Source organism: Rhodococcus sp. MurmanLake-1 (genome assembly GCF_056945715.1).
This window is the reverse complement of record NZ_JBWZNF010000002.1, coordinates 1-57671: the sequence shown is the minus strand read 5'-3', so window position 1 is coordinate 57671 and position 57671 is coordinate 1. Positions and strand designations below refer to the sequence as shown.

The following is a 57671-nucleotide window of genomic DNA, read 5'->3' as shown; positions in this document are numbered from 1 at the left end:
CGATGGATCGATGATCTTGACTTCGGCGTTGGCGCCGTGTGGATTCGACAGTGACTCCGTGCAGAACCTCAGTGCCGCTTCCCGGTTCTCGAGCCCCCAACAGACGTAGGCCCCCGACCAATTGTCCGGACGCAGCCTGAGGCCGGAGAGCGGCGAGGAAGCAAAGACGGCCGTGAATTCCGTGAGGTGAGAAAGGATTCCACCCAAAGCTGATGATCCTTCGTCGGTCATCCCGTAGTCCTGACCACCACCGGAGAAGACGGGCCGCCCACCTGAGATCAACGAAAAGTGCTGGTGTGCACCGTTCCCGGCACCTCCGATCGTAGGTATCGGTGAAAACGATGCCGCCAATCCATGGGCTCTGGCAGTGCGGCTGATCAAGATCCGGGCAAGCACCACAAGATCGGCCGCTTGAACAGGAGCGCTCGGAGCGATGGAGATCTCGAATTGATCCGGTCCGTACTCCGCATGAACTTGCTCGATATGAAGTTGTGCGCGTACGGCATTGCGCAGAAGGTCCTTGAGGAAGTCCTCGCGGCGAAGGACTGCACCTAACCCGTACGCCGACCACGCTCCGTCGCACGCATCACCGAAAAGAGTGAATTCGATCTCGTGACCCACGCGAGCTTCCAGTCCGTAGGCAGCAAGCCGCGCCACGACGGCAGTGAGTGCGGACCGAGTGCACACGGCAGCCGTCGAACCGTCTTGCTCGTACAAAGTGGCCGGCGCCCACGACACGCCCCCGCCGAGATCGCGGAGGTCGGAGCGGTCGATACGCAACCGGAGATCACCCACGACGGAAAAGGAATCGGTGAAGGCAATCCGATCGTCGCTGCAGAAAACATTCCAACTCGGCGAGACCCCCGCACCGACTTCCTCGAAGACACCGCTTCGGCCTGCCGGCATCACTTTCGCCCGCGCGACACCCGCCATGTCCACGATCGAGCCGATAGTCAGCGCCGGAACTTCCCTCATCCAGAGGCAAATACCCCACTCGGCGGCGCGCCAACCGGTCAGATCAGGTTGTCCTCCACCGGCAGTCCGAACGCCGCCCGGCCGTACAGCGCCAACGCGCGCTCGGGTTCGTTGGCAACGTGAACGCTGCCCGCATGAACGTCTCGCCACGCACGCTCGATCGGGTTTCCGCGAGAGAGGGAGTTCCCGCCTGCTGTCTTGAACAGCATGTCGATCGCCTCCACCGAACGTTCCGTCGCGCGAACCTGATCACGACGCGCGCGCAGCCTCATCGAGAGCGGAAGCTCCTTGCCGGCGACAGCAAGTTCGTACATCTCCCGGATATTGCGATCCATCTGCAGAATCGCGGCATCGATCTCCGACGACGCACGCGCGACGGCAACCTGAGCGAACTGGTCCTCACTGAACCGTCCACCACCCAAGCTCAGACGGACCCGCTCACGCATCACGTCCAGGTATCCCTCGTAACAACCTGCGACGATGCCCACACACGGAGCCGCGACCGTCGAGGTGAAGATACTCCCGAACGGAAGCTTGTACAGCGGACCAGGATTGACTGCTTGGCCTGGGCCGCGAAGTTGTGCGGTCTCGTAGTTGCGCTTCAATCGGTGCTCGGGCACAAAGGCCTTGTCGACCACGATCTCGTTGCTCGCGGTGCCGCGCATCCCCACGACATCCCAGACATCTCGGATCTCGTAATCCGTACGCGGCACCAACACCGTCATGAAATCGACCGGCCGGCCGTCCATCCCGACCACCATCGCGCCCAGCAATGCCCAACTCGCGTGATCACAGCCGGAAGAGAAGCCCCACTGGCCCGACAGTTCGTAACCACCGTCCACCGCCGTCAGTCGACCGACCGGCGCGTACGCGGACGAGATGAGCGTCGTCTGATCCTCTCCCCACACGTCGGCCTGTGCCTGGTCGTCGAAAAGCGCCAGATGCCACGGGTGCACTCCCACCACCGACGCGACCCAACCGGTCGAACCACAGGCAGCGGAGATTGCCCTGACCACTTCGTAGAAGTGGACCGGGTCGCTCTCGGCGCCCCCATATCTCTTGGGCGCCAGCATGGAGAAGACGCCGGCTTCGGAAAGCTCCCGGATGGTCCGTTCGGAGATCTTGCGCGAATCGTCGACCTTCTGAGCGCGGGCCGCGATCTTCGGAAGCAGATCACGGACTGAGCTCAGAACCTTGTTGACCATGGAAGACACTCCTCGCACCGAACCGTGAGGGAGCGGATCGGCAGATAGACATAACGGCTGCCCCGTCACGATATGTCGGTCACGCGTTCCGATGATCGGAAGTCCCGGAGGCCGGGATCAGCCGCCGGATCCTCTCGCTCGCCGCTGGTCCCGGCCAGTGAGACGAGGCCCCAGCGGTAATTCACGCTCCCCTAGCGTCGGGCGTCGACACTGACCCTGGAAAGGACGGGACTCATCGTGACGATCAATCAGTCCGACAACGACGAAGTTCGCGAGATCCAAGCTGGAACCGCGCCTACTCGCTTTGCACGTGGATGGCACTGCATTGGGCTCACGGAGTCCTTCAAGGACGGCCAGCCGCACTCCATCGAGGCGTTCGGTACCAAGCTCGTCGTCTTCGCCGACAGTGAAGGCAACGTCAAGATCCTCGACGCGTACTGCCGTCACATGGGTGGCGACCTGAGCCAGGGCACCATCAAGGGCGACGCCATTGCCTGTCCGTTCCACGATTGGCGCTGGGGCGGCAACGGCAAGTGCCAGAAGATTCCGTACGCACGCCGCGTTCCCCCGCTGGCCAAGACGCGCGCATGGCAGACGCTCGACCAGGACGGCATGCTCTTTGTCTGGCACGACCCCGAGGGCAACCCGCCGACCGACGACGTAGCCATCCCCCGCATCGAAGGCGCGCTCAGCGACGAGTGGAGCGACTGGGTCTGGTACACCACGACCGTCGACACCAACTGTCGTGAAATCGTCGACAACATCGTCGACATGGCGCACTTCTTCTACGTGCACTACTCCTTCCCGACGTACTTCAAGAACGTCTTCGAAGGCCACGCCGCAACGCAGTACATGCGCGGCGTCGCTCGCTCCGATATGCGTCCCCACGCAGCAGGCACCCCGAAGATGGTCGGCAGCAACTCGGTTGCGACATACTTCGGCCCCTCCTTCATGGTCGACGACCTGACCTACGAGTACGAGGACTACAACGTCGACTCTGTGCTCATCAACTGCCACTACCCGGTCAGCGCTGACAAGTTCGTGCTCCAGTACGGCATCATCGTCAAGAAGTCGGATCGCTTCCAGGGTGAAGCCGCCGATGCGATGGCCGCGAACTTCGGCACGTTCATCGCCAAGGGCTTCGAGCAGGACGTCGAGATCTGGAAGAACAAGACTCGCATCGAGAACCCGCTCCTGTGCGAAGAGGATGGCCCGGTCTACCAGCTCCGCCGCTGGTACGAGCAGTTCTACGTCGACGTCGCGGACATCGCTCCCGAGATGACCGAACGCTTCGAATTCGAACTCGACACCGCGCGACCCGTCGCCGCCTGGCAGAAGGAAGTCGAAGACAACCTCGCTGCGAAGAAGGCAGACGAAGATGCAGCCTCTTCAGTGCGCTGAGTGCAAGGCGCAGGTCCTGGTCCAGAAGAACAGTTGGGAACACACCACCGTTCAGTGGAGTGACCAGGCCCGCGCCCAGTGCCTCGAAATCGCCGACGACCGTGAATTCGGGCAACGTGAGGGACGACCCGGTGCTCCCCGCAAGGAGTGCGGCGCCTTGATCGCGTCCATCGTGAACGCTGCAACAGCGGGCGAGCTCGAGATTCTCAACGACGAGCCGGTGCCTCAGCCGATCGTCGACGACAGCGAACCAGTACCCGCTCCGTTTCACTAGCCGAGCCAACATCTTTCGAAGAAGGTAGTAATGATCGATCCCCAGTACTACGGCCCGTGGGCAGTCATCGCCGGCGGTTCCGAAGGTGTCGGCGCAGGGTTCGCCGACGAGCTCAGCAAGATCGGCATCAACCTCGTTCTCATCGCCCGCAAGCCGGGGCCGCTCGAGGAGACTGCGGCCAAGGCACGCGCCAACGGCGTCGAAGTACGCACTCTCGCACTGGATCTATTGGTTCCCGACGCGCTCGACCAGATCAAGGCTGTCACCGACGACGTCGAGGTCGGCCTGCTCATCTTCAACGCCGGCGCCAACAGCTACGGCCACGAGTTCGTCACCGGTGATCTGAAGGGATTCGCCGGAGTCATCGAGCTGAACATCAACAAGCAACTCGAACTCTCGCACCACTTCGGCGGTTTGATGAAGGACCGCGGACGAGGCGGCATCATGCTGCTCGGTTCGCTGGCCGGATTCATGGGCTCCGAGCACCAGAGCATCTACGCGGCCTCGAAAGCTTTCGGTCGCATCTTCGCCGAAAGCCTGTGGCTCGAACTTCAGCCGTACGGCGTTCACGTCGTCGAGTTCATTCTCGGTGTCACTCGCACGCCGGCCATGATTCGCGCGGGATTGAACTTCGACATCCCGGGCATGAACGTCGCAGAGCCCGAGGACGTTGCACGCGAAGGCCTCGAACACCTTGCCGACGGCCCGATCTGGGTTGCTGCAGGAAACTACGAAGGCGCCAAGAAGCGCAGCGGCTTCCCCCGAGACAAGATGGTCAAGGGCGCTGCCGAAGCGATGCGCAAGCTGCTGAACCGCTGACTTCTGCTGTGCGCCTTTATTAACCCCCCGACGTTAAGAAAGGCGCACAGCATGGGCGTCGACATCACCACTCTTCTCGACGAACGCGAGATCACCCGCTCCATTTTCGAGTTCGCCCGAGCCATGGACGCGCGGGACTGGGATGAACTCCACCGGATCATGACTCCGGACGCTACGGCAGAACTGGGAACCGGAACTCTTCGTGGACCTGCCGAGGTAGTGGCTTCCATCCGCTCGTTCCTCGACGAGTGCGGTCCCACCCAACATCTGATCGGCAACGTGCTGGTCGAGGTGGTCGGTGATATTGCCACCAGCCGCTCCTATGTCAGCGACATGCATGTGGGCACCGGGAGCAAAGCTCACCTGAACTTCTTCACCCTCGGCGACTACCACGATTCTTGGACCCGAATCGACGGAAGGTGGCGAATGACGCACCGCACCAAGCATTCACACGCCAGTCAGGGATCCATCGAGGTTCTGGGCGCCGGCCCCAGCGGTTGGCGGAGCTGACTCAGCTCAACATCGACGAACGGCCGGTCGCGAGTGGACTCTTGCTGGTGAGTCCACCGTCGACCACCAAGGTCTGCCCCGTCATGTAGCGAGATTCGTCCGAGGCCAGGTAGAGCATGGCGTGTGCGATGTCTTCGGGCTCACCGAGGTAGGGCAGCGCGTTTGCCTGCTTCATGCCGTCGATGACATCAGCAGGGATGTTGTCCACGAGTGCGGGTGTCATGATCGCGCCCGGCGCTACGGCGTTGCACCGAACACCGTTTGCTCCGTACTGGACTGCGATGTACTGCGTCAGACGAATGACTGCCGCTTTGGCGGATCCGTAGGCAGACTGCAGGGAATCCCCGATCAATCCACCTACCGAGGCCGTGTTGACGATCGATCCTCCACCGGCACTGTTCATGTGCGGAATGGCAAGTCGTGAAGCGACGACAGTGCTGCGGACGTTGAGCGACATCACGCGATCCCACTCGTCCATGTCCATCCGGAGCAGGTCGAGATCCTTGCGCGGATTACTACCGCCCACGTGATTGCACAAGACGTTGATGCCACCGAATTCGGCGACCGCCCTTTCGATCATCGCTGCCAGAGACTCCTCGTTCATGACATCGACGCCGAAACCCAGCGCAGTGCCGCCGGTCTCGCGTATCGCCGCCGCTGCTTCCTCCGCTCGAGCTGGATCGAGGTCGGCGACCAGCACCTTGGCGCCTTCTGCCGCCATGAGTTGTGCTGCTGCACGCCCGATTCCGCTGGCGGCGCCGGTGATCACTACATTTTTGCCTTCGAGCCTGTTCATATTCATTCCCTTCGCGGGGAATCGCCGTACCCGGATCTCATGTGCCCGAAATTGACAGCTCGGCGATTACCCGATCACTACCAGTGAACGCAGGATCGACAGCCGCGTCCAACTTTCTTGAATGAACTCACAAGTACGTGACCACGGCCCGCGCACCTGCTACACCGCCGAAATCGAGTGGCGACGGAAGACTCCATTGTGCTGAAGTGGCACTATGCAGAATTCTGTTCGACCGCTGTCCATCGACGACCTCGACCGTGCCGCCGAGGTTCTCGGCGAGGCTTTTGCCGACTATCCCTGGACGAACTGGTGCGTCGCCGAAGACTCTCACATGGAACGGGTCGCCGCTCTACAACGGATCTACCTCGAACACCTGGCACTACCGTTCGGACGTTCATACATCGATGATTCAGGCAACGGCGTCATCGCAGTCCTGCCGCCCGACACCCCGGAGCCTGATGAAGCGACTGTCGAGAAGATCGTGGAACTGCACGGAGATCGGTTCGAGCGCGTTCTCCAGGCTGACGAACAACTGTCTGCGCTTCCCGCCCTCGAGCACGCGTGGTCGTTGGCAACGATCGGTACGACACCGCATTCGCAGGGCAGTGGATTGGGCTCTGCACTACTGAAACATGCTTTGGCGGAACTGGATCGAACCGAACAGGCTTGCTGGCTCGACACGTCGACCGAACGAAATCTACCGCTGTACCAACGGTTCGGTTTCACGATCGTCGGCCAGACCTCGCTCCCCGACGGACCGGACGTATGGCGGATGCATCGACTTCAGGGCTGATTGTTCGACTTCAGCACTCGCCGAATCATTTTCGACAACGACGCGTATTGGGTGATCGTGTTGACGGCGATCCACCTCGAGACCGGCCACGTCCGGGTCCACGAGAAAACCCCGACCGACAGCAGTTGATCGTCTTCGAGAGTTCCCACGTATCGACGCAGCGCTGCGACAGCCGCGCGCAAACGATCCCGAAGCTCTCGAACCGACGTTCCTGCACTCGCCTCGACCACCGACTGGTTCAGCGCGGGTGTTTGCGTCCACTTGTAACCCGCAGCCGGCGTCTGCGGTGTCTCGTCTCGCAGTCCGGCACCTATCCACTCTACGACGGCCTCTGCCCACCAGACACGCACAGCGAGTACGTCGTGCACCGTCCACGCATCGACGGCAACGGCGTCGAACGCATCGGCCTCGACGACGCCGTCGAGTAACGCGTCGAGTTTCGAATACGCCGAGTCCAGCGCACTCGCCAGTTCCTCACGTGACAAGGTCTGCGCCACAATGCCTCCGAACGATCAGTAGAGAAAGAAGAAGCGGGACCATCTCGACTCGATGGCCCCGCATTCAACATTAACGTCCTACGAGTTTCAGTTCAGCTCGCCCAGGAACCTTTCGAGGTTCTCGGCGATCTCCTTCGACTTGGTGTGGTGTAGGTAGTGGTCTCCGTCCAGCAAGACCAGTTCACCATGATCGACCGATGCTGCCTGTTCTTCGTGCAGCTCTGTCCAGCCCTGGACCTTGGAATTCTGTACAGCGAACAACAGAATCGGGAGATCGGCAGGGAACGTCTTGCCGATCGCCGCGGCGAAGTTGCTGGAAAGGTGATCCATTTCGTTGAGATACGTGTCGCTGAAGTTGTTCTTCGCGACCAGTCGGCTCATCTCTGCCTTCTCGGCTTCATCGAGGTAGGCATCGGTTTCCTCACTGCCACCGAGTTTCGCCAGAACGTCGGAGAAGCCCAATTTCTTTGCAACGCGGAAGACTTCGATCGGGAACTTGGTGTCCATGTTCGGCTGCCCCGGGACGCTGCTGTCGATGCCCACGAAAGCGGTGACCTCGTCGCCGTACTTCGCGGTGTAGTCCAAGGCATAAACACCTGTGATGGAGTGACCCATGAGGATGTATTCGTCAATCCCCAAGGCCTGCACAGCCTCGTGTATCTCTTCGACGATGTTCTCAGCCGTGCGGTCCTTGTCGGTTGCGTCGCTGTATCCGTAGCCGAAGGGCTCGATCGTGACAACGCGGTAGTCAGGTGCAAGCTCGTCGATGAGTGATTTGAAGTCGAGGATCGGTGCGGACGTTCCGAACCCGGGCAGCAGCACGATGGTCCGATCACCGCTGCCGCGAATCGAGTAGCTCATGTTCTTGCCGTCTACGGACACGAACTGGTTGCCCGTTTCCGCGGTCGGAACGTTCGCCTTGCTGGAGCCGACGTTGAATACGAGCGCTATCGATACCAGCACAACCAGAACTACGGACACCGAAGCAACCACCTTCAGTGCAACGGTACGAATCTTCTTCATTCTCATCCTCATCTTCTCGGGCGTCGATACGGCTAGGAAAGGCTCGATATCGAGGCCGCACTGGTCTCGTCGAGCACACGCAACACGTTGTTGCCCATCAGCTTTGCCAAGTCCTCCGCGGACCAACCTCGTTCTGCCAGACGGTCTATCAACACCGCGAAACCGGATACGTCCTGCATACCGTCCGGAAAGTCGTCGAACCCATCGTAGTCACTTCCCAAACCGATGTGGTCGATGCCCGCGACGTCTCGGGCATGCTCGACGTGATCGGCCAGATGGTCCACCGTCATCGCCGGCCGTGGGCCGACCCGCCCGCCTTTGAACCACTCGTTGTACTCGGAAGAAAGGAACATGGGCACAAAGGCGATCATGATGACCCCGCCGTTGTCCGCGAGCAGCCTCATGACGTCGTCGGGAACATTACGGGGGTGACCGCATAGCTGAGTGCAGGACGAATGGCTGAAGATCACCGGCGCCGACGACGTCTCGATGGCATCTCTCATCGTTTCCACCGAGACGTGCGACAGGTCGACGAGTACGCCGAGCCGGTTCATTTCGCGCACGATCTCGCGACCGAAGTCGGTCAGCCCGCCGTGTACGCGCGTGTCCGTCGCGGAGTCCGCCCACCCGGTGTTGTCGTTGTGCGTCAGAGTCATGTACCGAAGACCAAGGCGCGCCATCATTCTCAGAACGCCGAGCGAACTGCCGATGCTGTGACCGCCCTCCGCACCCAACAATGACGCGACCTTGCCCTCGCTCCAGATGCGACGCACGTCGTCACCGGTGCGCGCGAATTCGAAAGTATCCGGGTACCGCTCGATCATCCGGTACACATAGTCGATCTGCTCGAGTGTGTACTGAACAGCCTCGGCCTCCGTCCTGTCACACGGGGTGTAAACCGACCAGAACTGCGCACCGACGCCACCGCGACCGAGTTTGTCGATGTCGGTTTGGAATATGGAATCCTTCTCCAGATTTTCCACCGAGTATGCGGCAGTTTCGCGAGCCGTCCATGCCAGATCGTTGTGACCGTCGATGACCGGCGCAAGGCCGTAAGCATCCAGTGCCGCTGGGTGATTCACGTCCGGAAAAGGAGCGAGAGGTTTCAACATGAGTTTTCCTCGAGAAAGTAGTGCGGGCAGGTCGAGGGCCCTCATCGCCCTCGACCTGCCCGAGATTTCATTCAGCGGAGAGAATCATCTCGCCGCGGCTAGTCGGAAATCTTCTTGAAAAGCCGTGTCATGTACAGATATTCCTCGCCATCGATCGTGAGGTGAGCCATCTCGCCAGAAGCGCTCTCGTTACTGATCGAGAACCGGGAAGCAGACAGAGGCACGACCTTGGTGGGCGGGGCCGGCGGCTCGCCGTCGATCTCGACCTTGGCGAAGTTCTGAACCTGGAATCCGCCGTCGTCGCCACGCGTGAGTTCGATTCGAACGGTTGTCGATTCATAGGTCCCGAGAATGTGAGACAGATCGATGTCTGCTGCATCCGGTTCGGACTTCGGCTCCGGCAGAACGAGATCGAGCTCCTGAGCGATCTCCTTCTCGATGTCGTGAGCCAGGGCACCGCCACCACGCGAGTTGGTGACAACTGCCATGGCCAGGCCGAGCTCGGGGAAGGTGTGAAAACGAGTGATCTGGCCGATCGTCGCACCACCGTGCTGCGCGGACGTCACACCGCCCCAGTCGGACAGGATCCAGCCGAGACCCCAGGCCTGATCGACGCTCGAAACCGCAGTCAGGTCGAACTGTGGGGTGCGCATCAGACGCGCGGATTCTTCGGACAGAATGCGTTCACCCGTCAACGCGAGGCCGTCACGCATGTGTGCAGCGCCGAAGGTCAGAAGCGAGCTGACGGATCCGGTGATGATCCCGGCCGGACCGATACCGCGGGGAAGCAGCCACTGCTTGGTCGGAACCACCTTGTCCGGCGACGTCCGATCCGGGTTCGCCACATGACCGACGGCGGTGCGGAACAGCGGGGCATCCTTGGCCTTGGTGATGATGTGCGTCAATCCGAGTGGCTTCCAGAGGTATTCGACCAACGCCTCGTCCCACGTCATCTCACGAAGAACCTCGACGATACGGCCGGCAACGGCGAAACCTGCATTGCTGTAACTCAGATGCCCGCCGGGCTCGGTGACGCTGATCGCGGTCGCGAGTTCGTCGACGTACTTCTCGACGCAGTCGTCGCCGTCGCCGGTGTCGTTGAACAGGTCTCCGTCGATACCGCTTGTGTGCGTGAGCAACTGGCGGATCGTGATTTCCTTCGTGTTGGAAGGATCCGCGATCGTGAACTCCGGAAGCACCTCCACCACCAGGGTGTCCAGCGTCAGCTTGCCCTCGTCGACGAGCTGCATGATCAGAGTCGTCGTCCAGATCTTGCTCGCGGATCCGTACTGGAACAGGGTGTCGGCGTCGACGTCGACACGCGTGTTCAGGCTCGTCACTCCGGTGGTGATGACACGGATATCCGCTGCACCGTCTTCGCCCAGCGCGATCACACCGACCTGCGCGCCAGGTACCGAATGCTTGGCTGCCAGTTCGTCGAGGCGTTCCTGCCACTTCGGGGCGACAAGTAGGTCCTTGGGCAAGTCGGTCACAGGTCGAACTCCTTCGATCATGGAAGCCAGTGGCGTAGACAGCGTTGCTGCGATCCGCTCAGGTCTCACTCGTCGGGAAGTGAGGTTGCGGAAGCAATAACCGTCCACCCATGATCTCAGTGTGCTCGCAGTCACGTCCTGGTCGATTGCACCGAACTCGACCCCGAAAATGGTGCGATCGGACGAGCCTGCGTTCAGGACTCGCCACTCGAAACGATCAGCGCTCGAAGGTTCCTTCCAAGCGATTGCGTGAACCGGGGTGGATCAAGCGCGCCGCACTGACCAACCCATTGGCCGACCAGGTGCGGCGGCGAATCAACAGACACGGTTCCCCTCGATCGATGCGGAGCAGCTCGCATTCGTCCGGGCTCCCTAACACTGCTTCCACGACATGCTCGCCGCGAACCAGAGGCGCAACGTCACTCAAGTAGTTGTTGGGGGTGATCGCGGTGAAGTCCTGGCGCAGATAGTCGGGCGCCTCGTTCGGATTCACGAACCGGTCTTCCACCTGAATCGGGGTTTCGTCCTCGAAGTGCACCATCAGCGAATGGAACACCCGTTTGCCCACCGATTCACGAAGGAACGTCTGCCCGTGGTCGGTTTCTTCCTCACGAACGAACACGACCTCGGTTCGATGACGGTGGCCGCGGCGCTGAATCTCGTCGGCGATGTTCTTTACTTCGAACAGCGGGGACGCGGTCTTCGTGGCGGCGACAAAAGTACCGACCCCCATCATCCGCACGATCAGACCGTCGCTGGTGAGTTCACGAAGCGCTCGGTTGATCGTCATACGTGACAACCCAAGCGCACTGACCAGTTGATTTTCCGAAGGCAGCTGATCGCCTTCGGTCCACCGACCCGAATTGATCTGCGAGACCACGAGGTTCTTCACCCGTTCGTAGGCAGGGGCGGACTCGCCGCCTGCCTCGTTGAACAGCACGGCGAGTTCTGCGTCCACTTCAGCAATCGCCATCGCCACCACCCGTTCGTCGAAAACCACCGAGTCGGTTCTCCCGTTCGGCCTTCGAAGTCTATCCGTCTCGCGCACCTTTCCGATCAATCCGCGGGCGTCCGCGCCGGGCCTAGCCCACCATGCGCCGCAATTGGCTCGTCGCAACCGAAAGCGCAGCAAGATCGTGTTGCCCCGATGCCTCGATCTCGGCGAGCGCGAGAGTCGACCTCTCGATTCTCGACGCATTCCTTTCTTCCCACCTGGAGAGTTTTTCCGCTGTCGAGTCACCCGCTTCCGCGTCGGCCAAGACGTCGAGGGTCAAGGCCCGCACCGTCGAGTACAACTCGTCCCGCAGCGACAAATTCGCCAATGCGTTCCATTTTCCGTCCTTGCTCAATGCCGACACTCGATTGAGCATCGGGACGAGCCCAACAAGCTCGCCGAGCCGGAAGTAGAGTTCACCGGTCTCCGAGATTGTGCGATCGGCGAGGTCAGCGATCTCCACCACATCGAGCAGTCCGAACTGATCGAGCAAGATCTCCACTCGCCTGACCAGGTTCTCCGGCGCGCCCTTGTCCGTGATGAGGACCGTTCGCGCAGCCAGGTTCCGCTGATCTGCGCCTACCAGCCAGTCATCGAGCTCGGTCGACGCCTCCGCGATGCGATCACCGAATCTGCTGATCTCGGCCCCGACGGCCAGCGGTTGCGGCCGACGCGTCAGCATCCACCGTGACGCCCGGTCGAGCAGTCGCCTGGTGAGCAGGATCAACTCGTCGGATACGGCAGTCGAGATCGAGGCTTTGCTGATGTCGTGCCACAACTTCCACAGTCCGAACACCTCGGAAACCACGGTGAAGGCACGTACCGCGTCTTCCGGATCAGCGCCGACCTCTTCACCGAGCCGATACGCATAGGTGATGCCGCCCCGATCGATGACGTTGTTCGTCAGCACGGTCGCGACGATCTCGCGCCGCAATGGGTGCCGGTCGAGGGCGTCGCCCCCTGCATCTCGAACACCCTCCGGAAAGTAGTTCACCAGCGCCTTGCGGTAGATCTGGTTGTCGATCGAGCTTCCAGCCAACAGCGTGGATTTCAGATCGAGTTTGACGTGGGCCATCAGTGTGGCGAGTTCCGGCGACGTCAGCCCCGTTCCCGTCTTCTCGGCCGCGGCGAACTGCTTCTTGGTCGGAAACCCTTCGATGACGCGGTCGACGATTCCGCGAGATTCGAGGTTCGAAATCACTCTTCCGTGCACGCCGATCATTGCCCCCGCATCCGCACGCGTGGTGCCCATCAGTTCGTTCTGTGAACGGTTGTCTGCAAGAACGAGTTCGGCGACCTGGTCGGTCAACGATTCGAGCAGTGCGTCGCGATGTGAGTCCGCGACGACGCCTGAGCTGATCAGGGAGTCGAGAAGGATCTTGATGTTCACCTCGTGATCGGAGCAATCGACTCCCGCGGAATTGTCGAGGGCGTCTGTATTGATCCGTCCGCCGATACGCGCGTATTCGATTCGTCCTGCTTGGGTGAGGCCGAGGTTGCCTCCTTCCCCGATCACACGTGCACGCACTTCGTTGCCGTTCACCCGAACCGCGTCATTACTCTTGTCGCCGACTTCGAGGTCGGACTCACCGGAGGCCTTGACGTACGTTCCGATGCCGCCGTTCCACAAGAGATCTGTCGGGGACCGCAGAATCGCCCGAACCAGTTGCGGTGGAGTCAGTTCGGTGACGTCGGCGTCGAGACCCAGTGCCTGTCGCATCTCGTCACTGATCGGAACGCGCTTCGCCGAGCGTTCCCACACTCCGCCACCCGCACTGATCAAGGTCGGGTCGTAGTCGGCCCACGACGATCGTGGGAGCGAGAAGAGACGTGATCGCTCGTCGTACGAGCGCTCAGGTGACGGGTTCGGGTCGACGAACACGTGCCGATGATCGAACGCCGCGACGAGACGAATGTGCTTGCTGCACAACATACCGTTGCCGAAGACGTCACCACTCATGTCTCCGATCCCCACCGCGGTGAAGTCGTCGTGCTGGGTATCGACGCCGAATTCCCGGAAGTGCCGCTTGACACTCTCCCAGGCGCCCTTCGCCGTGATACCCATGGCTTTGTGGTCGTAGCCGACCGATCCGCCGGATGCGAAGGCGTCGCCGAGCCAGAATCCGTACTGCGCGGCAACGTCGTTCGCGATGTCGGAAAACTTTGCAGTGCCCTTGTCCGCGGCGACAACAAGATAAGTGTCGTCCCCGTCGTGGCGAACGACCCTTCGCGCCGCGACAACGGCGCCGCTCTGTTTGTCGACGTTGTCGGTCAGATCGAGTAGTCCGCGAATGAAGGATCGGTAGCACTCGATCCCGGCCGCCAACGTGGCTTCTCGGTCCGCGTCTACACCCTGTCCTGGAACCGGCGGGCGTTTGACGACAAATCCGCCCTTCGCACCGACAGGCACGATGACCGCGTTCTTGACTGCCTGCGCCTTCACCAATCCCAGGACCTCGGTGCGGAAGTCCTCTTTCCGATCCGACCAGCGCAAGCCGCCGCGGGCAACCGTACCGAAGCGAAGGTGCACACCTGCTACATCGGGTGAGTACACGAATATCTCGAACTTCGGTCGAGGGAAGGGCAATACGGACAGCTTCTCCGAATCGAACTTCAACGAGAGTGCGCCGAGCGATTCGGTGCCATAAACGAAGTAGTTGGTACGCAACGTGTTACGGACCAGCTCGGACAACGCGCGCAGGATCCGATCGGCGTCGAGTCCTTGCACTTGTGCCACGGCTGTTTCCACCTCCGCTGCTGCACGCGCACCTCGATCTCCGTCTACGACGTCGGGATCGAAACGGCTCTCGAACAATTCGCACAGACCGGCGGCGATCTCGGGATGATCGGCAAGTACCTCGGCGACGCGACTGGTGCTGTACGGAAATCCTGCTTGCTGCAAGAACTCCGCGTATGCCCGCAGCACCACTACTTGTTTCCAACCGAGTCCGGCGATCGCGACAAGTTCGTTGAACGAGTCCGGCTCGGCGGAGCCGTTTCGAACCGCGGCAAACGTCGCCGCGAACCGCGCGGCAAAGTTGTCGAAGCCTTCGACCGGCGCACTCGGATAGTCGAGCGTGAACTCGTAGATCCAGGACTGTTCCGAACCTGCCGAGACGAGCTCGTACGGACGCTCGTCGACCACGTCGACGCCCAGGCTCTGCAATACGGGCAGAACCTCGCCCAGCGAGAGCGGGTCACCTGATACGTACAGCCCGAGTCGGTGAGTACCGGGTCCGTCGACAGATCGGGCCAACCGTGGGCTCACCTCTCCGAGTTCGAGGCCGTCGAATACCGCCATGTCCTCGGCGGCGCGGACGGCGTCGAAATCCTGCTTGTATGCCACCGGAACTTGCTCGGCGAACTGAGCACGCCTGCGCTGCTCGTCGTAGTGCGAAGCATCCAGAACGAATCGCTCGTCCCACGTCAGGCACGCGTCGACGACGAGATCCCGAATCTCCCGCGCTTGTCGCGCCGATGCGAAGTTCGCGCCGCCGCCGACTGTGGCCGTGAAATGCACGACAGCCAAGGGAGATTCCGATACTCGACTGGAGAACTCGATGGTGCGGGCACCAAGCGCCTCGGCGAGTACCGACTCGGCCGTTGTTCTGATCGTCGTACTGAATTTCTCGCGCGGAACGAACAGCAAAGCCGACAGCTCCTGGTCTTGCCCCGTCGTCGGAGAGCATCCCACGGGTTGCAGGAACAGATGGAACGACGTGCGGCCGTCCACAGAAGTGAGTTCGTCCAGTGCGTCCGCAATTCGGGCCGGGTCGGCGGCAAAGAGGACTGTGATCGGAATCGACTGAATCACCGCCAGCATCGATTGTCCGACAAACGAATCCACGATGGATCCGGAGGCGTCGAAGATGTCTGCGACGCGCCCTCGCACGAGGGGGGTCCGCCTGACGTCTGCGACAAGTCCGGTCGAGGTGAAGGACCCGATGAATCGGTATTCACGGTCACCGACTGACACGTCGATCTCGGTGGCGTATGCGGATCCACCGAACCCTTGCCCGAGGTACACCACTCCGATCGCGAGGGGCACCGCCTTCGAATCCGAAGAGCCGGTTGGATCGGGGAGCACGCCGAGGGTGTACGGCTCGTGCCTGTCGATTGTTCGCGCACCGCCGACGACACTGAAGTTTCCGGCACTGCACCACTGGAGGAAGTCAGCTTCTTCGGCGTGACCGCCCGAGGTCAGTTGCCCGCGCGCCTCGTCGACGAGATCCCGCAGGGGCGAGGTATCGCGGAAGGCACGCGCGATACGGTCGAGGATTCCGGCGACGTCATCAGCGATCACCTGCGCCTGCGCGTCCGAACAATGTGCGGGTAGTCCTATGTGGATCCATGATTCGGCACGCTCCCCGACCCGGGTGTCTTCAGTGCTGTGCGCTGGTTGCACGACTGTGCGAAGCACTGGGTGCACCACGAATTCCGGCTCCATGCGCGCGCGGGCAAGTGTCGCCAGAACCGCTTCGACGAGCTGCGGCATGTCGTCGCCGACGTATTGAATTGCCGGCCCGTCCCCCAGCTCCCCGGCCGGCGCGAGTCTCGAGATCGACGAGTTGTGTCCCCGTCGGCGCGAAAGATCCATGTGCGCGGCGACCATCGCAAGCTTGCGGTCTTCGGCGAGCGCCGCGTATCGATCAGCCGACAAGCCCTCGAAATACCTACTGCACACCCTCCTCACATTCTCGGAGTCCGGTGTCGTGTCGACTGAAACGAGGCTCATGTCAGCACCTTCCGCCGAAAGCCACGCTGCTTCCGACTTGTAGTGGGTTCGATCCGCGATCAACTTGTCTATACAGGTTTAGACAAGTTGATCATTGCAGAACGTGAGCCGCGACACAACAGCTCCACCCCTGGACAAATTCGCCACCCTCAGCCATAGTCAGTCGTGCCAACTAGTGGCAATTAGATTCCATTAGATGAAATTCGTGAACTACCTCGCTTCGAAGGAGCCCCCGTGACCACCCAGACCGCGCACGACATCGACAGCGTTGATCTCGCTGAGTTCCGCAGCACCGTCCGAGCCTTCGCCAACGCCGAGATCCAACCCGGAGCAGCCGCACGCGACGAATCCAAAGAGTTCCCGGCGCAGCTGGTCAAGCGCCTCGGACAGCAGGACCTCATGGGCATTTCCGTGCCGGAGGAATTCGGCGGTCTGGGCCTGTCGACACGAACCCAACTGGTCGCCATCGAAGAAGTTGCACGCACCGACGCCGCACTGGCATCGATTTACACCGCGCACTACCTGGGCCTCGAGCCGATTCTCGTCGGCGGTTCCGAAGAGCAGAAGCACCGCTGGTTGCCCCAGCTCGCGTCGGGCGAACTGCTGGCCGGATTTGCACTCACCGAACCCGACGCCGGCTCCGACATCGCCTCGATGCGTACCGTCGCTCGACGCGAGGACGACGGCTGGCATCTCTCCGGATCCAAGACGTACATCTCCAACGCGAAGGAAGCCGACCTGGTCGTGCTCTTCGCCAAGACGGACCCGAGCGCAGGATTCCGCGGCATCACCGCCTTCGTCGTCCCCAAGGGCACTCCGGGAATCAGTTACTCGGAGCCGCAGGACAAGATGGGAATTCGTTCGGCTCCGACATACACCGTCTACCTCGACGACGTCGTGCTGCCGCTCGACTCGGTGATCGGCACCGAAGGTCGCGGCGGCAACATCGCCTTGACCGCACTGAACCGTGCGCGCATCGACGTGGCGGCAATGGCGAACGGCATCGCTTTGCGCGCTTGGGAACTGGGACGTGAGTACGCCACCGAGCGAAAGCAGTTCGGCACGCCGATCTTCGACTTCCAGGCAATTCAGCTACTCCTCGGTGGCTGCGACGCGCAACTGGTCGCGTCACGCGTCACCGCAGACTGGGCCGCCGACGTCAAGGACGCCGGTCAGGACATCCGCCGCGCCGCATCGATTTCGAAGTACGTCGCCACCGAGGCCTGCTTCTCGATCGTCGATCAAACCGTGCAGATCCACGGCGGCGCGGGATTCATGCGCGAATCGGAAATCGAACGCCTGTACCGCGATTGCCGCATTCTCCGCATCTTCGAGGGCACCTCGCAGATCCAATTGCTCACCATTGCCGGCAACGCTCCGTCGCCGCGTTCCACCGATTTCTGAAAGGCGCGGACATGTCTGCACTTCCCCCACTCGACGGCATCCGGGTCATCGACCTCTCGCGCGTCCTCGCCGGACCCTACTGCACCGCACTGCTTTCGGACGCCGGTGCGGACGTCGTCAAGATCGAATCCGAACACGGTGAAGACTCTCGGCACCTCGGCCCGTTCCGCGACGGCGAGAGCATCTACTTCAACGTGCTCAATCGTGGCAAGCGTTCGGTGGCACTCAACCTCAAGGACGACGAGGACCGTGAGGCGCTGCTGACGCTCATCGAGACCGCCGACGTCGTCGTGGAAAACTTTCGCCCGGGCGTCACCAAGCGCCTGGGAATCGACTACGAGGCTGCGCGGGCTCGCAATCCGCGGATCGTGTACGCGTCGATCTCCGGTTTCGGACAGGACGGTCCCATGTCCGGCGCCGCCGCCTACGACCTTGTAGTCCAGGCTCTTTCGGGAATCATGAGCATCACCGGTTCGGAGGAATCCGGGCCGACACGGTTGGGTGAGTCGTTCGGAGACCTGGTCGCCGGGCTGTTCGCCGCCTGGGGAATCAGTACCGCCCTGCTGAGTGCACGGGCGACCGGACTCGGGCAGCACCTTGACGTCGCGATGTTCGACAGCATGCTCGCCATGCTGCCGACAGCACACAGCCAACTGCAATCCACCGGGCTCACTCCCCCACGCGTCGGTAACCGTCATCCGGTGTCAACACCATTCGACACCTATCGGGCCGACGACGGACTCTTTGTCCTCGCGGTTGCGAGCCAATCCGGCTTCGAGAAATTGGCGCAGACGATGAATCGCATCGACCTGATCGCAGATCCTCGATTTGCCGACGACACCGCCCGGACCGAGAACGAGCCGGCACTGCGCAAGGAGATCGAAAACTGGGCTGCCGGAAAGACCGTCGCCGACGTGGTCGGCATTCTCGGCGACGCGGGCCTCGCCGGCTCGGAGATCTGGGACGTCCAGCAGGCACTCACCTCCGCACAGGCCGAGTATCGCGGAGTCGTCGAATCGTTCGAGCACCCGGTAGCAGGAAAGATCTCCTACGTACGACAACCCGTCGTGTTCGGTGAGAGCCAACGCCCCGATGTCCGCCGCAGTCCCCTGCTGGACGAGCACCACGGTGAGGTACTGCCGGGCTCGCGATAGATTCAGCGCAGACATCCCTCGGCACTTGGAGTAGGACATGGCCCCCGGCGACGTGACCCGCAGCGCGAATCGCACGTTCGAACTTCTCGGTGCGATCGTCGAGCACGGCGGATTGACGCTCGGCGACGCCGCCAAGGCAACCGATCTGGCAACCAGTACCGCCCTTCGCCTGATCAGAAGCCTCGAACAAACCGAGTTCGTCGTTCGCGGCGAGGACAACGTCTATCGCGTCGGCCCGCGGCTATTGCAGATCGGAGCTCGCGCTCTCGGTGACAATCAACTGTTGCAGAGAGCCCGGCCCGCGATGAAGGCCATCGCCGAAACCACGAGGGAATCGACCTACCTGTCGACGATGGGACCGAAAGACACTGCGCTGTATCTCGATCAGATCGAGGGCACGCACGCGATCCGCCACATGGGGTGGGTGGGACAGAGCGTTCCCCTGGACGGCACCGCCGTCGGCGCAGCGTTGAGCGGCAAGGTAGGTGAGAGCGGGTACGCCATTGCGCACGACACCATCGAGGATCACTCGACCGGAGTTGCCGCGCCGATCTACAACGCAGTCGGTCAGATAGCCGGAGCGCTCAGCGTCGTCGGCCCGACATTCCGTCTGACGGACGAGGTCTGCGCCAGCCACGGTCGCGTCTTGGTGGAGCACTGCGCCCGGTTGTCCGCGGAACTCGGCAGCCAGGCTCCCTGACCACCCCGAGCACTTGGCGATTCAGTCTCGTATCCGAGACAATGTGGTTCCCCGCTCCGGATTTCCTACCTACTCGTAAGGACACACCCCACATGACGACGAGTCGCGTGAAATCTGCTGAGCGCGTGCTCGACGTGCTCGATCTCCTGGCCCGCCGGGGTGTGCCGCTGGCGACGGCCGAAATCTCGAGCGCCCTCGAGCTGCCGAAGAGTACGACGCATCATCTCCTCAATGTCATGCGGGATCGACGGTTCGTCTCGTACTGGGCTGATCAGCGCGCCTGGACCCTGGGTGTCTCGGCGTTCGAAGTCGGTGCGTCGTACATGCGCTCAGGCCCACTTCACCGTGAGGGCCAACGATTCATGCTGGCACTCACTCAGTCGACGGATGAGACGTCTCATCTGGCGGTACTACAGGGCTCTGACGTCATCTACCTCGACAAACGTGAACCACTGAAGCCGGGCGTGCGATTGGTGACCGAAATCGGGACTCGCCTTCCAGCGCATCTCACCGCAGTCGGGCGCGCGATTCTGAGCCGTCTGGACGTGGAACAGATCAGCGCGCTCTACGCGGGATACACCTGGCCGACGCGGACCGGAACGGGACCGTCGACGCTCGCCGAACTGCGAGAACTGCTCGCCGCAGCACGTGAGAGCGGATATGCGGTCGAAGAGAATGCGACGACATCCGGAATCAATTGCATCGCCAGCCCCGTGATCACGCGGGACGGTCGTCCGGTCGCAGCTCTCGGCGTCACCTTCCTCTCCGGCTCCAAATCGGCCGAGGAGAGTGCCCTGATCGCCGACCGAGTGCGCGCCGTCAGCGCCGAGTTCTCCGCCGATCTCGGAGATCGAATGGTGGAGACCCCGACCGCAGACATGTAGCCAATTTCTCCGTTCCGTACTTTTCGGGCCTTGTTTTCGTCTCATATTCAAGACTAGAGTCTCGCATACAAGACTTGCTGGAACACCGCCGCATCATCATTGGAGTCCCATGAACGCCACCCCTGCCACCCATACAGCCACCCGAACCATTGAGGTCGGAATCGGCGCTGTCACCATCGCCGACGTCGTCGACGTCGCGCGCAACGGTTACGGCGTCGCATTGACCGCGGAATCACTGACCGCGATCGCCGAAAGTCGTGCACGCATCGAGGCCCTGGCCGCAGATCCCACGCCGGTCTACGGGGTTTCCACCGGATTCGGCGCACTTGCCACCCGGCACATTCCGGCGCATCTGCGGACGCAGTTGCAGCGCAGCCTGATCCGCTCACACGCGGCAGGTTCGGGACCGGAAGTCGAACGCGAAGTGATCCGGGCCTTGATGCTTCTGCGCCTGTCGACGCTCGCCACCGGAAGGACCGGAGTGCGCCCCGTGGTCGCACAGGCGTACGCCGACCTACTCACCGCAGGCATCACCCCGGTGGTGCACGAATACGGCAGCCTCGGATGCTCGGGAGATCTGGCACCACTGGCTCATGTGGCGATGGCAATCATCGGCGAAGGTTCCGTCCGCACCGCCGACGGTGAACTCACCGATGCGGCAACAGCATTGGCTGCCCATGGCCTCGAACCGGTGGTTCTGGCCGAGAAAGAAGGCCTCGCACTGATCAACGGTACCGACGGGATGCTCGGCCAACTGGCCCTTGCGATCACCGATCTCGATCATCTGCTCAAGTTGGCCGACATCGCTGCCTCCATGAGCGTCGAGGGCTTGCTCGGCACCGATCAGGTGTTCGCCGCGGACCTCCAAACGCTTCGCCCCCACCCCGGCCAGGGCGCGGCCGCGTCGAACATGGTGCGTCTGCTTGCCGATTCCCCGATCGTCGCCAGCCATGCGGGCCCTGACTGCACCAGGGTTCAAGACGCGTACTCACTGCGGTGCGCACCGCAGGTCGCCGGCGGCGCACGCGACACCGTCGATCACGCCCGCCTCGTCGCCGGGCGCGAATTGGCCAGTGCTGTCGACAATCCCGTTGTCACCCTCGACGGACGGGTTCGATCCAACGGAAACTTCCACGGAGCTCCCGTGGCCTACGTCTTGGACTTCCTCGCCATCGTGACCGCGGATGTCGCGGGGATCAGCGAACGCCGCACCGACCGCTTCCTCGACGTAGCACGCAACCACGGTCTGACTCCCTTCCTTGCCGACGACCCCGGAGTCGACAGCGGACTGATGATCGCGCAGTACACACAAGCTGCCGTCGTGTCCGAACTCAAGCGACTCGCAAGCCCCGCCAGCGTCGATTCGATTCCCTCCTCGGCCATGCAGGAAGATCACGTCTCCATGGGATGGTCGGGTGCACGTAAGCTCCGCCGGTCCATCGACGGTCTCACCCGAGTTCTCGCGATCGAGATACTCACTGCAGCACGAGGAATCGATTTGCGCTCCCCACTCGAACCCTCACCAGCCACCGGAGCCGTCCTTCGGGCCCTCCGCGAGAAGGTGCAGGGGCCGGGCACCGATCGCTTCCTGTCCCCCGAGATCGAGGCCGCGGTGGACTTGGCGGCATCGGGTGCACTCGTTGCAGCCGCGGAGAACGCGATCGGCGTCCTGGTATGAGCGCGCCCGGAGCGCTGCGGCCTCGCCCCCGACCCGAAATCGAAGCACTCCCTCGATACTCCAAAGCCGCCGGCCTCGAGCAGGTTCGGTGGCGTGCGTCGAGCAACGAGTCGACGGTTGCACCCTCCGCGGCAATTCTCGAGGCCGTCAATCTCGCGGCCTCACACTCGCACTTGTATCCGTCGCTGTTCGGCGACACGCTGATCGCCCGGTTGAGCGACCGCCTGGGCGTCGGCGACGACCAGGTACTGGTCGGCGCCGGGTCGTTGGCGCTGCTCCAGCAGGTATTGACCGCATACACGGGCCCGGGCACCGAAGTCGTCTACCCGTGGCGCAGCTACGAGGCGTACCCGATTCTGATCGGAATCGCCGGGGCGAGCGGTGTACCCGTCGCACTCGATTCCGAACATCGGCACGATCTGAGTGCAATGGCGGCAGCCGTGACTCCGCAGACCCGCGCGGTACTCGTCTGCAACCCCAACAATCCGACCGGAAGCGAGTTCTCGACCGCCGAGTTCGTCTCGTTCGCCCGCTCGATCCCGGGTGACGTCCTCATCCTTCTGGACGAGGCTTACCGGGAGTTCGCGACCAGCGATGTCGACGGCGTCGACCTGCTTCGAGCCTTTCCCAACATCGTCGTATTCCGAACCTTCTCCAAGGCTTACGGATTGGCCGGCCTTCGGGTCGGCTATGCCATCACCAATCCGGCGATCGCAGCGGATCTTTCCAGCGCGGCACCGCCCTTCGGGCTCAGCGCCGTTGCCGAGGCCGCGGCCTGCGCAGCGTTGACCGATCCGGCGCACACCGATTCGATAGTCGAAACGGTAACCGCGGGTCGCGCTCACCTACGTGAGCAATTGGCTCTGCGCGGCGTCGAGACGGTCCCGAGCGGCGCCAACTTCGTGTGGATCCCTCTCGGCGAGAGAGCTTCTGCACTAGAAGCGGCTTGCGTCACCCAGGGTGTCTCGGTCCGGATGTTCCCTGGCGAGGGGGTGCGGGTCACCGTCGGCGAGCGGGCCGCAGAAGACGCCGTGATCTCAGCTGTGGACGCTCTCGCACAAAACCTTTGACCGACTGGAGATAAGAATGTCCGTCCACGAACTCGCTCGGTCGATCGGTTCGAGTCGCCTGATCACCGACCCGGCGGTAATGGACTCGTACCGTCGCGACGAGGCCCATCTCGCCGAACCCGGCCATCCGGCAGCCGTCATGCTCGCTGAAACTGCGGCCGACATTTCCGAGGCTCTGAAATGGGCTACTGCTCACCGTGTCCCGGTGGTAACCCGCGGTGCGGGAACCGGTTTGGCGGGTGGCGGGGCAGCCGTCGAGGGCTGCCTGGTCATCTCGACCACTCGCATGCGCTCGATTCTCGAGGTCAATCCGGACGATCAGCTGGCTGTCGTGGAAGCCGGGGTGATCAACGCTGACATCAGCCGAGCAGCAGACGAGTACGGGCTGATGTACGCCCCCGATCCGAGCAGCTTCGAGATCTCCACGATCGGCGGAAACATCGCCACCAACGCCGGTGGACTTCGTTGCGTGAAGTACGGCGTCACCCGCGATTCAGTCCTGGGTCTCGAGGTTGTGCTCGCCGACGGTCGGATCGTGCGGACAGGCCGAAGGACCGTCAAAGGTGTTGCGGGATACGACTTGACCAGTCTTCTCGTCGGTTCGGAAGGAACACTCGGAGTCGTCACGAGTGCCACGCTCAAGTTGCAGCCCAAGCCCAAGAGAGCACCGGTCACCGTCGTCGGCAGTTTCGATTCTCTCCGCTCCGCAGCGGACGCGGTTGCCGCGGTCGTTCGCGACGGAATCGGGCCGAGCCTGCTGGAGCTGATCGATCGAGCAACCCTTCGCGCAGTCGACGACTGGAAACGAATCGGGTTGGAAGACAACACCGCCGCGATGCTGATCGCACAGGCCGATGGGGTCGACGCCGACGCAGCAGCCGCGGCGATGCAGAAACACTTCGAGAGGGCCGGCGCCGATTTTGTCGCCGTCTCACAGGACGCAGCAGAAGCCGCACAGCTACTCGAGATTCGCCGACTCGCCTATCCGGCATCCGAACGACTCGGGCAATGTCTGGTGGAAGACGTCGGGGTCCCGCGGTCGAAACTGCCCGACATGCTCGAAAGTATCGACCGGGCGGCCGCCGAGCACTCGGTCAAGATCATGACCGTCGCGCACGCGGGTGACGGCAACGTCCATCCGACCTTCGTCTTCGACCGCACTGCCGACGGCTCGGCCCCCGAAGCCGTGTGGACCGCCGCGGACGAGGTCTTCCGGCGTGCTCTCGAACTCGGCGGAACTCTGACCGGAGAGCACGGCGTCGGCGTTCTGAAGCGTCGCTGGCTCTCTCTCGAGCTCGGTGAGGACAGCATGCAACTGCACCGATCGATCAAGGCCGCGTTCGATCCACTCGGAATCCTCAACCCTGGTAAGGGTTTCTGATTCTCGAGCGGTGTTACACAGCATTTACGCGAAAACGGGTTTCAGGTATTGACGCCTGTATATACAGGCATATACATTTATCCGCAGTGACAGTGACCCAGCGCACAGAGCACCAGGCGCAAAGCACCAAGCACGAAGAAGGTGGGCAATACCCCGACGTCGATTCCGTCGCTCGACGGGCTCGCAGCAGAAAGACAGGCCTATGACTCACGATGGACCGGCCGAGGTCATCCTCACTCCGGAACGACGCACTATCGACGTCGTCCCGGATGCAGAACGACACGGCACCCCGCGCAGCCAGTTCACTCTCTGGTTCGGCGCCAACATGCAGATCACGGCAATCGTCGACGGTGCTCTCGCCGTCGTATTCGGCGCGGACGCCATCTGGGCAATCGTCGGACTTCTGATCGGCAACATCTTCGGTGGCGCTGTCATGGCGCTTCACTCCGCACAGGGCCCGCGCATGGGCCTCCCCCAGATGATCTCGAGTCGCGCCCAGTTCGGCGTCAAGGGAGCCGTCGTACCGCTAGTTCTCGTCATCCTGATGTACCTCGGCTTCGCTGCCACCGGCACCGTGTTGGCCGGCCAAGCCGTCAACAAGATCCTGCACATCGACAGCCCCACCGTCGGCATCGTCGTCTTCGGTCTCCTCACCGCATTCGTCGCGGTCACCGGCTACAAGCTGATCCACATCGTCGGCAGGATCGCCACCGTCGTGGGCATCGTCGGATTCTCCTACCTGGCCGTTCGACTGTTCCTCGAGTACGACGTCGCCTCGTACGTCGGTATCAAGGGCTTCGACATCGTCACCTTCCTGCTCGCGATCTCGCTGGGCGCCGGTTGGCAGCTCACGTTCGGCCCGTACGTCGCCGACTACTCGCGTTACCTGCCGCGCAGCACCTCCGAGAGCACTACCTTCTGGTCGACGTTCCTCGGTAGCGTCATCGGATCACAGTGGTCCATGACCTTCGGCGCCCTCGTCGCGGCCTGCGCCGGCGACGCGTTCCTGGGTAACCAGGTCGGCTTCATGGGAGATCTGGCCGGACCCGCTGCCATCGCCTTCCTGATCTACTTCGTCATCCTGGTCGGCAAGCTGACGGTGAACGTGCTCAACGCGTACGGCGGATTCATGTCGATCCTGACCACCGTCACAGCCTTCAACGGCCAGTCGCGAATCTCGAGCACCGCCCGTACCCTCTACATTCTCGGTTTCACCGCCGTCTCGGTGTTGATCGCGATCGCCGCCAGCGCCGACTTCCTGGACAACTTCAAGAACTTCGTCCTGGTGTTGCTGATGGTGTTCACGCCGTGGAGTGCGATCAATCTGATCGACTACTACCTGATCTCCAAGGAGCGCATCGACATTCCGGCGCTCTACGACGTCAACGGTCGATACGGAGCATGGAACTTCACCGCATTGGCTTGCTACGCCGCCGGCGTTCTCGCCCAGATCCCGTTCCTCGCCCAGAAGATGTACACCGGCCCCGTCACGGACATGCTCGGCGGCGCCGACATCTCCTGGATCGTCGGCATCGTGTTCACCGGCCTGATCTACTACCCGCTCGCCAAGCGCACCAGCAATCCGCCTACATCGATGATCTACCCCGATCACACCGCGATGACCGACTCTCGCGTCTGATCCCCCAACATCTTTCGAACTTCAGTTAAGCAAGGAGAACACCATGGAAATCAGCACCCCCGGCCACGAGCCGCGCCCCGTCCGTGCTCCCCGCGGCCCCGAGCTCACGACGCTCGGTTGGCAGCAGGAGGGCGCCCTGCGCATGCTCATGAACAACCTCGACCCCGATGTTGCCGAGCACCCGGACAGCCTCGTCGTCTACGGCGGAACCGGTCGCGCAGCACGTAGTTGGGCGGCATTCGACGCCATGGTCGCCACGCTGAAGACGCTGAAGAACGACGAGACCATGCTCGTGCAGTCCGGCAAGCCGGTCGGTGTCTTCCGCACCAACGAGTGGGCACCGCGAGTGCTGATCGCCAACTCCAACCTCGTCGGTGACTGGGCGAACTGGGAAGAGTTCCGCCGTCTCGAAGACCTCGGCCTGACCATGTACGGCCAGATGACCGCAGGCTCCTGGATTTACATCGGCACCCAGGGAATCCTGCAGGGCACCTACGAGACCTTCGGCGCCATTGCGAAGAAGCGCTACAACGGATCGCTCGCCGGAACGATCACGCTCACTGCAGGTCTCGGCGGAATGGGCGGCGCCCAGCCTCTCGCCGTCACCATGAACGACGGCGTCGCGATCTGCGTCGACTGCGACATCACCCGCATCGACCGTCGCATCGCCCACAAGTACCTCGACACCAAGGCCGACAGCATCGAGCACGCGCTCGAACTGGCGACAGCGGCACGTGACGCCAAGAAGCCGCTCTCCATCGGCCTCGAAGGCAATGCGGCAGAGATCTTCCCGGCTCTGCTGGAGATGAAGGCCCCCATCGACATCGTCACCGACCAGACCTCGGCGCACGATCCCCTCGCCTACCTGCCGATCGGGATCGACTTCCCCGACATGAAGATCATGTCGGAGAAGGATCCGCAGAAGTTCACCGAAGATTCCCGCAACGCGATGGCCGCGCACGTCAAGGCCATGGTCGGATTCATGGACGCCGGCGCCGAGGTGTTCGACTACGGCAACTCCATCCGTGACGAGGCCCGCAAGGCCGGCTACGACCGCGCTTTCGACTTCCCCGGATTCGTTCCCGCCTACATCCGCCCGCTCTTCGAAGAAGGTCTCGGCCCCTTCCGCTGGGCAGCTCTCTCCGGTGATCCCAAGGACATCGAGGCCACCGACAAGGCCATCCTCGAACTCTTCCCCGAGAACGAGCACCTGCGTCGCTGGATCACCATGGCAGGCGAAAAGGTTGCCTTCGAGGGCCTTCCGGCCCGCATCTGCTGGCTCGGATACGGTGAGCGCCACCTCGCGGGCCTCAAGTTCAACGAGATGGTTGCCTCGGGCGAACTGTCCGCGCCGATCGCCATCGGCCGCGATCACCTCGACTCGGGATCGGTCGCCTCGCCGTACCGCGAAACCGAATCGATGATCGACGGGTCCGACGCGATCGCCGACTGGCCGCTGCTCAACGCCCTGGTCAACACCGCGTCCGGCGCTTCGTGGGTTTCACTTCACCAAGGCGGCGGCGTCGGTATGGGACGCTCCATCCACGCGGGACAGGTGTGCATCGCCGACGGCACCGAACTCGCGGCCAAGAAGCTCGAAGCGGTTCTCACCAACGATCCCGGGATGGGCGTCATCCGGCATGCGGATGCAGGATACGACCACGCCATCGACACGGCGGCCACGCGCGGCGTCCGTATCCCGATGACCGAGAACTGAAACAGCTCCACCACCTCACACTGAGTTAGGAATTACATTGACCACGAATGGTTCTCGAACCACAGTTCTGACCAACATCGGAACCCTCGTCACCAATGACCCGACTCTGGGTGAGGGCAAGCTCGGCGTACGACACGACGCGGCAATCGTTTTCGACGACGGCGTTGTTGCTTGGGTCGGCGATTCCGCCGACGCCCCGGCTGCCGATATCGGTCAGGATATCGGCGGTCGGGCCCTGCTCCCCGGTTTCGTGGAGAGTCACTCGCACCTGGTGTTCGGTGGCGAGCGGGCCGAGGAATTCGCAGCTCGCATGGCGGGCGAGAAGTACGCCGCCGGCGGCATTCGCAACACCATCGAAGCGACGCGCTCGGCCACCGACGAACAATTGCAGGCCAATGTTCGGCGCCTACTCGACGAATCCCTGCGCTCGGGCAGCACAACCGTCGAATGCAAGACCGGGTACGGGCAGAACACCGAGAGCGAACTACGCAGCGCACTGATCGCCGGACAGTTCACCGACGAGGTCACACTGCTGGCCGCCCATGTTCCACCACCCGAATATGCCGGCCGCGCCGATGATTACGTCGCCATGGCGTGCGACGAGATGATCCCTGCCTGTGCGCCACACGCAAAGTGGATCGATGTCTTCTGCGAGCGAGGAGCATTCAACCGCGAACAGGCTCATGCAGTCCTGAGCGCAGGCGTAGCCGCCGGACTGATCCCCCGCGTCCACGGCAATCAGCTCGGCGAAGGGCCAGGAGTTCAGCTCGCCGTCGAGATGGGAGCAGCGTCCGTCGACCACGTCACGTACGTCACCGCCGAGGACATCGACGCCCTGGCTCAGAGTTCCACCGTCGCAACACTGTTGCCCGGCGCCGACTTCTCCACCCGCAACAAGTACCCCGACGCACGCGCACTGCTCGACGCCGGAGTCACCGTAGCTCTGGGCGCCGACTGCAATCCCGGTACCTGTTACACCACGAGCCTTCCGTTCTGCATCGCAATTGCGGTGCGAGACATGCACATGACGCCCGCTGAGGCAGTCTGGGCAGCCACTGCAGGTGGCGCTCGGGCGCTGCAGCGCACCGACGTCGGAACCCTTTCTCTCGGAACACGTGCCGACGCCATCGCGCTCGATGCACCGTCGTACCTCCACCTCGCCTACCGCCCGGGCGTCCCTCTGGTGCGCGAGGTCTGGAAAAACGGCGCACTCGCCACAAGCTACTGAAATACACTCACCGGGAGGCCGTCGTGGCACATCAGATCGCAGTCGACATCGAACCCAAGCCGTGGACCGGGCGCTCCGACGGCACCACTGCCGAGCATCTGCGGTGGCATCATGCCGTGCAACCGTATTCAGCCGAAACAGCTCCCGGCGACTGTGTTCTGATCGGATTCTCCAGCGACGAAGGAGTCCGCCGCAACAAGGGCCGCCGCGGCGCCGCGGATGGCCCGGACGCATTGCGAGCGGGGTTGGCCTCCATGGCGCTGGCCGAACCACTGCAGATTCAGGACGCGGGAACCGTTGCCGTGTCGGGTGAAGAACTCGAGGCCGGTCAGGCCGCACTCGGGAACGCCGTCAGTGCCGCGCTCGATTCGGGACACTTCCCCGTGGTTCTCGGGGGAGGACACGAAATCGCCTACGGTACATACCTCGGCGTCGCGGGCTCCGAGTTGCGAACCGCCGGAGCCAAACTCGGAATCCTCAACTTGGATGCGCACTTCGACCTTCGTGGCGACCCGATCCCCAGTTCCGGCACGCCCTTTCGTCAGATCGCCGAGGACGAAGCCGCGGCAGGCACCTCACATCAGTACAGCGTGATCGGAATCAGCCAACCGAGCAACACCACTGCTCTGTTCGACACGGCTCACCGCCTTGGCGTTCGCTATCTGCTCGACGAAGAATGCGGAGTGATCGCTCGAGGCGTCGTGGATCAGTTCCTCGCAGACTTCCTCGACGACGTCGATCTGGTCTACCTGACCATCGACCTCGACGTGCTTCCCGCCGCCGTGGCGCCGGGCGTCAGCGCACCCGCGGCCTACGGCGTCAGCCTGGAAACAATCCAATACGTATGTGATCGAGTCACATCCAGCGGAAAGCTCGCGGTTCTCGATGTCGCCGAACTGAACCCGAGCCTCGACATCGACAATCGCACTGCCCGGACCGCTGCTCGCCTGATCCACCGGATAGTCACCAAGCACGTGCCGGTTCGGCGCTAGCATCGGCGCGCCTCCAGCGCATCGAGGATGAGATCGAGACCGTAGGCGAACTCACTCGTGTGGTCGTAAGCCGGACTCAGACCGTGATCGACGATCATCTCGTGAAGGAAGGGCAACTCTTCAGCCGGAAGGTGCTCGAGGATGTCACTCGCAACTTCTTCGACGTCGACGGGCCCGCTGATCGGCAGATTCGCCTCCTGGAGAACATATCCGCCGATGTAGCTGTCGATCAGCGAGGCTCCGTGGGCGGCCATCGGCAGCGTGAACCCGGCCTTCCGGAGGACTCCGAGCACAGCGTCGAGATGACGCATGGTCGCCGAGCCAGGGTTGCGTCGCGAATCCAGCAAACCGAGAGCCCAACGGTGCTGCGACAGGACTGTGCGAGCGGAAAAGGCGCGTCCGCGGATTGCATCTCGCCAATCCGCGCACTCGCTGTCAGGCAGGTCGATCGCCTCGAAGACCGCATCGACGACGCCGTCGAGAATCGCATCTTTGTTGGGCACGTGGTGGTAGAGCGACATCGCCTCGATGCCCAACTCCTGGGCCACCCGTCGCATCGTGACGGCCTCGACACCACCCGCGTCGGCAACGCGGATCGCGCCCTCGATTACGCGAGTCCTGTTCAGCGACTGTCGCGGTTGCCGTGACACACAGACTCCCCTCCGAGGAACGAATACGTTGACAACCTTACATCCGTAAGTCACCCTTACAGGTGTAAGCCAGCCTTACGTTCGTAAGGCGCTCGCGAAGGGAGACCGCAATGCCGATGCCGAGATGGTGGGGACACGTCAACAAGCGAGTGTTCAATCCTCGCGCGATCTCGAGCGGGAAATGGCCGATACTGACACACGTCGGACGCACATCCGGCACGACCTACCGGACACCTCTCGACGCCTATCCGGTCGAGGGTGGCTATGTCTTCATTCTGGTGTACGGATCAGGCTCGGACTGGGTGCAGAACGTCTTGAAAGCGGGAAGCGCTCGACTGTCGGTCGACGAGACGGAGGTGGGCCTCGGCGCCCCGCGCCTCGTCACGAAAGACGAAGCATTTCAAGCACTTTCCTCAGACGTGTCCCAACCCCCGAGACTGCTCCGCATCACCGAGTACCTTCGGATGGATCTGATTACGGCCTGAGGCTGCCCGTCACGCGAGGACCTCACGCACGGCGGACCTGACTTCGTCCATGCTGCAACCGGATTCGATCAGTTCAGTACCCGTATGCACCAGCGAGTTGATCAACTTGGCGGTGAGCTTCGGGTCCGACACGCCACGGAGGCGAAGGGCCTCGACAAGCGGAAGCACAAGACTGTCGTGCATTTCCATGATCCGCGAATCTCGAAACGTTTGCGGGGTCAGCGTCGCCAGCGCTCCGACTATCGCATGCTCCCCGTCGGCAACCAGTTGGAGGTTTGCTTCGACGTACGCCCATACCGGATCGTCTGCGCCTGCCATCGCCTCGACGATCTTGTCGTTCCAGCGCGGGAACATATCTTCGACGACGGCACTGAGGAGATCTTCTCGGGACCGGAAGTAGTGGTAGGCACTCGACCTGGCGAGCCCGGCCTTCGCTGCCACCTCACCGAGCCCTGGCGGCCGGTCCGGGGTCTCGGACAGAAGAGCGTGTGCAGCGTCGAGGAGGGCACGGCGCTGAGCAGCACGATGCTCGACCACAGTGGGGGCATCGATCCTCGGCACCGAATCTCCTCCAGTCCCCTTGCGGGCTTACTCGCTCTGACGCAATCGACCGTCAACCATTTCGAGGATGCGGTCGCAGTGCCCGAGCACGTCGTGATCGTGGGTCACCATGATCGTAGCGACGCCGGCCTCGTGAGTTTCGCGCGAGAGCAGTTCAACCACCTCATGGCTACGCTTGCGGTCGAGAGCAGCCGTCGGCTCGTCGACGAGCAGTAGCGAGGGATTGATCATCAATGCCCGAGCGATACCGACGCGCTGTCGTTCGCCGCCGGAGAGTTGACCAGGTCGACGATCCGCACGGTGGCTCATACCGACCGAGTCGAGCAATTCCTCGGGATCGCGCCCCGGCCGCCCCGTGAGCTTGGGAATCAGCCGAAGCTGATCGCGCGCCGTCAGCGCTGGAATCAGATTGCCGGATTGAAAGACGAAGCCGACCTTGTCTCGTCGAAGTTTGGCCAATGCACGGGCCGGCATCGCCGACACGTCGACGCCGTCGATGACAATCGTTCCACTCGACGGCCGACCGAGTCCGCCGGCCACAGCGAGCAAGCTCGACTTTCCAGCCCCTGACGGCCCGACGATCGCGACGAGTTCGCCGCCCGCGACCTCGAGGTCCACGTTGTCGAGGGCGAGCACTGTGGAGTCACCGTCACCGAATCGAAGACTGACAGCGGTCAATACCAGTCCGGTAGTGGTTTTTTCGACTGTGGTCATCGGTTTTCCCCCAATGCGGTGAGCGGGTTGACACGCGTAACGCGGACGATGGAAACGGCTGCGCCGATCAGCCCGAGTACCGCCAAGAGCACTGCGCCGTTGACGACAGGGCCGGACTCCAGAGCGAACGGCATCCCACCGCCTTCGAGTCCCGAGCCGAGCCCCAAGCCCAGCAACACACCGATGCCGATGGAACCAAGCAGCACTACCAGTGCCTGTGCCATGCCGTCGCGAAGCAGAAAGCCGGTGGAGGCTCCCATCGCACGCAACACTGCGAGTTCGCGACCACGCTGAACTGTCCAGATACTGAAGAATGCGCCGACGACCAGTGCGGAGATCGCGTACAGAAACGCCTTGATCATCGACATTGTCATCATTTCCGCGGAGAAGCCCGGTGAGGAGTCGAAAGATTCCTCGAGCGTCTTTGCAGACGTTCCCGCCGCCGCATCTCCCGACACGAGGTCCGGCACTACATCGTCCAGGCCCCGAATCGCAACGACACTCGCTTCGGAATAGGCACTGGCGTTGGCGGTTTCGCCGATCTTGGCACCGGCGTGAACCTCCTGCCAGGTACGCAGGGGCAGGTAGGCGACGTCTACGTGCCCGAAAGTGCGCTTGTCTTCGGTGAATCCGACAACTGTCAGTTCCGTACCGAGTCGATCGAGTATCACCGTGTCACCGATCGCAACACCATCATCACGGAAGGTAGAGCTGACGATGATGTCCGTGTCGGCTTGCAGTCCCCTCCCGTCGGCGGTGACGGGCTCGAGGAAGGAGCCAGGTTCGATACCGAAGAGCGTGAGATCGACAGGCGTGCCACTGCGAGTTTTTGCATTGACGATCATGTTGCCGAAGAGCTCGGCGTCTTGGACATCGGGTTGCATGCGCCATGCCTGCGCCTGCTCTTCGGTGACGACCGAGCGCGAAAACGCCGAGTCGGCTTTGGTGTCCGGGGCGAAGGCAAACGACTGGATCGGCGTCCACTGCAAAGCGGAGACACCGTCGTTGACCAGGCCGGACGAGAGGCCGGACAGGATCACCATCAAGATCGAGATGAGGGCAACCACGGCGCCCATCAAGAGGAATCGGTTTCGCGCAAACCACAGTTCACGCAGGGCGAGGAACATTCGGGAAGCTCCAAAGTCGTCGGTGCGAGTCACGCCGACTTTTATCGACGCCTTGTCGAAATCATATCGACAAGGCGTCGAAAAACTATGTGAGGTGCGTTACTACTATTCGTAGTAGACATCGTGAGGCGCTGAGCGTCGTATCAGTCCCCGACGCCCACTGGCCGATCGCCGACAATCGAGATTCGATCCATCACACGACGAGCCGGGAAGTAGTCACTGGCCGCGTAATGCTGGCAGGTCCGATTGTCCCAGAAGGCAACAGTATTCGGCTCCCACTTCAGTCGGACCTGGAATTCCGGACGATTGACGTGGCGATACAGCATCGTGAGAAGTTCGTTCGATTCCTCTTCGGATACGCCCAAGATCCGTTGCGTGAAGGTCATGTTGACGAACAACACCCGCCTGCCGCTTTCCGGAATGACCCGAACCACCGGATGCTGCACCGCGGGGAACTTCGGACGCAACATCTCGACCGCATCCGCCGGCATCGACCTGCCGAACGAGTTGATCCAATCATGTTCTGCAACAAGCGGGTCGATACGCTTCTTGACGTCTTCCGGAAGCAGATCGTAGGCAGCAGCGGTGTCAGCCCACAACGTGTCACCACCCACCTCTGGCACCTCGACTGCACGAAGTACGGCGGCAAATGAAGGAAACTCGTGCCACGTCACGTCGTTGTGCCAGTTGTTCTCGACGCCGCCGACCATTGCATCCTTGGCCAGCGTCGTGACATCGACGTCCGTCTGCCCTGGCTGCGTGTACTTGAAGAACGGATGCTGTTCGAGATCGCCCCAACGCTCGGCAAAAGCTCGATGTTCTGCTCGGCCGAGGTCCTGATCCCGAAAGAAGAGGACTTTCCATTCGAGGAGAGCGCGGCGAAGTTCCGCAATCACGGCATCAGACAGGTCCCCACCGAGTCGAATGCCGGAGATTTCCGCTCCGATCGTCGGCGTGACCGCCTTGACCGCAAAGTGTTCGTACGGCGCCGGAACTACGGACTCGGGATTCCGGCGAGCGACAAGTGGACCATAGGCAGCAAGCGGATCGGTGGGGATCGGAAAGATCGTTGCCGCAGGCAAAAGGGTAGCCATCAAGGCACTTCCTCGGAATCGACGATGTCGTAACGGACAAAATCCAGATTAAGGCTATGTCCTTAACGTGTCAACGGTCACGTTCTCCGGCGCGCACCTTGACCCTGACGCCGCGTCAGGGTTGGAGAATGGTTTCCACAGACGAAATCCGAATCGACAAACGGGAGGGCGAGGCGATGATGACCATCGGCGAGCTGGCGAATCTGGCCGGCACCACCGTCAGATCCGTGCGCTACTACCACTCGAACGGGCTTCTCGAAGAACCACAACGCCAACCCAACGGCTACCGCATGTACCGGGCGGTGGACCTGGCACGACTGAGCCGCATCCGCCGCCTGCGCGATCTGGGGATTCCTGTTGCCAAGATCGCCGAACTTCTCGACGGCGACGCTCACGACACCCGGTCCGCACTCGACGCACTCGACAAGGAACTGGCAGCCAAGGCCGAACAGATCGCGGTTCAACGTGCTCACATCGAGTCGCTACGCCGCAACGCCGATCCCGAACTACCCGACGCGTTTTCGGAAGTGCTCGCACAGTATGTCGTTGCCGGTGCACCGACAGCGTGGATCGACAACGAGCGCGAACTCCTGATCCTCGCGCTCACCGTCTCCGGGGGTGATCCCGAAGTCTGCGATTCACTCCTGAGCGCACACCGCCGGGCGTTGGCGAAGCCGAACCGCAAGCAGGCAATCGAATTGATTACTCGCATGTACGCCCTCACCGACGCTCCGGCGGACGCCGACACGATTGCGGCCCTTGCCATTCAGTTCTGCGATTTCACCGAGAGAGTGCTTCCTGAACAGGCCGCACCGGAACGCCCTTCACCCACCCGGTTGGTAGCGGTGCTGCGCGAGCACCAAGCAGATCGAAGAACCCCGACCCAGGAAAGATTCGCGAAGGCTGTAGCGGCCGAGTTCGCTGCCCGCCAGTCTCGACCCTGAAACTCCGCCACTGAATCCCCACATCGGAAGTGGGGTGATCAACGCTGCCCGAAAATGGGCTCGAAACAAGGACACGACACGACAATGACTGGATCCATCATGCCCAGATCACGCACGCCTCGACCACGAAAGTGGCTGGCTACCACAATCGCCGCCGCCGCACTCGCAGTACCTGCACTGGCGGCGTGCTCGGATCCTGCTGCTCCGCAGGAAGATCCACAATCGAATCTCAGCGCGTTCTACGACCAGGATGTCGAATGGGGGCCATGCGCCACAGACACCGGAACATCGACGGCAAGTGACTGCGCCATGGTCACAGTACCTTTGGACTATTCCGCCCCTGACGGCAAGACGATCGAAGTGGCGATCTCGCGGGTCGCGTCCACCGACCCTGCACAGCGACGCGGGATCTTGCTCACCAACCCTGGTGGCCCGGGCGGCCGAGGACTGGGATTGCCCGAGATTCTGAATGCCGGGATGACACCGGAAGTCGCAGCGGCATACGACGTCATCGGCATGGACACCCGAGGGCTCGGCAAGAGCACGCCGATCGACTGCGGCGTCGAGCAGATGACATGGATGCGTTCACCGGGTACCACAGAGGAAGGGTGGAACGAAAGTGTTGCGCTCGCACGCGAGGCCGCTGACACATGCTGGGACAAGTACCCGGACTATCTGCCGCACATCAATACTCAGAACATCGCCCGCGACCTCGACGTGATTCGTGGCGCCCTCGACCAGGAGAAGGCGTCGTACTTCGGGTGGTCGTACGGCACATACCTTGGTGCGACCTATGCTCAAATGTTCCCAGACAGGATCGACCGTGTGGTTCTCGACAGCGCACCGGACCCGAAGAAATACGGATACGAGATGTTCCAGGACATGGGCCCGGCCAACGAGAAAGCGATCGACGGATTCTCACAGTGGGCAGCAAAACACAACTCCACCTATGCACTCGGATCGACGCCCGCCGAAGTTCGCGCCCTCATCGAGAAGCTGATCTCGGACGCGGCCACCACTCCGATTCAGATCGGTGACTACGCCGTCGACGATCACGTCCTTCCATTCCTGATGTACGTCAACGGAACCGGGGACACCGAAAAGGAAAGCGAGGCATTCGCGCAGGTATTGGTTCAGTTGCGCGAACTCGCCGCCGGCAGGACCGTCGAGAACATCCATCCCCAGCTGACGGGACTGATGCAGGCATGGTTCCAGACCGAATTGGGGACCGGCCCTGACTATGCCGGAACGATCGCCATTGTCTGCGGAGACGTGTCGATGCCGAGCGATCCCGCGTGGTATCGCAACAAGTTGGAGGAGCACCGTGGTGATCAGCCGATCTTCGCCGGCACGCACAACACGATCATGCCCTGCGCGTTCTGGCGCAGTGAGGCCCCGAAGCGGATCGACATCGACAACAATGTTCCGGCATTGCAGATCCAGGCAACCGGTGACACCCGCACGACGTACGACGAAGGCCTCGGCATGCATGAAGCGATGAAAGGCTCACGGCTCGTGACAGTTCCAGGCCGCACTCATGCGGTGTTCCCGGGCTACGCGAATACTTGCGCAAACGCCGCCGTCAACTCGTACCTGCTCGACGGCTCACTGCCCGCCGAAGACGTGGTGTGCGAGTCGTGACGATATCCGGCGATCCCATCACCGGAAGACCTGCGTGATCTGATGCGCGATTGCCCCTCGACAATCGCGCATCAGGCAGACAGAATAGTTCGGTGAGTCCCATTCATCGGGCCGATGGCGAGGTTTCCGCAATTGGTCGTTCCACCGAGATCCTGAAGACTTTTCGTGACAGCTCAGGCGTTCTCAGCGCAGCAGCGCTTGTTCGACGGACAGGCATGGCCAAAACAACGGTGTATCGAATGGTCGACGATCTCGTCCGAGTCGGGTTGCTCGAACGGCAAGGAACCAACTACCGCTTGGGTCTCCTCCTGTTCGAGATCGGCGAATCTGTTCCACGGCAGCGAAACCTCCGCGAAGCAGCGCGGCGCCACCTTTCGGCCTTGCGTGAAGCAACGGGGCACAACGTGGGACTCGCTGTATTGGACGGTTTCGACGTGGTTTACCTTGATGTCTTCCGTGGCGACGACGGACCACGCCTTCCGCAGCAAATCGGTGGTCGGTGGCCTGCACACGCAAGTTGTTCCGGCAAAGCAGTATTGGCGTTCACCAACTCTCGGGATTTCACGATGCCCACTGTCCTCGAAGCACACACCGAGAACACCATCACCGACCCCGAACTCTTCCACCGAGAACTGGATCGTGTTCGCAAGCGTGGTGTCGCCTTCGACCGCCAGGAAGCATTTCCCCGGATCGTCGGCGCCGCAGCACCAATATTCGGCCCGGACGAAGACGTCCTCGGCGCCATCTCCATTTCCGGTATGGCAGGCCGAATAAATCTGACCCGTATCGACGCGGCGGTGCGGACGACGGCAATCGCCATCTCACGTGATCTCTCGAGTGCCCAGTCCGTCGTCCGCCCTGTCCTACAACGACGCTGACGCCGTCAACCGCGCCCGACGTACGGCATCCGGTTTGCCATGATCGTCAGAGTCGGGACATTCACGTCGAGTGGTAGATCTATCAGTTGCACAACGGTGTTCGCGACATGACGAGGATCGAATGTCGGCTCGGGCCTGGTGGTGCCGTCAGCTTGTCGTGCCGAGTGGCCGATTCCGGCTGTCATGTCAGTTGCCGCATTGCCGATGTCGATTTGACTGCAACAGATGTCGAATTCTCGGCCGTCGAGAGAGATCGACTTCGTCAAACCTGACACACCGTGTTTGGTCGCGGTGTAGGCGGCACTGTCAGGCCGGGGCGTGTGAGCGGAGAGCGACCCGTTGTTGATGATCCGGCCTCCTCTCGGATCCTGTGTTTTCATGATACGAATCGCTTCACGCGCACAAAGGAATACGCCGGTGAGATTGGCTGCGACTGTCGCGTTCCACGCTTCAGGATCGATCTCGTCCACACTCCCCGACGGACCGAATGTCCCTGCGTTGTTGACAAGCACATCGAGTCTGCCGAAACGCTCAGTCACGGATGTGAACAACCGGTGAACCGATTCGGGCGAGGACACATCAGCGGGAATTACCACTGCACGCTCGTGACCCCCACCTGTCGCTTCCAAGCTCACGCTGTTTCGACCAGCCAATACAACGTGGTGTCCTGCATCGAGTAGACCTCTGGCCATTGCGCGGCCGAGTCCCGACCCTGCACCGGTCACGACCACGACTCGGCCGACACGCTCAGTGATTGTCACCGTGTACCTCCGTTCCACGCCTGCCCACCAGGAAATCGAAATCGACTCCGCGGTCGGCCTGCATCACATGATCCACGAACAGTCGTTGATACCCACTCGTACTCTTTTGTACGCGTGGCGGCAACGCCTCGAGACGCCTGGCCAGCTCGTCGTCGTCGACGAGTACACGCAAGACTCCACGAGCAACATCCAACTCGATCAAATCACCATCCCTGACCGCGCCGAGAGGCCCACCGGCTCCCGCTTCAGGCGCAACGTGCAAAACGACTGTGCCGAAGGCTGTTCCGCTCATTCGCGCATCCGAGATCCTGACCATGTCTCGCACACCCTGCTCGAGCAGCCTTCGAGGGAGTGGCAGATTACCTACCTCTGGCATACCCGGAAACCCCTTCGGTCCAGCACCGGTGAGGACGATGACGTCGTCGGCTTCGATGTCGAGATCCGGCGAGTCGACGCGCGCCGAGAAGTCGTCCATTCCGTGAAACACGACCGCACGACCCACGTGGCTGAGCAACTCGGGCGACGCCGCAGACGGCTTGATCACTGCACCGTTCGGCGCGAGATTGCCGGTCAATACCGCTATGCCGGCTTGCTCCAGCAACGGTGCCGCCGTGCTACGAATTACGTCGTCATCCCAAATCGTTTCGCCGGAGTTGTTCTCACCGAGAGTCATTCCGGTAACCGTGGCGGCATCCAGATGGAGGATGTCTCCGAGCTCGGCGATCACCGCGGGCAGTCCGCCTGCGTAGAAGAAATCTTCCATCAAATAGGTACCCGAAGGCATGAGGTTGACCAGCAGGGGAACGTCACGACTCTGCTCCCCGAAATCGCTGAGTTCGAGGGGAATTTCCAGCCTCCCGGCGATGGCAAGCAAGTGCACCACAGCGTTGGTGGACCCACCGATAGCCGTGTTCACCTTGATCGCATTCTCGAATGAATTTCGGTCGACGACCGAAGACATCGTCAGGTTCTCGACGACCATCTCCACGATTCTCACGCCGCTGTCGCGTGCAAGTACACGTCGCCGTGAATCCACTGCCGGGATCGCAGCATTACCGGGCAGCGTGAGGCCCAAAGTCTCGACAATCGAAGCCATCGTCGACGCGGTGCCCATAGTGTTGCAGTGACCAGGCGATCGAGACATCGCCGATTCCGCTGCTCTGAACTCACATTCGCTCATGCACCCCGCTCGCACTGCTTCACTCATCTCGAACACCGAGGTTCCAGATCCGACAGTTTTACCTTGATGGCGGCCGTTCAACATGGGCCCACCGGATACGACAATGGTGGGAAGGTCACAACTGGCTGCGCCCATTACCAGCGCCGGGGTGGTTTTGTCGCAGCCGCAGAGCAGTACGACGCCGTCGATCGGATTGGCTCGAATCGACTCCTCCACGTCCATGCTGACGAGGTTCCGATAGAGCATCGTGGTGGGGCGGATGATCGTCTCACCCAATGACATCACCGGAAACTCAACTGGAAATCCGCCCGCTTCGATGACACCCAGTCGCACCTGCTCGGCCAGATCTCTGAAGTGAGCGTTGCACGGCGTGAGCTCGGAATACGTGTTGCAGATACCGATAACCGGTCGGCCGTCGAACATCCGATCAGGGATACCCTGGTTCTTCATCCACGAGCGGTGGATGAATGCATTGAGATCATTGCCTCCGAACCAATCCTGCGAGCGAAGTGTTCTACTCGTCGGTGTTCTACTCATCCGAACCCTCCAAACCAAGGATTGCCCTTGCCTCCCCAGGTGTTGCAGGCTGCATTCCGAGTCGCTGGACGATGTCGACGATGTTCTCCACCAAACGAACGTTCTCGGCCGGCTCCCCATTCGCGAGAAACGGATAGTCTTCGATTCCCACACGCACGTGCCCACCGAGCACGAGTGCATGAGTCAGACCACGCAGTTGATCTGGCCCGCTGATGCTCACGGAGAAGACCGATTTCTCCGGTAGGTGTTCCACCATCTGCTGCAAGATCTGCGGGGAGTACGGCATCGCATTCTGAAAAGTTCGATCAAGTCCCAGTACAAGATTGACGAGGTGCGGGCCAGGCTGCTCTTCGGTCAACGTACGTATCTCCTGGAGCAGATGTGACGGGCTGAAGGCCTCCCATTCAGGTTTGATTCCTAGTTCGCGCATTGACGCTGCCAGTTCGGCGGCACGACTGGGCGGCGTGTCCATCAGTACCTCACCGACCGGTGATGTCACATAGGCCGTGATGGCATCGAGCGTGCATGTGTCTGCTCCGCCATGCAGGCCCTGCAGCCTCGCGTCCCAGTCCACGACGCGCGTTCCGTCACTGCGAACACTCACCATGTCACCGTTGACTCCGCCGCCGGTCGAGTTGTTGATCACGATGTCGCAGCTTTGGCGGACAAGCGTATTCATCCGCCGATAGATTGCGGCATCACAGGTCGCTTGATCGTCCGGTCGTCGAGCATGAAGTGCTGCCACGCTGGCTCCAGCGCTGTGGCAGCGTGCCACATCCGCCGCAATCTGCTCAGGCTGAGTCGGAATGAACGGATTGTCGGCAACAGTGAGGAAGCCACCCGTCGGGGCAACTGTGACGATGACCTTGTCTCGCAGATCGCTCATGCCGGAACGCTCTTGTAGCTGGATGCGGCGAAGAACATGGCAATCGCCGATGCCCCAGGGTCCTCGACGCCCCTGGCGTGTTCTCCCACGTAGGTCGCGCGTCCGCGGCGGGCGAGCATCGCGCGAGTCGATTCGGCGCCGAGCCTCGCAGCCGTGGCCGCAGAGCTCAAGGCAGCAGACAAGGTTGCCCCGCTGACTGCCGCCTCGGTCAATGCGCTGGTTGCGGGGACCATGGCGTCGACCATGGTCTTGTGACCCACCTGGGCATTGCCGAGACGCTGCACCGCAGCTGTCGCCGTACCTAGGGCAGAAGCCAAGTCTGTTGCGGTCACTTCAACTCCAGAGACTGCTCCGATCCGGCCGAACCACAGACCGAGAAGTGGTCCGCTTGTCCCACCGATGCCGAGAAACGCATCCGACGTACGGGCGAACACTTCACCAGGACTGGTCGGCGGGTCGGAACGAAGTCGTTGCACCGCACTTCGCAGGCCCGTCCGCAGATTCATTCCGAAATCGCCGTCTCCGACAAGCCGGTCCAAATCTGTGAGGGAATCGAATTGATCTTCGGCGGCGTCGGCAAATCGATCGATCCACGCCCGAGTGTCCCCAACGCTCAACGTTGTCATCATGAAACTCTTTTCAGTAGTGCATATTCGAGTTACCAAGCGAGAGCGGGAGTGCGTACCGTTGCATCCCAGAGATCCACAAACTCCTCGGTCGAACGGAGAAGGGTGATAGAGAGCCCGTGCATATCCAATGCAGTGACGAAAGAACCTGCAATCACCCGATCCAAACCGATACCGGCATCCCCGAGGAAAGACTTCAATTCTGCAGTGGCAATCGATAATTCGAGTCCATGTGTTGCCCCTAGCCCATTCACTATCGCTATCACACCATCCCCGCGCTCCACCCCGACAGCATCGAGGATCGGCTCCGACAACTGCGCCACGAGTTCGGCGGCAGGAACCGTCGGACGCGTCTCACGTCCACGCTCGCCATGGATTCCGATGCCGAACTCCATCTCCCCCGGCGCCAGTTCGAAGGACGGACGATCCTGTCCGGGAGCCGTGCACGAGCGGAAAGCTGCACCCAACGTCGCCGACGCCGCCACCACCCGGCGCCCCAGGTCAGCGATCTCGGAAAGCGCCCAGTGCCGTTCCGCGGCCGCCCCACAAATCTTCTCCACGGCGATTACCGCAGCGGTACCACGACGTCCAGGTCCACCCTCGTCTGCAGTCGTCGTCGCGAGGTCGTCGTCGACCATCACGATCTCCACTTGCCGCTCAGTTCCGAGTAACTCGGCCGCGATCGAGAAATTCAGTTTGTCTCCGGTGTAGTTCTTCACGATGAGAAGTGCACCCCGTCCGGTCTCGACAGCATTGACCGCAGCACGGATCTGAAAGGCTGTGGGACTGGCGAAGACCGACCCAGGAACTGCGGCGTCCAACATGCCGGATCCGACGAACTCCGCGTGTAACGGCTCATGCCCGGCCCCGCCACCTGAGACCAACACAACTTTGTCTCGGGCGACAACCGCGCGAGTCACAAACAACGGATCTCGGTGGTAGGAGAGCATTTCCGGGTGCAGGATCTGAAGTCCTTCGAGCGCTTCGCGGACTACATCCTCGGGCCGGTTGACCACATGGCCGATCATGACGAACTCTCGGACGCCGACATTGGGCCGACAGGGAAGCGAACCGCAAACGCACTCACACACGTGCGAACGTTGTCACCGACCCGTATCCCAGCCGCCGCTGCGGGCTCGTTGACATACGAAACAGTTCCGTTGTGCCACATATCCATTCCATTGCTGATCTCGGCAGAGTCGTGACTGACCGCTACGCCGGCAAGTCCCGAATCTCCCATGCGGACGATTCCGATGATCCCCGCGTTGTCCTTGCCGATTCCGGCATCGTTCAGCACAGCCAACGCACAGCCCGTCGCAATCGCCATCCGCCCTGACTCTTGACCTCCGTTGGATGCCGCAACGACGATGCGGTCGCGGTCCGACCGTTCGATCTGCGACATACTGTCCATGACGACAATCTGTCTACCGTTCTCCACACCGACAATGTTCCGAAACATCAGTCGACGCTCCTCTCTATCAGTGCCAGCACTTCTTCGGAAACGCGGCTGCCCACACGCACACCCGCTGCGACTGCAGTCGGATTGGCATACGTCACGATGCCGCACTCCCACACGTCCTTGCCATCTCCGATACGCGAACTCTCGTGTCCGACTGCAATGCCGACGATCTTCTGGGCGTCGATCGCAGCCAAACCTGCGATTCCTGCCTTGTTCTTCCCTATGCCGGCGTCATTGCACACCACAACACGAACCCCGAACCCGACGGCGTACTCTCCAGCACTCGTCCCTCCGTGTGATCCGGTCACGATCACATCACCGGCCTGAGCCGAGGAAGCAAACGCAATCGAATCCATGATCCACACTCTCTTTCCGTTAGAGGAATGAACCAAAGTAGGTTCGGCACCTTCGGTTTCAACTACTCGCATGGACATCCACCCCTAGAATTCGACGTGCCTGATCAGGACTTGCGGGTTCACGCCCGTACCGCCGAGCGATCGAAACAACTTCGGCGACCAGATCAGGTGTGGAGGGGTATCCCAGTTCTTCGTAGTGGTAGTCACCGGCACCGATTGCTACATGGCCCCCGCGCTTGATCGACTCCTCCGCTGCTGCAAGAACATTGCCTCGGTAGGCCGAGACGATCCACTCCACTGGAAGATCAGTCGGCAGGAGGTCCAGTTGCGCACGTAGCCCTGCTGCTGTCGCCGGATGTGCAGCCGGAAACTCGTCACCACCGAGAATGAAAGCGATCACCAATGGTGACGACGGATTCCGCACCCTTGCGTGGGCGAAGATCGCGCGCGTCCAACTCACGTTGAATGACGTCTGATACGGCACCAGACCCAATTCACCAGCGCGCGAAAGTAACTCGATCTGTGTTCGAGTGTCGTTGACGAAGACCCTGGAATCGGTTGCGAACAAGCCTGTCGTCGCATCGATCAAGTCCATCGCCGCACAGCCCATATCGACGACCAAGAAGTCGGAACGTCGTTTCGGATCACTTTGGTTCGGGGCAAGATTCGACAGCCGCTCATCTATCGTGTAGCCGGGAACATTGGCCATCGACGGCGCAAGCAGCAGATTCGATACCGCCCGAACCCGCTCGACGATCTCTCCGTAGGTCGCCGCCGAGTGATCCACGCCGCCGTCCACGGCTCGACCGTGAAAATGCATCAACGACGCCCCCGCATCCTCACAAGCGCGAGCAGTGTCGGCTATTTCGCTGGGCGTCCACGGAATGTGGGGATTGGGTGCGCGCATGGTGTTCTCGTTGACGTGCACTCCGATGATTACCGGTTTCTCCGTTGTATCGGACGTTGCGTCAAGAGTCATGTCGCTCCTTCGCAAGATTCCAACCGGCTGTCATCGACTGACCTCCGTCGACCGTCCACGTCTGACCCGTCACGAAACCGGCGCCGGGACCAGCGACAAAGGTCACGACTTCGGCAATCTCAGCCGGCTCCGCGTAACGGCTCAACGGGATCGACTGCAAGATGGCGCTCTGCATTTCAGGGCTCTGGGCCCGACTTGCAAGCGGTGTCCGCGTCGAACCCGGTGCAACACAATTGACTCGGATCCCCTCGCCGGCGAGCTCGATCGCGAGTTGTGTGGTCAACGCGACCACGCCACCTTTCGAGGCGGAATACGCGGCACGGTCTACGCTGCCGCGTAGGCCGGAAACCGAGGCAATTGTCACCACCGATCCGCCGCCATCTCCGGCGAGCAGATCCACGAACTCCCTGACCACCGCAAACGTGGAAACGAGGTTCAGCTCGAGGGTTCGCCTGAATCGATCGGGTGTGGTGTGCCGGATCGGCGCGTTGTCCGCGGTTCCCGCCGAGGTCACAACCGTGTCGACACGACCGAACAGCTTTTCGGCGACGTCGCGAAGCCGTCGGATATCCCCCTCATCGGTGACATCCACTCGAACGCCGACTGTCCGTGTATCTGGTTCTGGCGCAGTGTCTCCGGATGTATGCGACAGGTCGGCAGAGATGACATTCCAACCCAAGTCGGCGAATCGTTTGCACGTTGCCAGGCCGATCCCCGATGCGCCACCAGTGACGATCGCTACCTTCCTACTCACGACTACAGCACCTTCCTCATGTCGCGAATGGGATTCGACCCGTCCCACTCCTTCGATGCAGCCTCGACTGCGCGAAACAGATCACCCTTCCTTCCGCTGACCTCCGAGATTTCGATGACTGTTCCCGGATACGGGCCGTCCTCGTAGTACACGAATCGCTCGTCCGGAGCGCCACTACCGGACCTACCACTCTGCAATTCGACGAGCCCTCGGTTCTTGGATTCCTCCATATATCGATCGAAATCCGTTGTCCAGTAGGCAACATGTTGAAGTCCTTCGAGCCCGCGATCGGCGAACTCGCGAAATGCCGACGGCTCATCGTTGTGTTGTTGAATCAGCTCGATCTGCGCGCTTCCGCTGTGCGCGAGCGCCACACTGAATCGAGGCGCACTCGACTTGCCACGGAAGACGAAGTCGTTCAACGGTTGGTCCTCCACGAAGAAGAAGGGGCCAACGCCGACAACGTCGATCCAATGCTTCAGCGCACTGTCGATGTCGTTGACCACAAAACCCAATTGGCGCAAAGGCCCGAAGTATCTACTCACGAAGTCCTCGTTTGTTCGTTGCCGACGAAACCACGGTCGACGACTGTGATCCTGATAAGTGATGATGTCCTGCGCATGCTCGCCTGAAGAATGAAGAATTCCCGTTGATCGGGAATCTTCCGGGCCGAGACTCGGCTCAAACCTGCTCAGGTGCAACCAAGGTTCCGGCGTCGCGCTCCGCCCGGTAATCCAGAGTCAGTTGGGCGTTGGCCTTGTCGGCCTTTCTGGTGATCACCTTGAGCAGCAGCACGATCAATGCTGCCGTCGCCAGCACCGCGGAGTACACCCCGATTGCCGGTGTGAAACTGTTGGTCGCGTCCTTGATCCAGCCGGTGACCTGTGGACCGAAATAGCCTCCGAGGTTACCCATTCCGTTGATGACACCGAAACCTGCCGCCAAGGCAGCGCCGGTAAGGAAGCTCGAAGGCATGGTGATGAAGATGCTCATCGAACTGTAGAGACCGATCCCGGCGATGCAGAATCCGAAGATGGCGACAACCGGTGTGGTGAAGAACAGCGCAGCAATAGCAAAACCGAGTGCTGCGACCGATGCGGCGATGGCGAAGTGCACGGGGCGCTCTCCGGCGCGGTCCGAATGGCGCGTCCACCAGATCATCGGTCCGATCGCAATCAGTGCAGGTAGTGCGGCAACCCATCCGATCTGATTGGTGCTCATCCCGAATTGCGCGTAAATCTGCGGCATCCAAATCTGGAAACCGTTGAGGCTGAAGGTGAAACAGATGAACACGGCGATCAACACCAGTACTCGTGGGTGCACGAGTCCCTGGAGGAAGCTGTGCTTACCGACGACCGCTTCGCGCTCTTGCGCCTCCGACTCGAGCGTATCGGTGAGCCAACCGCGTTCTTCCTCGGAGAGGAACTCCGCCTCGGAAGGCTTGTCCCGCAGAACCTTGTAGATCACAAACGCCATGACCACGGCGGGGACGCCGGTGAGAATGAATACCCATCGCCATCCGGAAAGCCCGAGAAAGCCGTCGATAGCCATCAGGTGTGTGGTGATCGGAGTACCCAGGCCGGAGATACAGATGAAGGTCACGATCCACGCCATTGCTTTGCCTCGATCCCGATTCGGGAACCACTTCGAGACGAAGAACAGCATGCCGGGCGAAAAGCCGGCTTCGGCAATACCCAACAGGAATCGTGCTGCCACCAATCCGCTGGCACCCTGAACGAACGCGGTTCCGATGGTGACCACGCCCCACGTGATCATGATTCGTGTGATCCAGCGCCGCGCACCGACCTTTGTGAGGATGTAGTTGCTCGGGGGTTCGCAGATCGTGTAACTCCAGAAATAGATTCCGGCCGCAAACCCGAACATCGAGGCCGATATTCCGAGTTCTTTGTTCATCGTCAATGCTGCAACGCCGATGTTCAATCGGTCGAGATACAGGACGATGTATGCCAATCCGATGACCGGCATGAAGCGGAGCATGACCTTCCGGACGGTCCTGGCCGGAAGGGGAAGTTGCTCGGTGACTGTTCTTTCGTGACGCATGATTCACCTCGTACTCATTCGAACACATCATTGTGATGGCTGACACAGAGACGATGCGGGTCGCGATTCGAACTTCACAGACACGATTCCCGATGATCGGTACTCGATTCGTGAGCAATCGACCGGCCGCGGTGACAAGAAGGCGGAGTGCCTGTCGGTTTCGACAGGCACTCCGCGCGGTGAAACATAGGCGTTCCGGGGGTATTCAGCCAGTCAGCTCGCTTTTGATCTCGTTCTTGAGAACTTTGCCGACCTTGGAGCGAGGTAGATCGTCCCAGACGATGACTTGCTTCGGAGTCTTCACACTTCCGATGCGAGACTTCACGAAAGCCATCACCTCGGCGCCGTCGATGTCGGCGCCGAGGTGCGGTTGCACCACTGCCACAACGCGTTCGCCCCACTTGTCGTCCGGCAACCCGATCACTCCGCAGTCCTGAATCCCCGGATACGCCATGAGTGCCTGCTCCACCTCGACCGAATAGACGTTGAAACCGCCGGTGATGATCATGTCCTTCGCACGATCGACGATGAACAGAAAATTGTCCTCGTCCAGGTACCCGATATCGCCGGTGTGATGCCAGCCGTGGGCCGACGCTTCCGCGGTTGCGTCGGGGTTCTTGTAATAACCCGCCATCACCAACGAACTGCGAATCACCACCTCACCACGCTCGCCACGTCCGAGCAGCGCGCCTTTGTCGTCCATGATCCCCACCGTCACCAGCGGCGAAGGTCGACCCGCCGACGAGAGTCGCGACGTTGCGACAGTGCCGTCCGGGCCGAAGTGCTCCTTCGGTGACATCGTCGAGATCATCATGGGGGCTTCGCTCTGCCCGAACAGCTGAGCCATGACCGGTCCGATCTTGTCGATCGCCTCCTCTAGCCTGGTCGGGGAGATCGGTGCCGCGCCGTACCAGAAACACTGCAGCGAGCTACGATCCGTTACCGCGAGGTCCTCGTGCTCGAGCAACATGTAGATGAGCGTCGGCGGCAGGAAGGTGTGAGTCACCTTGTGCTTCTGAATGTTCGCGAGGAAGCACCCGAGATCGGGCTTCGGCATGATCACCACTTCGCCGCCGAGGGCCATGATCGGGAAGCACAAAACACCGGCGGCGTGAGTCAACGGCGCCAACGCCAGATACACCGGGCGCCCCTCGAATGGATAACTCATCAAAGTGATTGCGGTCATTGTCTCGATGTTGTGCCCGGTCAACATCACGCCCTTGGGGCGGCCCGTCGTACCACCGGTACCGACCAGCATGGTGACGTCGTCGGGCGCCGCGGCGTCGAGTTCTTCCTCCCCGAGCCAGCTTTCGAGGGACTGTGCCGAATCCCATTCGCCGTCGATACAGACGAGCGTCACCAACTGTGGAAGCGCGTCCTTGATCTGGTCGACGAGCGGCGCATAGGACTTCTGGAAGAACAGAGCGCGACAATCGAACAGATCCAACAGGTCTCGGTTCTCCGCAGCTTCGTTGCGAGGGTTGATCGGGCACCAGACCGCGCCAGCCCTACTGATACCGAATACGCAGGAGAACGAGATCGGGTCATTGCCGGACAAAATCGCGACCTTCTCGCCCGCCGCGATGCCCGAAGCCGCGAGCGAAGCTGCGAAACGTCGGCTGAACTGTTGCACCTCGCCGTAGGAGAGAGTGCGCTCCCCCATCGTCAAACACGGTGCGGTGGAACCAAGAGAGGCTCCCTTGTCGAGATAGTCGGTCAAACGCATGGGGAGCCTCCAGGGCGGGGCTCCCGGCGCGACGCACGCCGGGAGCCGTGAACATGATGACGGGGGCGACGAGCTAGGCGTTGATGGTTACTTCCGGCTCCAGAGCCAGCCCGAAACTACGTAGCGCGCCAAGCAGTTCGCGATGGCCGAACGCCTGGCAAGCCGAGGCAAGCCCGGTCCTCTTGGGCGCCTGCTGAAGCAACGAATGCGCTGCATAGGCGTGCAGGAGGCCCGTCTGCTTGTAGTTGCAGTTTCCGTGGATCACGACGTGCGAGCGACCCAGCGGTCCCGACGCGTAGACGGAGTCGAGTGAGGTGTTGATGCGCGGATTTTCACGAGGGGGCATACCCGCCTGAACCGAACCGGCGATCTCGGCCAAGGCGGCTTCCTGCTCGTCGGCGGGCAGGGTCTTGATCTGCTCCTCCACGATCTTCTGTGTCGCGACAACACCTTCCATCACGGTGCGGTCGAACACCCCACCCGCAGCCTTGACGTTGGAAACTCGCGGATCGTTCTTGAACCACACCGGGTGGCAAGTTCCGCCCCACGGCAATGCAAGCGCAGTTTCGTGCTGGCCGGGAACGACGACGTCGAAAGTCTGGCCGGGCGCCCACTGCACGTACTTGTTCTGTTCGAGGTAGTACCAGTTCGCCTTGAGGATGGTGAAGATCGTCTGAGTGGAGGCGTAGGTGGGAAATCCCTTCCACAGCACGAGAATGTCGAGCGTATCGAGACCCGGCGTTTCCAGTGCGATGTTGGCCGCGATCTCACCGGTGGTGTACATCTGCGCGATACCGGGCGAGAGAAGCAGGCCCTTCTCCTGGTACTTGTCGCCGAACTTCTCCTGGACGTCGAGTACCCAGTCCTGCTCACCGGTGGTGTCCATGTAGTGGCAACCGGCATTCAACGCGGCCTCGACGACGGTGCCGCCAAGCTTGATGAACGGCCCGACCATGTTGCTGACAACCTGTGCGCCGGTGAACAGTTCAGTGAGCGCCTCGACGGTGTGCTCGACCTCGACGACCTCGTGATCGACGGTGTCCAAACCGGGGATCTTGTCGAGGACCTCTTGGATGCGAGCGGCATCGCGGCCGGCTGCGATGAACGGGATGTTGAACTCGCGCAGGTATTCACACACCAGACGGCCGGTGTACCCGGAGACGCCGTAGACGATGACTGGCTTCTTTTCGGACATGTTCGTGGAACCTTTCGAAGACGTGAGAAGGGTGTACGTACGAATGGGGAGGGCAGTTACATGCCCATGCCACCGTCGACCGGTAGGCCGATTCCGGTGATGAATCGCGCGGCGTCGGAGGACAAGAACACCACGGCGTCGGCCATGTCGTTCACTTCACCGAGGCGGCCGAGCGGGGTGAGACCGATGACGTCGCCGACTGCCGCTTCGGCACTGGGCCACAGGCCGAGCTTCTCCATGTCCGCCGCGAGTCCGAGACCCATCTCCGTGGCGACGAGGCCCGGGTAGATGCAGTTGACGCGGACCCCGTAGCCGAGCTTGCCCGACTCGGCGGCGGCAACTCTGGTGAAGCGATCGACCGCGGACTTGGTCGCGGAGTATCCACTGATCCCGGGAAACGGAATGGTTGCGGCCACTGAAGAGATGTTGATGATGGAGCCGCCGGTTCCGGCTACGCCACCCGGACGCATGCTGCGGAGTCCGTGTTTGGTTCCGAGCGCTGTTCCGAGGATGTTGACCTCACACATACGGCGGATGTCGCCCGGATCGAGGTCAACCACCAGCGAGGAAATCTCGATGCCTGCGTTGTTGACGAGGATGTCGAAGCCGCCGAGAGTCTCCGCGGTGGCCGCGACTGCCTCTTCCCAGTTGGCGTCGTCGGTGACGTCCAGCTTTACGAACCCGGTTTTGACTCCGCCCGAACCAACGGCCTCTGCGGTGGCACGACCTTCGTCTTCGAGAACATCGCCGATCATCACCGACGCCCCCGCCTTCGCCAACGCCTCAGCCATTCCGGCTCCGAGCCCCTTGGCACCACCTGTGACCAGTGCTTTTCGTCCCTCGAGATCAAACACGCTCATTTTCGACTGCCTCCATGACTGAAACGACTCTCGCGATGCCACCGTTCACAGCGACGCTGCCAAGTGGTGTGAGTCACAGAGTATTCAACTTTGGACGAGTGTCAAGAGAAATCTTGACGACTGTCAAGATTTTGTTACACGCTCGTCAAAGACCAGGGGTTACACTGATTCGGACGCGGCGATCGTGCCGCTGTGGAAACCGCAGGGAACAGGACGTGCCATCGTGACCACGACAGTCGAGAAGCCAAGTGGGGCAGGGAAAAAGGCTGCACCTAGTTCCCTGGACAAGCAGTCGAACGCAGACAAGGTGTCACGTCGTCAGGTCGACAAATTTTCCGAGCGACGTGATCAACTGGCCGAGGCCGCACTGCAAACGCTGGCCGAACTAGGCTACGCACGCACGAGCCTGCGCGAAATCGCCCAGAATTCGGAGTTCTCCCACGGCGTCCTGCACTACTACTTCAGCGACAAGGTCGATCTCATCACCCACTGCGTGCGCCACTACAAGGCACGCTGCGTCACCCGCTACGACGGCATCGTCGCCACCGCTCAGACGCCGGAGGAACTGAAAACGGGTTTCGGCGCGCTGCTCGCCGAGACCATGATCGACGAGCCGACGATGCACCGCCTCTGGTACGACCTGCGCGCGCAGTCGATGTTCGAGGAGTCGTTCCGAACCGACGTGGCCGCGATCGACGAGAGTCTCGAAAACATGATCTGGCGCATCGTCTCTCGCTATGCCGAGCTTCTCGACGTGGAGCCCTCGGTCACCTCGCCGGCGATGTACGCGATCTTCGACGGCCTGTTCCAGCAGAGTCTGCTTCGCCACCTGTCCGGTGATCAGACTGCCGCGAACTATCTTTCGGAGAGCGTCCAGCAGATGCTGCCCCTGGTAGTGCCCACACCCTGAGCCGGCACCACGTCCTGAGTCGACTCAGCGAGCAGCGATGCCTTCCGCGACGTACCTGGCACCGCGATCGAATTCGCCGACCACGTCGTAATCGGCGTCTTGCCGCCAGAAGCGAACCAACGCTCCGTACGTACCGCCGATGATCTGCGCGAGAAACAGCGGCGGGTAGTCCGATCTCACTTCGCCGGCTTCGATACCGGCAGTGACGATCCGCAGAAGTTCCACATGGAACCGATGATCGTGTGCCGCCCCCGCTCCGGAGGAGGCGAAGTCGCGCTCGAGTTCTGCAGTCACCATGCGCAGATAGCGCGGATGCATGATCGCTTGTTGCGCAAAGTCCTGAAAAATCCGGGAGATCCGATCAGAGGTCGGCATCGGAGATTCCATGAGCTGATCCACCAGTGCCGCAAGCTGATCGAGATGATCACTGTGCAGCGCCTCGAGAACCGAGTCCTTGCCCTGGAAGTAATTGAAGAAGGTGGCTCGCGACACCTCGGCTCGCTCGGCGATGTCGTCGACGGTCGTGCTGGCGAAACCCTTTGCCGAGAACAGAATTCGAGCAGCTAAGAGCAACCTGTCGTTGGTATCGCGCTTGTTCTGTTCTCGTTTGGAAATCACGTCGACCTGCCTTTCTCCGCCTCAGAACACAGTCTTCGCCACAGTCCGGAATGTGTCCAATGTCGGTCTCGCCAGTTGACGCACCACCCCTTCGATAGATGGACTACAGTCCAATTATGTCGACTGTTTCCACAGAACGCCACGACCGCGTTCTCATCGTCAGGATCGAACGCGAAGAACGTCGTAATGCGATCAATCGTGAAACTGCCGAGGGAATCGAAGCCGCACTGAACCTTCTCGACGACGACCCTTCTCTGTGGGTCGGCATCATCACCGGAACCCCCAACATCTTTTGCGCCGGAACCGATATCCGAGAGCGAGCCGACCTTCGCATGCCTCGCGGCGGTGAGTACGGCGTCATTCGGCGTCAGCGAAACAAGCCTCTGATCGCCGCAGTGGAGGGATACGCGCTGGGCGGCGGCTTCGAAATCGCATTGGCCTGCGATCTGATCGTCGCTTCCGCCACAGCACAATTCGGTCTACCCGAAACCAAACGCGGTCTGGTTGCGACGTCCGGTGCGCTCTTTCGGGCGCCACGTGCCCTTCCGATCAATGTCGCTCGCGAACTCCTGATCACCGGGCGCACTCTCGATCCCGATCGAGCGAAAGATCTCGGCGTCGTCAATGCAGTGACTGCCCCGGGTAAGGCGCTCGACGAGGCTCTGGTGATGGCGGCCGAGATCTGCGAGTCCTCTCCGACCTCGGTAAGCCTGAGCCTGAAGGCAATCGACGCTCTCTACGCCGAGGCCGATACTGCCGGATGGACCATCACCGACGACGCCAAGGACGCGGTGCTCCGATCGCCGGACATCGCCGAAGGACTCGACGCTTTTGCGAGCCGTCGGACGCCGCAGTGGAGCGGACTGCCGCCCACATGAGCGACCACGATCCGAGACGGATTTCCTATAGGGCTGGTCGGAAAGGGTGTGAACCGGTTACAGTCTCTTCCGTGACTGGAATTGGCGCATACGAGACGGGCACGCTGCTGACGCGGCGACGCCATGTCGATTTTGCGCACGTCTGTACATCCGGGTGTCCGATCTACTGATCGGACCTACGACGTGAGCGCCGCTCACGTCGATACTCGTATGTACACCCAGATCAGGGGACATTTCTGTCATGACCACCGCTTCGATCTCGCACCTGAGTTCCGTCGTAGCAGCCAATGCCGACGCCATCGACAAGGACGCAAGCAAAGCGCACGTCGTCTTCAAGGCATCCGCTCAGGCGCACGACGCCGTTGCCAGCACCATTTCTCTCGGTAAGTACACCGTCGAGGTCGACGAGCCGCCGGCCCTCGGCGGCGAGAACACCGCAGCCAATCCCGTCGAGTACTACCTCGCATCCCTGCTCTCCTGCCAGGTGGTCACCTACCGTGTGTGGGCGGACAAGCTCGGTATCGCGCTCGACGACATCTCGGCCAGGGCAGAAGGCGACCTCGACGTTCGTGGATTCTTCGGATTCGACGATGCCGTCCGCCCGGGATTCTCCGAGGTTCGCGTCGTGGTGACCCTGACCGGTCCGGAAACTCGCGAGCGATACCTCGAGTTGCAGGAGACGGTCGACGCCCACTGCCCCGTACTCGATCTCACCCGAAATCCCGTCCCAGTGCATACAGTCGTCGAAACCGCCTGACCCGCACCAACCCACCTTCACCACGGAGTATGAATTCATGAGCGAGAACACCCCCGTCGACACCGATCCGACCGCAGATTGGTCGTTCGAAACCAAGCAGGTCCACGCCGGACAGGGCCCGGACAGCGCTACCAACGCTCGAGCGCTTCCGATCTACCAGACCACCAGCTACGTCTTCGACAACACCGACCATGCGGCGGCGCTCTTCGGCCTCGCCGAGCCGGGCAACATCTACACCCGCATCATGAATCCGACGCAGGACGCCGTCGAGCAGCGCATCGCCGCTCTCGAAGGCGGAGTCGCGGCTCTGCTGGTTGCGTCCGGTCAGGCCGCCGAGTCCTTCGCGATCCTCAACCTCGCCGAGGCCGGGGACCACATCGTCTCCAGCCCTCGCCTGTACGGCGGCACGTACAACCTCTTCCACTACACGCTGCCCAAGCTCGGCATCACCGTCGACTTCGTCGAGGACCCGGACAACCTCGATCACTGGCGTGAGGCAATCCGTCCGAACACCAAGGCGTTCTACGGCGAAACCATCTCCAACCCCAAGAACGACGTGTTCGACATCCCCGGCATCAGCGCAGTCGCTCATGAGCACGGCATCCCGCTGATCGTGGACAACACGGTTGCAACTCCGTACCTCATTCAGCCGCTGAAGCACGGCGCCGACATCGTCGTCCACTCCGCCACCAAATACCTTGGTGGACACGGCACCGCGATCGCCGGCGTCATCGTCGACGGCGGCACGTTCGACTGGACCCAGGGACGCCACACCAACTTCACGACCCCCGACCCCAGCTACCACGGCGTCACCTTCGCCGATCTCGGTGCACCCGCCTACGCCCTCAAGGCACGCGTTCAGCTTCTGCGCGACCTCGGCTCGGCCATCGCACCGTTCAACGCCTTCCTCATCTCGCAGGGCATCGAGACACTGAGCCTGCGCATCGAGCGCCACGTGTCCAACGCCCAGAAGGTCGCGAAATTCCTCGAGGGCCGCGCTGAAGTCACGTCGGTCGCGTACGCCGGACTGGAATCCTCACCCTGGCACGAGCGTGGAAAGCAGCTGGCTCCCAAGGGAACCGGCGCCATCGTCGCGTTCGAGCTCGCCGGTGGAGTCGATGCAGGCAAGAAGTTCGTCAACGCACTGACGCTGCACAGCCATGTCGCCAACATCGGTGACGTTCGCTCACTCGTCATCCACCCCGCGTCGACGACGCACTCGCAGCTCACCCCCGAGGAGCAGCTCGCTTCGGGTGTCACCCCGGGGCTCGTCCGCCTCGCGGTCGGTATCGAAGGAATCGACGACATCCTCGCCGACCTCGAAACCGGTTTGGCAGCAGCAGCTTCCTGATCGAGCACACGAAAAAGCTCGGTCCCGACAGGCGTCGGGACCGAGCTTTTTTGTTGCGTCAGAACTAGCTCTTGGGAGTGAACGCGGCCAGCGGTTCACTGTCGGACCAGTCATGGCCCCAGTAGCTGTCCGCCGTGATTTCCTCAGCGGTGTAGAAGGTTTCGTCGACAAGCGTGCCTTCACAACCGAACTCGAGATCCCAGCCACCGGGTGCGCGCACGTAGAACGAGACCATCTTGTCGTTCGTGTGGCGACCCAACGTCGAGGAGATCGAGAAGCCGAGCTTGGCAACACGATCGAGAGCCTGACCGACGGCGTCGAGAGTCTCGGCTTCCATCATCAGATGCACGAGACCGGGTTCGTCAACCGGCGGCGCCGGGCACAGCGCCAGGCTGTGGTGGCGCTGGTTGACACCCATGAAGCGAACGCGGCGAGCCGGCGGCGGCGCATCGATTCCGCCGAGACGGATGGAACCGCGCGGGAGGAATCCGAGCACCTCGGTGTAGAAGGTGTACGCCTCGTCGAAACGCGTAACCGGAAGCACCACATGGCCGAGTCCCTGATCACCGGTGACAAAGCGGCCGCCGTGCGGGGTGACCAACGGGCTGTGGTCGAGTACCGGTCCGAAGAAAACCTCGACGCGGTTGCCATTGGGATCGTCGAATGCGATGACCTGCTCGGCATCGCGGTAGCTGGCGTCGACCTCGGAAAGAACCTCGACCTCGACTCCGGCCTTCTCGACCTCTTCACGAACACGCTGGAGCGCGAACTGATCTCGCACTTCCCAGCCCACTGCGAGAGCCTTGTCCGTCTCACCGGGCAGGACGATCAGTCGCGCACGACGCTCGTCCAGGCGCAAGTAGAGGCCGTCGGCTTCCGGGCCACTACCGACCGCGAGGCCGAGTCCGTCGACCACGAGCTCGCGCCAGCGAGCCACGTCCTGCGTTTGGATCCTGAGATACCCCAGGCCCCGAATTTCAGTCATGCCTAACCGTCCTTGCTTCGAGAGTGATTGTGGGACTAGATCATCGAGCGGTGGATGCCCTGCGGTTCGCCACCGAGCTGCGAGAGCGTCGACGCGTGGAAGATGGAACCGGGTACGTGGATCGCGTGCGCGAGACCGGCATGCGCGTCACGCCAGAACCGCTGCATCGGCGTGTTCAACTGCAACGCGCCACCACCGGAACGAGCAAAGATCTCGTCCACCGC

At 61.6% G+C, this 57671-nt stretch carries 54 protein-coding genes and 1 pseudogene (1 of these 55 running past the window's edge); 24 read left to right on the top strand and 31 right to left on the bottom strand.

All coding sequences use genetic code 11. The annotated features are described in order from the left end of the window. Together AC2ETI_RS06570 and hsaA are read right to left on the bottom strand one after the other, a co-directional pair. Positions 1–975, bottom strand: partial view of a type I glutamate--ammonia ligase gene (locus AC2ETI_RS06570; RefSeq protein ID WP_483633683.1) — the 5' portion only. Its footprint begins 318 nt before the window's first position; the window shows 975 of its 1293 coding nt (coding positions 1–975); its start codon is at positions 973–975; its stop codon lies off the left edge, out of view. 38 nt (positions 976–1013) lie between these two features. After that, positions 1014–2180: a 3-hydroxy-9,10-secoandrosta-1,3,5(10)-triene-9,17-dione monooxygenase oxygenase subunit gene (hsaA, locus tag AC2ETI_RS06565; RefSeq protein ID WP_020970820.1), complete on the bottom strand. Its 1167-nt coding sequence runs from the start codon at positions 2178–2180 to the stop codon at positions 1014–1016. Positions 2181–2417: 237 nt separating this feature from the next. On the opposite strand from hsaA, the gene AC2ETI_RS06560 reads away from it, so the two are divergent. The 4 genes from AC2ETI_RS06560 to AC2ETI_RS06545 are packed head-to-tail and all read left to right on the top strand — an operon-like array spanning position 2418 to position 5184. After that, positions 2418–3581: a 3-ketosteroid-9-alpha-monooxygenase, oxygenase component gene (locus AC2ETI_RS06560; protein ID WP_019745333.1), complete on the top strand. Its 1164-nt coding sequence runs from the start codon at positions 2418–2420 to the stop codon at positions 3579–3581. Continuing rightward, positions 3559–3855, top strand: a complete 297-nt coding sequence (locus tag AC2ETI_RS06555) for a hypothetical protein (protein WP_021331969.1) — start codon at positions 3559–3561, stop codon at positions 3853–3855. The genes AC2ETI_RS06560 and AC2ETI_RS06555 overlap by 23 nt, the downstream gene beginning before the upstream one ends. 30 nt (positions 3856–3885) lie before the next feature. Next, positions 3886–4674: an SDR family NAD(P)-dependent oxidoreductase gene (locus tag AC2ETI_RS06550; protein WP_020970821.1), complete on the top strand. Its 789-nt coding sequence runs from the start codon at positions 3886–3888 to the stop codon at positions 4672–4674. A 51-nt stretch (positions 4675–4725) separates the two neighbouring features. Then, entirely contained in the window at positions 4726–5184 is a 459-nt protein-coding gene (locus AC2ETI_RS06545) for a nuclear transport factor 2 family protein (RefSeq protein WP_021331968.1), read from the top strand. A 1-nt stretch (position 5185) separates the two neighbouring features. Here AC2ETI_RS06545 and AC2ETI_RS06540 read toward each other — a convergent pair whose 3' ends face one another. Then, positions 5186–5980: an SDR family NAD(P)-dependent oxidoreductase gene (locus AC2ETI_RS06540; protein ID WP_483633682.1), complete on the bottom strand. Its 795-nt coding sequence runs from the start codon at positions 5978–5980 to the stop codon at positions 5186–5188. A gap of 214 nt (positions 5981–6194) precedes the next feature. Between AC2ETI_RS06540 and AC2ETI_RS06535 the strand changes: the two genes are divergently transcribed. Then, positions 6195–6773: a GNAT family N-acetyltransferase gene (locus AC2ETI_RS06535; protein WP_483633681.1), complete on the top strand. Its 579-nt coding sequence runs from the start codon at positions 6195–6197 to the stop codon at positions 6771–6773. Here AC2ETI_RS06535 and AC2ETI_RS06530 read toward each other — a convergent pair. The 6 genes from AC2ETI_RS06530 to AC2ETI_RS06505 all read right to left on the bottom strand — a co-directional run bounded on the left by AC2ETI_RS06530 (position 6764) and on the right by AC2ETI_RS06505 (position 16627). Next, positions 6764–7270 carry a ClbS/DfsB family four-helix bundle protein gene (locus AC2ETI_RS06530; RefSeq protein ID WP_021331966.1) on the bottom strand — a complete coding sequence of 169 codons (507 nt, stop codon included), beginning with the start codon at positions 7268–7270 and terminating at the stop codon, positions 6764–6766. The genes AC2ETI_RS06535 and AC2ETI_RS06530 overlap by 10 nt on opposite strands. An 87-nt stretch (positions 7271–7357) precedes the next feature. Next, positions 7358–8293, bottom strand: coding sequence for an alpha/beta fold hydrolase (locus AC2ETI_RS06525; RefSeq protein WP_029256278.1), 936 nt, complete (start codon positions 8291–8293; stop codon positions 7358–7360). A gap of 32 nt (positions 8294–8325) precedes the next feature. Further along, entirely contained in the window at positions 8326–9405 is a 1080-nt protein-coding gene (locus AC2ETI_RS06520; RefSeq protein ID WP_020909170.1) for a dipeptidase, read from the bottom strand. Positions 9406–9503: 98 nt separating this feature from the next. Next, positions 9504–10898, bottom strand: a complete 1395-nt coding sequence (locus tag AC2ETI_RS06515) for a serine hydrolase domain-containing protein (protein ID WP_029537034.1) — start codon at positions 10896–10898, stop codon at positions 9504–9506. A 217-nt stretch (positions 10899–11115) separates the two neighbouring features. Then, positions 11116–11871: a histidine utilization repressor gene (gene hutC / locus AC2ETI_RS06510; RefSeq protein ID WP_024487384.1), complete on the bottom strand. Its 756-nt coding sequence runs from the start codon at positions 11869–11871 to the stop codon at positions 11116–11118. A 109-nt stretch (positions 11872–11980) separates the two neighbouring features. Then, entirely contained in the window at positions 11981–16627 is a 4647-nt protein-coding gene (locus AC2ETI_RS06505) for an NAD-glutamate dehydrogenase (RefSeq protein WP_483633680.1), read from the bottom strand. Positions 16628–16861: 234 nt separating this feature from the next. On the opposite strand from AC2ETI_RS06505, the gene AC2ETI_RS06500 reads away from it, so the two are divergent. The 11 genes from AC2ETI_RS06500 to hutG all read left to right on the top strand — a co-directional run bounded on the left by AC2ETI_RS06500 (position 16862) and on the right by hutG (position 30474). After that, positions 16862–18031, top strand: a complete 1170-nt coding sequence (locus AC2ETI_RS06500; protein ID WP_019745344.1) for an acyl-CoA dehydrogenase family protein — start codon at positions 16862–16864, stop codon at positions 18029–18031. Between the two features lie 11 nt (positions 18032–18042). Continuing rightward, positions 18043–19185 carry a CaiB/BaiF CoA transferase family protein gene (locus AC2ETI_RS06495; protein ID WP_029256282.1) on the top strand — a complete coding sequence of 381 codons (1143 nt, stop codon included), beginning with the start codon at positions 18043–18045 and terminating at the stop codon, positions 19183–19185. Between the two features lie 37 nt (positions 19186–19222). Then, a complete protein-coding gene (locus AC2ETI_RS06490) occupies positions 19223–19885 on the top strand; it encodes an IclR family transcriptional regulator (protein WP_483633679.1) in 663 nt (220 codons plus the stop codon). Positions 19886–19977: 92 nt separating this feature from the next. After that, entirely contained in the window at positions 19978–20769 is a 792-nt protein-coding gene (locus AC2ETI_RS06485) for an IclR family transcriptional regulator (protein WP_483633678.1), read from the top strand. A gap of 109 nt (positions 20770–20878) precedes the next feature. Next, positions 20879–22447, top strand: a complete 1569-nt coding sequence (gene hutH, locus AC2ETI_RS06480) for a histidine ammonia-lyase (RefSeq protein WP_483633677.1) — start codon at positions 20879–20881, stop codon at positions 22445–22447. Further along, positions 22444–23517: a histidinol-phosphate transaminase gene (locus AC2ETI_RS06475; RefSeq protein WP_483633676.1), complete on the top strand. Its 1074-nt coding sequence runs from the start codon at positions 22444–22446 to the stop codon at positions 23515–23517. The genes hutH and AC2ETI_RS06475 overlap by 4 nt, the downstream gene beginning before the upstream one ends. A 16-nt stretch (positions 23518–23533) precedes the next feature. Then, positions 23534–24898: an FAD-binding oxidoreductase gene (locus AC2ETI_RS06470; RefSeq protein ID WP_070795658.1), complete on the top strand. Its 1365-nt coding sequence runs from the start codon at positions 23534–23536 to the stop codon at positions 24896–24898. Between the two features lie 202 nt (positions 24899–25100). After that, positions 25101–26537 carry a purine-cytosine permease family protein gene (locus AC2ETI_RS06465; protein ID WP_019745351.1) on the top strand — a complete coding sequence of 479 codons (1437 nt, stop codon included), beginning with the start codon at positions 25101–25103 and terminating at the stop codon, positions 26535–26537. A gap of 43 nt (positions 26538–26580) precedes the next feature. After that, the gene (gene hutU, locus AC2ETI_RS06460) at positions 26581–28254 is read left to right on the top strand and encodes a urocanate hydratase (protein WP_019745352.1); all 1674 of its coding nucleotides are present in this window, start codon (positions 26581–26583) and stop codon (positions 28252–28254) included. 37 nt (positions 28255–28291) lie between these two features. After that, on the top strand, positions 28292–29482 hold the full coding sequence (hutI, locus tag AC2ETI_RS06455; RefSeq protein WP_029256288.1) for an imidazolonepropionase: 1191 nt from the start codon (positions 28292–28294) through the stop codon (positions 29480–29482). A gap of 23 nt (positions 29483–29505) precedes the next feature. Then, positions 29506–30474 carry a formimidoylglutamase gene (hutG, locus tag AC2ETI_RS06450; RefSeq protein ID WP_021331955.1) on the top strand — a complete coding sequence of 323 codons (969 nt, stop codon included), beginning with the start codon at positions 29506–29508 and terminating at the stop codon, positions 30472–30474. Here hutG and AC2ETI_RS06445 read toward each other — a convergent pair. Beyond that, on the bottom strand, positions 30471–31124 hold the full coding sequence (locus AC2ETI_RS06445; protein ID WP_097386853.1) for a TetR/AcrR family transcriptional regulator: 654 nt from the start codon (positions 31122–31124) through the stop codon (positions 30471–30473). The two genes, hutG and AC2ETI_RS06445, sit on opposite strands and share 4 nt — an antisense overlap. Positions 31125–31234: 110 nt before the next feature. On the opposite strand from AC2ETI_RS06445, the gene AC2ETI_RS06440 reads away from it, so the two are divergent. Continuing rightward, a complete protein-coding gene (locus tag AC2ETI_RS06440) occupies positions 31235–31609 on the top strand; it encodes a nitroreductase family deazaflavin-dependent oxidoreductase (protein ID WP_097386852.1) in 375 nt (124 codons plus the stop codon). A 9-nt stretch (positions 31610–31618) separates the two neighbouring features. Here the strand turns inward: AC2ETI_RS06440 and AC2ETI_RS06435 are convergent, their stop codons facing one another. The 4 genes from AC2ETI_RS06435 to AC2ETI_RS06420 form a co-directional block, all read right to left on the bottom strand. Beyond that, positions 31619–32170 carry a TetR/AcrR family transcriptional regulator gene (locus AC2ETI_RS06435; RefSeq protein ID WP_021331952.1) on the bottom strand — a complete coding sequence of 184 codons (552 nt, stop codon included), beginning with the start codon at positions 32168–32170 and terminating at the stop codon, positions 31619–31621. Positions 32171–32197: 27 nt separating this feature from the next. Next, entirely contained in the window at positions 32198–32884 is a 687-nt protein-coding gene (locus AC2ETI_RS06430; protein WP_483633675.1) for an ABC transporter ATP-binding protein, read from the bottom strand. Beyond that, positions 32881–34011, bottom strand: coding sequence for an ABC transporter permease (locus AC2ETI_RS06425; protein ID WP_483633841.1), 1131 nt, complete (start codon positions 34009–34011; stop codon positions 32881–32883). The genes AC2ETI_RS06430 and AC2ETI_RS06425 overlap by 4 nt, the downstream gene beginning before the upstream one ends. Positions 34012–34154: 143 nt before the next feature. After that, entirely contained in the window at positions 34155–35105 is a 951-nt protein-coding gene (locus AC2ETI_RS06420; RefSeq protein WP_020970840.1) for a TauD/TfdA dioxygenase family protein, read from the bottom strand. A 128-nt stretch (positions 35106–35233) separates the two neighbouring features. Between AC2ETI_RS06420 and AC2ETI_RS06415 the strand changes: the two genes are divergently transcribed. The 3 genes from AC2ETI_RS06415 to AC2ETI_RS06405 all read left to right on the top strand — a co-directional run bounded on the left by AC2ETI_RS06415 (position 35234) and on the right by AC2ETI_RS06405 (position 38568). Beyond that, a complete protein-coding gene (locus tag AC2ETI_RS06415) occupies positions 35234–36049 on the top strand; it encodes a MerR family transcriptional regulator (protein WP_019745361.1) in 816 nt (271 codons plus the stop codon). Between the two features lie 99 nt (positions 36050–36148). Beyond that, positions 36149–37690, top strand: a complete 1542-nt coding sequence (locus tag AC2ETI_RS06410) for an alpha/beta fold hydrolase (protein WP_308371231.1) — start codon at positions 36149–36151, stop codon at positions 37688–37690. A 92-nt stretch (positions 37691–37782) separates the two neighbouring features. Next, entirely contained in the window at positions 37783–38568 is a 786-nt protein-coding gene (locus AC2ETI_RS06405; RefSeq protein ID WP_019745363.1) for an IclR family transcriptional regulator, read from the top strand. 5 nt (positions 38569–38573) lie between these two features. Here the strand turns inward: AC2ETI_RS06405 and AC2ETI_RS06400 are convergent, their stop codons facing one another. The 14 genes from AC2ETI_RS06400 to AC2ETI_RS06335 form a co-directional block, all read right to left on the bottom strand. Continuing rightward, positions 38574–39329, bottom strand: a complete 756-nt coding sequence (locus AC2ETI_RS06400) for an SDR family oxidoreductase (protein ID WP_007732761.1) — start codon at positions 39327–39329, stop codon at positions 38574–38576. Continuing rightward, on the bottom strand, positions 39316–41046 hold the full coding sequence (locus AC2ETI_RS06395; RefSeq protein ID WP_019745364.1) for an IlvD/Edd family dehydratase: 1731 nt from the start codon (positions 41044–41046) through the stop codon (positions 39316–39318). The genes AC2ETI_RS06400 and AC2ETI_RS06395 overlap by 14 nt, the downstream gene beginning before the upstream one ends. Continuing rightward, on the bottom strand, positions 41039–41932 hold the full coding sequence (locus AC2ETI_RS06390) for a beta-keto acid cleavage family enzyme (protein WP_020909189.1): 894 nt from the start codon (positions 41930–41932) through the stop codon (positions 41039–41041). The genes AC2ETI_RS06395 and AC2ETI_RS06390 overlap by 8 nt, the downstream gene beginning before the upstream one ends. Further along, positions 41929–42558 (bottom strand): dihydroxyacetone kinase subunit DhaL, encoded by a 630-nt coding sequence (gene dhaL, locus AC2ETI_RS06385; protein WP_029256296.1) that lies wholly within the window; start codon positions 42556–42558, stop codon positions 41929–41931. Before dhaL ends, AC2ETI_RS06390 begins: the two co-directional genes overlap by 4 nt. Positions 42559–42590: 32 nt before the next feature. Then, complete coding sequence (locus tag AC2ETI_RS06380; RefSeq protein WP_029537040.1) at positions 42591–43586, bottom strand: dihydroxyacetone kinase subunit DhaK; 996 nt, start codon at positions 43584–43586, stop codon at positions 42591–42593. Then, positions 43583–44017, bottom strand: a complete 435-nt coding sequence (locus tag AC2ETI_RS06375) for a hypothetical protein (RefSeq protein WP_020909192.1) — start codon at positions 44015–44017, stop codon at positions 43583–43585. The genes AC2ETI_RS06380 and AC2ETI_RS06375 overlap by 4 nt, the downstream gene beginning before the upstream one ends. Beyond that, positions 44017–44373 carry a hypothetical protein gene (locus AC2ETI_RS06370; RefSeq protein ID WP_127160019.1) on the bottom strand — a complete coding sequence of 119 codons (357 nt, stop codon included), beginning with the start codon at positions 44371–44373 and terminating at the stop codon, positions 44017–44019. Before AC2ETI_RS06370 ends, AC2ETI_RS06375 begins: the two co-directional genes overlap by 1 nt. Before the next feature lie 58 nt (positions 44374–44431). Then, entirely contained in the window at positions 44432–45352 is a 921-nt protein-coding gene (locus AC2ETI_RS06365) for a beta-keto acid cleavage family enzyme (RefSeq protein WP_483633674.1), read from the bottom strand. Further along, positions 45342–46106, bottom strand: coding sequence for an SDR family NAD(P)-dependent oxidoreductase (locus AC2ETI_RS06360; protein WP_019745367.1), 765 nt, complete (start codon positions 46104–46106; stop codon positions 45342–45344). Before AC2ETI_RS06360 ends, AC2ETI_RS06365 begins: the two co-directional genes overlap by 11 nt. A gap of 2 nt (positions 46107–46108) precedes the next feature. Then, on the bottom strand, positions 46109–46651 hold the full coding sequence (locus AC2ETI_RS06355; RefSeq protein ID WP_024488162.1) for a VOC family protein: 543 nt from the start codon (positions 46649–46651) through the stop codon (positions 46109–46111). A gap of 136 nt (positions 46652–46787) precedes the next feature. Then, positions 46788–48167, bottom strand: a complete 1380-nt coding sequence (locus AC2ETI_RS06350; RefSeq protein ID WP_019745369.1) for an MFS transporter — start codon at positions 48165–48167, stop codon at positions 46788–46790. Between the two features lie 205 nt (positions 48168–48372). Further along, positions 48373–49893 (bottom strand): AMP-binding protein, encoded by a 1521-nt coding sequence (locus AC2ETI_RS06345; RefSeq protein WP_483633673.1) that lies wholly within the window; start codon positions 49891–49893, stop codon positions 48373–48375. A gap of 73 nt (positions 49894–49966) precedes the next feature. Then, entirely contained in the window at positions 49967–51088 is a 1122-nt protein-coding gene (locus AC2ETI_RS06340; RefSeq protein WP_019745371.1) for a DUF5938 domain-containing protein, read from the bottom strand. 56 nt (positions 51089–51144) lie between these two features. Then, positions 51145–51948 carry an SDR family NAD(P)-dependent oxidoreductase gene (locus tag AC2ETI_RS06335; RefSeq protein ID WP_019745372.1) on the bottom strand — a complete coding sequence of 268 codons (804 nt, stop codon included), beginning with the start codon at positions 51946–51948 and terminating at the stop codon, positions 51145–51147. Between the two features lie 280 nt (positions 51949–52228). Here AC2ETI_RS06335 and AC2ETI_RS06330 point away from each other — a divergent pair, with 280 nt between their 5' ends. Then, positions 52229–52858 (top strand): TetR/AcrR family transcriptional regulator, encoded by a 630-nt coding sequence (locus AC2ETI_RS06330; protein ID WP_134999097.1) that lies wholly within the window; start codon positions 52229–52231, stop codon positions 52856–52858. Positions 52859–52882: 24 nt separating this feature from the next. Here the strand turns inward: AC2ETI_RS06330 and AC2ETI_RS06325 are convergent, their stop codons facing one another. Then, on the bottom strand, positions 52883–53476 hold the full coding sequence (locus AC2ETI_RS06325) for a TetR/AcrR family transcriptional regulator (protein ID WP_428690989.1): 594 nt from the start codon (positions 53474–53476) through the stop codon (positions 52883–52885). Positions 53477–53592: 116 nt separating this feature from the next. On the opposite strand from AC2ETI_RS06325, the gene AC2ETI_RS06320 reads away from it, so the two are divergent. From AC2ETI_RS06320 to AC2ETI_RS06310, 3 genes are all read left to right on the top strand, one after another. Continuing rightward, on the top strand, positions 53593–54354 hold the full coding sequence (locus AC2ETI_RS06320) for an enoyl-CoA hydratase-related protein (protein WP_029537047.1): 762 nt from the start codon (positions 53593–53595) through the stop codon (positions 54352–54354). Positions 54355–54595: 241 nt separating this feature from the next. After that, positions 54596–55111: an OsmC family protein gene (locus AC2ETI_RS06315; RefSeq protein ID WP_019745376.1), complete on the top strand. Its 516-nt coding sequence runs from the start codon at positions 54596–54598 to the stop codon at positions 55109–55111. A 37-nt stretch (positions 55112–55148) separates the two neighbouring features. Beyond that, a complete protein-coding gene (locus tag AC2ETI_RS06310; protein WP_019745377.1) occupies positions 55149–56462 on the top strand; it encodes a bifunctional o-acetylhomoserine/o-acetylserine sulfhydrylase in 1314 nt (437 codons plus the stop codon). Positions 56463–56526: 64 nt separating this feature from the next. On the opposite strand, the gene bphC is transcribed toward AC2ETI_RS06310, so the two are convergent. Next, the gene (gene bphC, locus AC2ETI_RS06305; RefSeq protein ID WP_020909199.1) at positions 56527–57447 is read right to left on the bottom strand and encodes a biphenyl-2,3-diol 1,2-dioxygenase; all 921 of its coding nucleotides are present in this window, start codon (positions 57445–57447) and stop codon (positions 56527–56529) included. Positions 57448–57482: 35 nt separating this feature from the next. Then, positions 57483–57671, bottom strand: a pseudogene (locus AC2ETI_RS06300) (hydroxylase); the annotation flags it as partial.

Coding starts and splice junctions, on each gene's coding strand:
- hsaA (WP_020970820.1), bottom strand. CDS start 2,180: ATGGTCAACAAGGTTCTGAGCTCAGTCCGTGATCTGCTTCCGAAGATC.
- AC2ETI_RS06555 (WP_021331969.1), top strand. CDS start 3,559: ATGCAGCCTCTTCAGTGCGCTGAGTGCAAGGCGCAGGTCCTGGTCCAG.
- AC2ETI_RS06550 (WP_020970821.1), top strand. CDS start 3,886: ATGATCGATCCCCAGTACTACGGCCCGTGGGCAGTCATCGCCGGCGGT.
- AC2ETI_RS06545 (WP_021331968.1), top strand. CDS start 4,726: ATGGGCGTCGACATCACCACTCTTCTCGACGAACGCGAGATCACCCGC.
- AC2ETI_RS06540 (WP_483633682.1), bottom strand. CDS start 5,980: ATGAACAGGCTCGAAGGCAAAAATGTAGTGATCACCGGCGCCGCCAGC.
- AC2ETI_RS06535 (WP_483633681.1), top strand. CDS start 6,195: ATGCAGAATTCTGTTCGACCGCTGTCCATCGACGACCTCGACCGTGCC.
- AC2ETI_RS06525 (WP_029256278.1), bottom strand. CDS start 8,293: ATGAAGAAGATTCGTACCGTTGCACTGAAGGTGGTTGCTTCGGTGTCC.
- AC2ETI_RS06520 (WP_020909170.1), bottom strand. CDS start 9,405: ATGTTGAAACCTCTCGCTCCTTTTCCGGACGTGAATCACCCAGCGGCA.
- hutC (WP_024487384.1), bottom strand. CDS start 11,871: ATGGCGATTGCTGAAGTGGACGCAGAACTCGCCGTGCTGTTCAACGAG.
- AC2ETI_RS06505 (WP_483633680.1), bottom strand. CDS start 16,627: ATGAGCCTCGTTTCAGTCGACACGACACCGGACTCCGAGAATGTGAGG.
- AC2ETI_RS06495 (WP_029256282.1), top strand. CDS start 18,043: ATGTCTGCACTTCCCCCACTCGACGGCATCCGGGTCATCGACCTCTCG.
- AC2ETI_RS06490 (WP_483633679.1), top strand. CDS start 19,223: ATGGCCCCCGGCGACGTGACCCGCAGCGCGAATCGCACGTTCGAACTT.
- AC2ETI_RS06485 (WP_483633678.1), top strand. CDS start 19,978: ATGACGACGAGTCGCGTGAAATCTGCTGAGCGCGTGCTCGACGTGCTC.
- hutH (WP_483633677.1), top strand. CDS start 20,879: ATGAACGCCACCCCTGCCACCCATACAGCCACCCGAACCATTGAGGTC.
- AC2ETI_RS06475 (WP_483633676.1), top strand. CDS start 22,444: ATGAGCGCGCCCGGAGCGCTGCGGCCTCGCCCCCGACCCGAAATCGAA.
- AC2ETI_RS06470 (WP_070795658.1), top strand. CDS start 23,534: ATGTCCGTCCACGAACTCGCTCGGTCGATCGGTTCGAGTCGCCTGATC.
- AC2ETI_RS06465 (WP_019745351.1), top strand. CDS start 25,101: ATGACTCACGATGGACCGGCCGAGGTCATCCTCACTCCGGAACGACGC.
- hutU (WP_019745352.1), top strand. CDS start 26,581: ATGGAAATCAGCACCCCCGGCCACGAGCCGCGCCCCGTCCGTGCTCCC.
- AC2ETI_RS06440 (WP_097386852.1), top strand. CDS start 31,235: ATGCCGATGCCGAGATGGTGGGGACACGTCAACAAGCGAGTGTTCAAT.
- AC2ETI_RS06430 (WP_483633675.1), bottom strand. CDS start 32,884: ATGACCACAGTCGAAAAAACCACTACCGGACTGGTATTGACCGCTGTC.
- AC2ETI_RS06425 (WP_483633841.1), bottom strand. CDS start 34,011: ATGTTCCTCGCCCTGCGTGAACTGTGGTTTGCGCGAAACCGATTCCTC.
- AC2ETI_RS06420 (WP_020970840.1), bottom strand. CDS start 35,105: ATGGCTACCCTTTTGCCTGCGGCAACGATCTTTCCGATCCCCACCGAT.
- AC2ETI_RS06415 (WP_019745361.1), top strand. CDS start 35,234: ATGGTTTCCACAGACGAAATCCGAATCGACAAACGGGAGGGCGAGGCG.
- AC2ETI_RS06410 (WP_308371231.1), top strand. CDS start 36,149: ATGCCCAGATCACGCACGCCTCGACCACGAAAGTGGCTGGCTACCACA.
- AC2ETI_RS06395 (WP_019745364.1), bottom strand. CDS start 41,046: ATGAGTAGAACACCGACGAGTAGAACACTTCGCTCGCAGGATTGGTTC.
- AC2ETI_RS06390 (WP_020909189.1), bottom strand. CDS start 41,932: ATGAGCGATCTGCGAGACAAGGTCATCGTCACAGTTGCCCCGACGGGT.
- dhaL (WP_029256296.1), bottom strand. CDS start 42,558: ATGACAACGTTGAGCGTTGGGGACACTCGGGCGTGGATCGATCGATTT.
- AC2ETI_RS06380 (WP_029537040.1), bottom strand. CDS start 43,586: ATGATCGGCCATGTGGTCAACCGGCCCGAGGATGTAGTCCGCGAAGCG.
- AC2ETI_RS06375 (WP_020909192.1), bottom strand. CDS start 44,017: ATGTTTCGGAACATTGTCGGTGTGGAGAACGGTAGACAGATTGTCGTC.
- AC2ETI_RS06370 (WP_127160019.1), bottom strand. CDS start 44,373: ATGGATTCGATTGCGTTTGCTTCCTCGGCTCAGGCCGGTGATGTGATC.
- AC2ETI_RS06365 (WP_483633674.1), bottom strand. CDS start 45,352: ATGACTCTTGACGCAACGTCCGATACAACGGAGAAACCGGTAATCATC.
- AC2ETI_RS06350 (WP_019745369.1), bottom strand. CDS start 48,167: ATGCGTCACGAAAGAACAGTCACCGAGCAACTTCCCCTTCCGGCCAGG.
- AC2ETI_RS06345 (WP_483633673.1), bottom strand. CDS start 49,893: ATGCGTTTGACCGACTATCTCGACAAGGGAGCCTCTCTTGGTTCCACC.
- AC2ETI_RS06340 (WP_019745371.1), bottom strand. CDS start 51,088: ATGTCCGAAAAGAAGCCAGTCATCGTCTACGGCGTCTCCGGGTACACC.
- AC2ETI_RS06335 (WP_019745372.1), bottom strand. CDS start 51,948: ATGAGCGTGTTTGATCTCGAGGGACGAAAAGCACTGGTCACAGGTGGT.
- AC2ETI_RS06320 (WP_029537047.1), top strand. CDS start 53,593: ATGTCGACTGTTTCCACAGAACGCCACGACCGCGTTCTCATCGTCAGG.
- AC2ETI_RS06315 (WP_019745376.1), top strand. CDS start 54,596: ATGACCACCGCTTCGATCTCGCACCTGAGTTCCGTCGTAGCAGCCAAT.
- AC2ETI_RS06310 (WP_019745377.1), top strand. CDS start 55,149: ATGAGCGAGAACACCCCCGTCGACACCGATCCGACCGCAGATTGGTCG.
- bphC (WP_020909199.1), bottom strand. CDS start 57,447: ATGACTGAAATTCGGGGCCTGGGGTATCTCAGGATCCAAACGCAGGAC.